Below are 49,770 nucleotides of genomic sequence, written 5' to 3'. Positions count from 1 at the left end.
TGACGGTGACCAGCTCGGCCAGGGCAAGGAAAACGCACGGTCATTCCTCCGCGACAACCCGGATCTGGCCAACGAGATCGAAAAGCGGATCAAGGAGAAGCTCGGCCTCTCCCCGACGCTGGACGCTGACGCTGACGCTCCCGCCCCGGTTCCGGTGGACCTCTGACCGGGCGAGCGGCGTCCCGGCAGGAGCCGTTCCCGGCGGCTGAGCCATGGGGGACCACGACGGGCTGGCCCGCGGCCGGTGAGGAGTCCGACGGGCCGGGCGGCATGGACACATCGGCGGCCCGGCAGGCGCGGGCGGCCCGATCCGCGGGCGCCGCGGGCGCCGAGGGTGATGCCGTCGCCGCCGCGCGGGAGATCTGCCTGCGCCAGCTCGCGGCGCGGTCGCGCAGCCGGGCCGAGCTCGCCACCGTGCTGCGGCGGCGCGGCGTCGCGGACGATGTGGCGGAGCAGGTCCTCGACCGTCTGGTGGAGGTCGGCCTGATCGACGACGAGGCGTTCGCGACCGCGTTCGTCTCCTCGGCTCGGGCGGGTCGGGGCCTGGGCCGCCGGGCACTGGCGACCGAGCTGCGGCGCCGGGGCGTGGCGCCTGAGGCCTCGGAGACCGCCCTGGCGGCAGTGGGCGCCGAGGACGAGGAGGAGACCGCTCGCGCCCTGGTCACCCGCCGCCTGCGCGCGATGGACGGCCTGCCCGCTCCGGTGCGGATCCGTCGCCTCGTCGCGTTGCTCACGCGAAAGGGTTACGATCTTGATCTCGCGCGCCGGGTGGTCACGGCCGCGGTGCCGGACGAGGACGGCGACGCACACAGCCTGGACTAGCACCAGACGCGCCGGATCCGGGCCCAGGGCAGGGGCGTCGCCGAAAGGGCGGCGGCTCTGGTCGGCGGGGCTCGGGGCCCGGGGCTCGCCGATGTTTTCCTTGACCGCATGAAAGCGGCAGATCTACCCTTTCACAAAGGTGCGAGGACTACCGCGCGTATGCGGTCCAGATAGCTGGCACAACTTCACATCAGGGCGAGCGTTCCTGCGGAACTCGGGCGTCGCGTGCCACCACTGCCACGGCTTTCTGCCCGTGCGTGCTGCTCGCGGCCTGTTTTTCAGGGATCCGTCGATGCATGTGCTCGTCCAGTGCCTGGTCCGGTCCCGCGCCGCTCACGCCTGTCCTGACAGGTGCAGACGGAGGCGGGAGGAGCAACCGTGGGTGCCGCCCTCATCACGCTTCTCGTGCTGCTTCTCCTCGCGGTCATCGGGCTGACACTGGTTCTGCTGCGCCTGGTACGGGCCGGTGGGCTGGGCGTGAGAGCGCGTGCCGACACCGTCACCGAGGTTCGGTCTCCCCATGACGGCGACGCGTCGCCGGTCGGCCGCCCCGGGGGAGACACGAGGCCGGCCTCGCCGAGCCCGCCGGATTCCCCGGTCTCGCGCAGAGACACGGATCCCGCCGTGCCCGCGTCGGAGGGCGTTCCGGATCCGGCCGTCGAGGCTCCGGCCACGACGGGTTCCGTGGGTCCCGGATCGATCAGCCCGGCCTCGGGCACGGCCGGGCCGGGCGTGTCCGGGCCGGAGAGCTCCACCGTGACCGGTCCCGAGCTGGGCGGTTCTGAGCCGGCCGGTTCCGGTTCGGGTGGAGCTGGGCTGGCTGGCGCCAGAGGAGCCGAGTCCGAGGCGACCAGTTCCGAACCGGCTGGTCCAGAGCAGGGCGGCCCGGAGCAGCCCGGCTCAGCACAGCTCGGTTCGAAACAGGCCAGTTCCGAACAGACTGGCGCTGAGCACGGCGGTCCCGGAACTCCCGAGTCGGGGAAGGCCGCATCCGCGGGTTCGGGCCAGGCCGGGTCCGGCGAACAGGCCGGTGCGGACCCAACGCCGGCCGGCACCGCGACCGCGCCGAAGGTACCGACCCTGCCGTCCGCGCCGACGGCGTCCGGCCGATCCGCTGACCTGGGCTCGGCCTCGCCGGCTCCGGAGGGCACGGCCTCGGGCACCGACGGCCACGCGGCCACTGCGGCCGACATGCCCGAGCCCGAGACAAGCGCTTCCGCTGCCGGGATCGGCGGAGCCGGGTCTGTGGGTGCCGGGGGCGACGGCGCGAGGCGGGAGCCTGCGAGCGCCGGTGCTGATCCCGGGTCGGTCGGCGCCGCCGCGGTCGGGGCCGCCAGGGTCGAGCTCGCGCAGATCTCGTCCATGGTCGCGGACCTTCGCCGGGAGGCGCGTGATGTTGAGGAGGAGGCCGAGCGGATCCGGCGCCGGGCCGAGCAGGACGCCGCGGAGCAGACGGAGCGGGTACGGCGGGAGGCCGAGCAGATCCGCCGGCACGCCGAGGAGGCCGCCGAGGCGATCCGGGAACGGGCGGTCGCGGACGCGGAGCTGCGGGCGTCGAGGGCGGAGGCGGCCGCCCGCGACGCGATCCACGCGGAGCGCGAGCAGATCCGCGCCGAGCTCGACGAGGATCTGCGCACCCAGCGGACCGAGCTGCGCGGCTGGGACAGCCGGCTCACCCAGCGCGAGCAGCGGGTCACAGACCAGGCTGCCGGCGTGGAGGAGCGGCTGCGCCGGCTGGAGACCCGCGAGGCCGAGCTGGCCGTCCGCGAGGCCGGGCTGGACAGCCGTGAGTCCGATCTCGGCGAGCTGGAGGAGGCCCGGCGGCGGGAGCTGGAGCGGGTGGCGGGCCTGACGTCCGCGGAGGCCCGCACCGAGTTGGTCAAGGTGGTCGAGGACCAGGCCAGGCTGGACGCCGCCGTCCGGGTGCGGGACATCGAGGCCCGAGCCGAGGAAGAGGCCGAGGACCGGGCGCGCCGGATCGTCACCCTGGCCATCCAGCGGGTCGCCTCGGACCAGACCGCCGAGTCCGTGGTGTCGGTGCTGCACCTGCCCAGTGACGAGATGAAGGGCCGCATCATCGGGCGCGAGGGTCGCAACATCCGCGCGTTCGAGTCCGTGACCGGCGTCAACGTGCTCATCGATGACACCCCGGAGGCGGTGCTGCTGAGCTGCTTCGATCCCGTGCGCCGGGAGATGGGGCGGATCACGTTGGCGGCGCTGGTGTCCGACGGCCGCATCCACCCGCACCGGATCGAGGAGGAGTACGCCCGGGCCGAACGCGAGGTCGCGGCGAAGTGCGTCCGCGCCGGTGAGGACGCCCTGATCGACGTCGGCATCGCCGAGATGCATCCCGAGCTGATCAACCTGCTGGGCCGGCTGCGCTACCGCACCAGCTACGGGCAGAACGTGCTCGCGCACCTCGTCGAGAGCGCCCACCTGGCCGGGATCATGGCGGCCGAGCTGCGGCTGCCCCCGGCGATCGCGAAGCGCGGCACGCTCCTGCACGACCTCGGCAAGGCGTTGACGCACGAGGTGGAGGGCTCCCACGCGATCGTGGGTGCGGAGATCGCCCGCCGCTACGGCGAGCACGAGGACGTCGTCCACGCCATCGAGGCGCATCACAACGAGGTCGAGCCGCGCTCCATCGGGGCCGTGCTGACCCAGGCCGCGGACCAGATCTCCGGCGGGCGCCCCGGGGCGCGCCGGGACAGCCTCGAGTCCTACGTCAAGCGCCTCGAGCGCATCGAGCAGATCGCCGCCGAACGCCCCGGGGTCGAGAAGGTCTTCGCCATGCAGGCCGGCCGCGAGGTGCGGGTGATGGTCGTGCCCGAGCTGGTCGACGACGTGGCCGCTCACCTGCTCGCCCGGGACGTCGCCAAGCAGATCGAGGACGAGCTCACCTACCCGGGCCAGATCCGGGTCACCGTGGTCCGCGAGACCCGCGCCGTCGGCATGGCCCGCTAGCCGCCATCAGCCAGGCAGCCAGCCCCGGCTGACGGACGGCCGTCCCGGGTCAGTCAGCTTCTGCCGGCCGCGACGGGGCCGGCGGTGTCGGCGGCGTCCAGCAGGATGGGCGCGGAGGTGCCGAGGCGGTGGGCCTGGCGCCGCTCGAGCCAACGCGCGGTCAGCGACAGCGAGAGGTTCACGATGATGTACATGACGGCCAGCACGGTGTACACGGGCAGGGCGTAGCGGCCGCCCAGGAACTCGACTGCCGACCGGCCCTGCCGCAGCAGCTCGGTGTACCCGATGACGAAGCCCAGCGAGGTGTCCTTCAGCAGCGTGACGAGCTGGCTGACCAGTGTCGGGCTCATCCGGCGCACGGCCTGCGGGAACTGGATCAGGGTGAAGATCTGGGTGCCGCGCAGCCCGAGCGCCGCCGCGGCCTCCGTCTGGCCCTTGTCGATGGACTGGATGCCCGCGCGGAAGATCTCGCTGAGCACCGCCCCGTTGTAGGCGGTCAGGCCGATCACGAGCGCCCAGAACGCCGAGAGGTTGATGCCGAGCTGCGGCAGGCCAAGGTAGGCGAAGAAGATCAGCATCAGCAGCGGCAGGCCGCGCAGCATCTCCACGACCGCCGTGGCCGGGATGCTGACCAGCCTGCGGTTCGACTGGCGCGCGAACGCGAGCGCCGTTCCGACGGCGACGGCGAGCACCATGCCGGTCGCGGCGGCGCGCAGCGTGTCGAGCAGGCCCTCCCACAGCAGCGTCCGCAGGTCGGGTTCGTCGAAGAAGACGCTCCACACCTCGCCGTCGAGCTGGCCCTTGTCCGACAGGCGCAACACGGCGAGGACGACGAGCGCCGCCAGCGCGGCCACCGCGACCACGCTCGCGATCAGGATGCGACGCCGGCCACGCGGGCCGGGGGGATCCGACAGCACGATGCTCATCGCGGGGTCCTCGTCAGCCGTCGTTCGGTGAGGCCGACCGCCCAGGCCAGGGACAGCGTCAGCACCAGGTAGCAGACGATGCCGGCGAGCAGGACGGCGATGACGTCGCCGGGGTTCGCGGTGGTCAGCCGCTGACTGATCCCGGTCAGCTCCTGGACGCCGAACGCGGCGGCGATGGAGGTGTTGCGGATCAGCGCGCTGCCGACGCTGCCAAGCGGCTGGACCACGTTGCGGAACGCCTGCGGCAACACGACGAGCCGCAGCGTCTGCGAGAAGGTCAGGCCCAGCGCCCGCGCGGCCTCCGCCTGGCCCGCGTCGACGCCGTTCACCCCGGATCGCACGGCCTCGCAGACGAGCGCGGTGTGGTAGATCGTCAACGCCATGACGGCGAACGTGAAGTAGCTGAAGACGATGTCGACCTGCGGGAGTACGAAGACCACGAAGAAGAACACGATGGTCAGCGGCGTGTTACGAACGGTTTCCACGTAGGCCGTCCCCGCCCAGCGCAGCGGCGGAACCGGGCTGACCCGCATGGCCGCGAGGCCGGTGCCGAGGATCAGCGCGGACACGGCCGCGAACAGGCTCAGCCGAAGCGTCTGGACGAATCCCTCGCGGAAGATGTCGAGGTTGTCGAGGACGGCGTCGATGTGAGACCACCCGTAGTCAGCTCGGTGTTCGGAACGTTGCTCCGGGCGCCCGGCCATCCGTGCGGTCGCGGTACCCCGCGGTCGCGGTGGGCGGCCGGGACACCCGGCGTCAGCGCCCGGCGGCCCCGGGGCCCGGTGCGGGCCCGGGGCGCGCCGGGCGCCGAGGGTCAGGAAGTACGGAAGTACGGAGGTGCGGGAGGTGCGGAGGATCAGGAGGTGTAGCGGTCCACCGCGGGAGGCGTGGGCATGTCCGGCTCGACCTTGCCGATCGTGTCCTTGTAGGCCGTCTCGTACCGACCGTCGGTGTAGGCCGCTTCCAGCGTGTCGTTGATGAACGTGCGGAACTCGTCATCGCCCTTGGCGATGCCGATGCCGTAGGGCTCCGTGCTGAACGGCTCGCCGACCAGCTTGAAGGCGCCCGGGTCGGAGTCCATCAGGCCGAGCAGAATCGCGTTGTCGGTCGTGACCGCGTCCACCTGGCCGGCCTTGAGCGCCTCGGCGCACTTGCTGTAGACGTCGAACAGGGTCAGCTCGGCGTCCGGTGCCTGTGTGCGGATGCGCTCGGCCGGGGTGGAGCCGCTCACCGAGCAGACCTTCTTGCCCGCGAGCGTGTCCTTCCCGGTGATGGCGGTCTCGCCGGCCCGCACCATCAGTGTCTGACCGGCCACGTAGTACGGGCCGGCGAAGTCGACGACCTGCTTGCGCTTGTCGTTGATGGTGTAGGTGGCCACCACCAGGTCCACGCGGTGCTGCTCGATGAACGGCTCGCGGTTGGCCGAGACCGTCTCGACGAACTTGACCTTGTCCGCGGGGATCCCCAGCGCGTCGGTGATGATCCCGGCGATCTCGACGTCGAAGCCCTCGGGCTCGCCGCGCAGGTTCTTCAGGCCGAACAGCGGCTGGTCGAACTTCGTGCCGACGGTGATCGTGCCCGCCGACTGGAGCTTGGCCATCGTGCTCCCCGCCGGGAACGTGGTGGCGGTGGCGGCGGCCGGCTCGTCGGAGCTGTCGTCGTCGCCGCAGGCGGACAGCGCGAGCGAGCCGGCCAGTGCCGCGGCGAGCAGCAGGGCCGCGCCGCGCAGCGGCCGCCGCGGGCGGGAGCCCGAGGCCGCGCGGGTGGTGGAGTCGGTTGCGTCGATGGCGTCCGTGGGGGCCGTTCGCCGTTTGCTACGGGTGAGCGACATGCGCATGGGCGATCCTTTCCAGAAGTTCGACGTCGGGATTCAGATAGCGCTTTCTGCGGCTGCTGACCGCACCGCCGTAGGGGTGTTCGGTCCCACAATTCCAGTGGATGCGGTCGATGAGGGTCGGCTCCGCGACAGGGCCACCGATCATCCCGGTGTAGCCGGTCGGCGCCCGGTGCAGCTGGTCGGCCCGGCGTAATCCGATCGCGAACCGGCTGGGTCGGCTCCGGGGCACGACAGGTCTCGGCGGCGGGCTCGTTTCCGCTGGATCAATGAGTGAGGACCTTCGCCAGGAAGTCGGCGGCGCGTTCACTTGCCGGGGCGGCGAAAAAGTTCTTCGGCGGGGCCACCTCGAGCAGCCGGCCGTCGGCCATGAACACCACGCGGTCGGCCGCCGAGCGGGCGAAGCCCATCTCGTGCGTCACCACGATCATCGTCATGCCGGACGCGGCCAGCGACCGCATGACGTCCAGGACCTCCTGGATCATCTCCGGGTCGAGCGCCGACGTCGGCTCGTCGAAGAGCATCAGCTTCGGCTCCATCGCCAGCGCCCGGGCGATGGCCGCCCGCTGCTGCTGGCCGCCGGAGAGCTGGCGCGGGAGCCGGTCGGCCTTGTCCGCGATGCCGACACGTTCCAGCAGCGCCCGGGCTTTCTCCTCGGCCTCGGCGCGCCTGACGCCGTTCACCCTGCGCGGGCCGAGCGTGATGTTGTCCAGGATCGTGCGGTGCGCGAACAGGTTGAACGACTGGAACACCATGCCGACCTGGGCGCGCATGCGGGCCAGCTCCCGGCCCTCGGCGGGCAGCGGCCGGCCGTCGAAGGTGATGCGGCCCTCGTCGATGGTCTCCAGGCGGTTGACGCACCGGCACAGCGTCGACTTTCCCGAACCGGAGGGGCCGATGACGCACACGACCTCGCCGGCCTCGACCGTCAGGTTGATGTCATTCAGGACACGGTTCTTCCCGAAGGACTTGCTGACGCCTTCCAAGGTCACCAGCGGCATGTCGCCCTCCCGGCTCTTGTGATCGACGGGAGGCGGATGGGCGCGGCGCCAACGGAGACACGCGATCGACCGGAACTGCGGGACGGACGGGCCTGAACGGGTTCCGGCCATCGCATCATGGTCGTGAACATTTTCGAATGCTACGCCCCGATCATCCGCAATGGCGGTGTTCGCTCGGTGGTTTTACCTGTCAGGAACAGGATGTACCACGGACGCGGCGCACCCGGTGGCGGTCCCGACACGTCCGGCACGTTCCGGGGTGAAGCACACGGGCGTGTGTGGGCGCGGCAGGTGCTGGTCGGCCTCATCGGTCCAGCCGTGCGTCGGCCCGGTCGGCCCGCCTGGCCTGGTCGGCCCGCCTGGCCTGGTCGGCCCGCCGGCTCGACTCGTGCCCCCGGGCCCTGCCTGCCGAGCCTGCCGCGAGCGCACGTGCCGCGCCGGTCCCTGCGCTTGACGCGAAGGACGAGGTTCGAAGGAGTCGATCCCGGCGTGTCGAACGGTGTCCGGGTGCGGGCCGTAGGCTGGGTGGGTGAGCGGCCGTAGCTACCAGGTCCGGACGTTCGGCTGTCAGATGAACGTGCACGACTCCGAACGGCTCGCCGGCCTTCTCGAGTCCGCCGGCTACGTTCCGGCCCTGGAGGGGTCCGACGCCGACGTCGTCGTGTTCAACACCTGCGCTGTCCGTGAGAACGCCGACAACCGGTTGTACGGAAACCTCGGTCATCTGTACCCGGCGAAGAAGAGCAACCCGGCGATGCAGATCGCGGTGGGTGGCTGCCTCGCGCAGAAGGACCGGTCGGTGATCCTGGATCGCGCGCCCTGGGTCGACGTCGTGTTCGGCACCCACAACATCCATCGGCTGCCGGTGCTGCTCGAGCGGGCCCGGCACAACTCCGCCGCCCAGGTGGAGATCGCCGAGGCGCTCGAGGTCTTCCCGAGCAGCCTGCCGGCCCGCCGGGCCAGCCATCACTCTGCGTGGGTCAGCATCAGTGTGGGCTGCGACAACACCTGCACCTTCTGCATCGTGCCGAGCCTGCGCGGCGGTGAGCGCGACCGGCGTCCCGGCGACGTGCTCGCCGAGGTGGAGGCGCTGGTCGCCGAGGGCGCGCTGGAGATAACGCTGCTCGGCCAGAACGTGAACTCCTACGGGCGCTCACTGGGCGACCCGGGCGCGTTCGCGAAGCTGCTGCGCGCGTGCGGCCGGGTCGAGGGGCTGGAGCGGGTCCGTTTCACCTCACCGCATCCGCGCGATTTCACCGACGACGTCATCGAGGCGATGGCGCAGACGCCGAACGTGTGCCCACAGCTGCACATGCCGCTGCAGTCGGGGTCGGACGTGGTGCTGCGCCGGATGCGGCGCAGCTACCGCCGGGAGCGTTTCCTCGGCATCGTCGAGCGGGTCCGCGCGGCCATGCCGGACGCCGCGATCACCACCGACATCATCGTCGGATTCCCGGGTGAGACCGAGGCCGACTTCGCCGACACCCTGGACGTCGTCCGTACCGCGCGTTTCGCCGGGGCGTTCACCTTCAAGTACTCCCCGCGTCCCGGCACGCCCGCGGCCGAGATGGACGGCGCCGTCGATCCCGCGGTGGTCTCCGAGCGCTACGGGCGGCTCGCGAGCCTGCAGGACGAGATGTCGTGGGCGGAGAACCGGGTGCAGGTCGGGCGCCGGGTCGAGATCGTCGTGGCAGAGGGGGAGGGGCGCAAGGACTCCGCCACCGGCCGCCTCTCCGGACGCGCCCGCGACGGCCGCCTCGTCCACCTGCTGGTGACCGGGCCGCATGCGCAGGAGGGGCTCGTCCGGCCGGGCGACGTCGTGGAGACCGTGGTGACCAGGGGCGCGCCGCACCACCTGACGGCGGACGGCCCGCTGCTCACCCACCGCCGGACCCGCGCCGGTGATGCCTGGGCCGCCGGCCGCGCCATCGCCGGCGACACCCCGAGCCCGGAGGACCGCCCCGCGGTCTCTCTGGGGATGCCGCAGCTGCGCCCGAGCGCCCCCGCCGCGCGGTGACCCTGGTCGCCGCGGCTGTCTGCCCGCATCCGCCGCTGCTGGTCCCGCAGGTCGCCGGGGTGGACCCGGTCGAGGTCCGCGACCATGCCAGCGCGGCCGTCGCCCGGCTGTGCGCCCTCGCCCCGGACCACATCGTGGTCGTCGGCGACGATGCCGCGGACGCCCACTACGCCGGGTCGGCCGTCGGCTCGCTGGCCGGGTTCGGGGTCGACCTGAGCTTCTCGCTCGGCGCGTCGGGCACGGGTCCGGCCGTGCTCCCGCTGTCGCTCACCATCGGAGCCTGGCTGCTGCGTGAGGCGGGCTGGGCCGGGCGGTGCTCGGCCCGCGGGGTGCCGGCGGCGACCGGGCCGGCGGCGGCCGCCGCGATCGGCGCCGACCTCGTGGCCACCGCGGAGGCGGACGGGTCCCGGCTCGCCCTGCTGATCATGGGCGACGGGAGTGCCCGGCGGACGGTGAAGGCCCCCGGCAGCCTGGACCCGCGGGCCGCCGCGCACGACGCCTCGGTCTCCGCCGCGCTCGCCACGCTGGACGTCACGGCGCTGCTCGCCCTCGATCCCGCGCTCGCGGCCGACCTGCTCGCGCCGGGCCGGGCGTCCTGGCAGGTCCTCGCCGGCGCGCTGCGCCGCGCGACGCCGGGCGACCCGGCCCGCTCCTGGACGAGCCTGGTCCGCTACGACGACGCCCCGTTCGGGGTCGGCTACCTGGTCGTCGGATGGGAGCGCGCGGACGGCACCCGGGGAGACCGGCAGGAGAAGCGGGCCACCGCGCAGAGCGGCCGGTGACCGCGTCCCGTGACGGCGCCGGCCTGACCAACGGTGCCACCCGAGCCGATCAGGCCGGGCCGGTCATCGCGGTCGTCGGCCCGACCGGCGCCGGTAAGAGCGACCTGGCGGTCGAGATCGCCCTCGAGCTCGGTGGGGAGATCGTCAACGCCGACTCGATGCAGCTCTACCGGGGCATGGACATCGGCACGGCGAAGATCCCGATGGTCGAGCGCCGCGGCGTGCCCCACCATCTGCTGGACGTCTGGGAGATCACCCGCGCCGCGGACGTCGCCAGCTACCAGGCCGACGCCCGGCGGGTCGTCAACGGCCTGCTCGCCGCCGGCCGGGTGCCGATCCTGGTCGGCGGATCTGGCCTGTACGTGCGGGCGGTTCTGGACGATTTGTCATTTCCCGGCACCGACCCGGCCGTCCGCGCCCGGCTCGAGCGCGAGCTCGCCGAGGTCGGGCCGGGGCCGCTGCACGAGCGGCTGACGGGGCTGGCGCCGACCGCCGCCGCGGCGATCCTGCCCGGCAACGGGCGGCGGATCGTGCGGGCGCTCGAGGTCGTCGAGCTCACCGGCACATTCGAGGCAACTTTGCCCGAATATCGATCGATTTATGACGTCGTTCAGGTCGGCGTGGACCGCCCGGACCTGGACACGCGGATCGCCGACCGGGTGGAGCTGATGTGGCGCGCGGGCTTCGTCGACGAGGTCGCGGCGCTCGCGGAGGCGGGGCTGCGCGACGGGCGGACCGCCTCGCGTGCCCTCGGATACGCGCAGGTCCTGGCCGTCCTCGACGGAGCAATGGACTCCATGGACGCGGCCAAACAGGCCACAACAACGGCCACCAGGCGCTTCGCTCGTAGGCAAAGATCCTGGTTCCGGCGTGATCCGCGGATATCCTGGCTGGAATTTCCGGATGTCGCCGCGGCGCTCGCCGAGGTACGACGTCTGGTGGGTTCGCTCTGATATCGGGTTCGCTCTGACGTGTGGCCGGCCCAGCGCCGCGGGACCTTCGCCTGACCCGTCGGCCCGGGTCCCGGCCCATCCCGGCGTCTGGAGAGTTCGACGTGACCGCGCTCGACCTTGCCCTGGTTCCCGCGCTGTACGCCTCGTTCGACGACGGTTCGCTACGCCTGCACTACCAGCCGGACGTCGACCTTCGTAACGGCTCCGTCCCGGGGATGCAGGCGCGGCCCCGCTGGGCGCACGCCGAGTTCGGGCTGCTCGGCCCGGCGGCCTTCATGCGCGTCGCCGAGGCCGCCGGACTGGTCGGCCAGGTACACCAGTGGGTGCTGCGGATGGCGGTCACGGAGGCGCGGACCTGGCACCGGATGGCCGCGGGGACCTCCGTCCGCCCGCCGCGGCTGTGGGTGCGCATCGACGGCCGTCATCTCGCCCGCCCGGAGTTCCTCGCCGAGGTGGAGCGGCTGGTGCTGGGGCGGTCGCTGCCGGCGGGCGCCGTCGGCCTGCAGTTCACCGAGGACACGCTGGCGTTCGCGCCTCCCGCGCTGCCCCGCCTGCTGGCGCGGCTGCGGGACCTCGGCGTCGCGGTGGGCGTCGACGCGTTCGGCACGTGGTACGGCTCGTTGTCCACCCTCGACGTGCTCCCGCTGGACCTGGTGCGGATCGACGGGCAGTTCCTGCGGGCGACGATCCGCGACATGGAGGGCGAGGCGGCCTTCGCCTCCCTGGTGGGCGTGGCGCATCGGCGGCGCATGGTCGTCGTCGCAGAGGACGTCGACACCGCGGTGCTGGCGGACCGGGTCGGCAGGCTGGACTGCGACCGGGTGTCCGGGCCGCTCTTCTGCCCGCCGGTACCGGTGGAGGACGCCCGCATGATCGCGCTCGGCCGCGGCCGGCCGGACAGGTGGTACAAGCCGTCCGCTGAGACCCGGGCCGAGCCCGGCTTCCGGCCGGCGAGCCAGCCCGGGTGGTCCGGCGCCACCCCCGGCCGCACTGGCCCTCGGCCTGGACGTCCCGGCGACCAGTACGGGCGTCCTGGCGACCCGCAGGGACGTCCCGCCCAGCCGACGCGTTCGGGAGGTACCGCGCAGTCAGGAGGTACCGCGTATCCGGGTGGTTCGGGGCGAGGGGACCGTTCGCGGGCGGCTGCCGCGGGGTGAGCCCGCCGCGGCCGTACGATCGCGGCGTGCGCTTCGTCAAGGGACACGGAACGGGTAACGACTTCGTCATCCTGCCGGATGCCGACGGCGAGCTCGATCTCAGCCCCGAGCTGGTGCGGGCGCTGTGCCACCGGGGCACCGGCATCGGCGCCGACGGGGTGCTGCGGGTCGTGTTGACCGCGGCCGAGCCCGCCGCCGGCGACAGCGCGGCCGCCCGCTGGTTCATGGACTATCGCAACGCCGACGGGTCGATCGCCGAGATGTGCGGCAACGGGATCCGGGTGTTCGCCCGCTATCTCGTCGACGCGGGTTACGCCGCGCCCGGCCGTCTCGTCATCGCCACCCGGGCCGGCCTGCGGGCGGTCGAGGTGCCGGCGGGCGGCGACGTCACCGTCGAGATGGGACCGCCCGAGCTGGCCGCCGGCCCGGTGCCGGTCACGGTCGCCGGGCGGGAGTTCGCCGCCGTGCCGGTCTCGATGGGGAACCCGCACGCGGTCTGCTTCGCCGACGACCTCGACCCGGCCGGCCTGGCGCGCCTGGATCTGCGCGCGCCGGCCTACCCGGCCGCCGCCTTCCCCGAGGGCGTGAATGTCGAGGTCGTCGTCCCGGCTCCGGACGGGGTCGCCATGCGGGTCTTCGAGCGGGGCGTCGGTGAGACCGCGTCCTGCGGCACCGGCGCGTGTGCCGTCGCTGTGGCCTGGGCGGCCCGCAATGGCGATGGGCCGCCCGCAGAGGTCGAGGTCGACCTCCCCGGCGGGCGGCTGACCGTCGGCTGGCGGGAGTCGACCGTCCTGCTCAGTGGCCCGGCCGTGCTGGTGTCGGACGGTGTCCTTCGTCCCGACTGGCTGCGCGCGGCGGGTGGCTTCGGCCCGGCGGCTCCCGCGGGCGAGCGGCGTCCGAGCGTTGTCGGGGCCGGCTGAGCGCGGCCGGGGCAGGCAGGGCGAAGTCCCTCGATCTCCCTCGGGGACCCGTAGCGCGTGGGTGCGCCCGGGCGTCGGGCCGGGTGCCCGCCTCAGGTCCGCCGATGTCGTCCGGTGGCGGGCGCCGTCCGGTAAAGGGTTCGCGATCGCGGGTACGCCGTGTCACCCTGGGGATGACGGTGTTTCATCGGCCGGGCGAACCCGGCTGATGGGGCGAAAGAGTGCCGTCCCGGCCGGGGCGGACTGGAATGACGCGGTCACCGTGCCGCGTTGAGAACGGATGGTATGAGTCTTCGCGCTGACGCCGCTGTGGCGTCCACCCGGCATCTGAAACTGCACTCGGGCGAAAACGACGGCCACGAGGGTCGTGACGGTCGCGCCGGCACCGCGCTCGCCCTGGCCGAGGCCGACGGGTTCTCGTTCTTCGACGAGGAGGGCGACGGGCTCGACCTGGAGGACCGTGGCGCGCTGCGCCGTGTCCCGGGCCTCACCACCGAGCTCGAGGACGTCACCGAGGTCGAGTACCGCCAGCTCCGGCTGGAACAGGTCGTTCTGATCGGGGTGTGGACGTCGGGCTCGCAGGTCGAGGCCGAGGCGTCCATGGCGGAGCTGGCCGCGCTCGCCACCACCGCCGGCTCGGTCGTGCTCGACGCGCTCGTGCAGCGCCGGGACAGGCCCGACGCAGCGACCTTCGTGGGCTCCGGCAAGGCCAAGGAGCTCGCCGAGATCGTACTGGCGACCGGCGCGGACACGGTGATCTGCGACGGCGAGCTGACCCCCGGCCAGCTGCGCCAGCTCGAGGAGGTCGTCAAGGTCAAGGTGATCGACCGGACGGCGCTGATCCTCGACATCTTCGCCCAGCACGCGACGTCGCGCGAGGGCAAGGCGCAGGTCGAGCTCGCCCAGCTGCAGTACATGCTGCCGAGGCTGCGCGGCTGGGGTGAGTCGATGTCCCGGCAGGCCGCCAGCGGCGGCCGGGCGCCGATCGGTACCCGTGGCCCCGGTGAGACGAAGATCGAGACGGACCGTCGCCGGCTGCGCGCGCGCATCACCAAGCTGCGCCGAGAGCTCACCGGGATGGCCACCGTCCGGGCGACCAAGAGGTCGTCACGCCGCCGCGGTGCCGTTCCCGCCGTCGCGATCGCCGGCTACACCAACGCCGGCAAGTCGTCGCTGCTCAACCGACTGACCGGGGCGGGCGTACTGGTCGAGGACGCGCTGTTCGCGACCCTCGACCCGACGGTGCGCCGGGCCACGCTGCCCGACGGCCGGATCTTCACCCTGGCCGACACGGTCGGCTTCGTGCGCCACCTGCCGCACCAGATCGTCGAGGCGTTCCGCTCGACGCTCGAGGAGGTGGTGGACGCCGACCTCGTCCTGCACGTCGTCGACGGTTCGGCCCCGGACCCGATGGGGCAGATCTCGGCCGTGCGCGAGGTGCTCGCCGAGATCGACGCGGCCGGGGTGCCCGAGCTCATCGTGGTCAACAAGGTGGACGCGGTCGACCCGACCACGCTCGCCGTCCTGCGTCAGGCGGTGCCGGACGCCATCTTCGTCTCGGCGCGGTCCGGGGCGGGGCTGCAGGAGCTGGTGGAGGCGCTCTCGGCGCGGATACCGCACCCGGAGGTCGAGATGTCCCTGCTGGTGCCCTACACCCGGGGCGATCTCGTCTCCCGCATCCACCAGATCGGCGAGGTGCTTCGAGTTGAGCACACCGGCAAGGGCACCGAGGTCGCCGCGCGCGTGCCCGTGGGCCTGGCCGCCGAGCTGGAGCCGTTCCGCGCCTGACGGCCCTGCCTGAACACCAGCCCCGACGGAACACCGCGAGCTGAACACCGCACCGGTCAGACGCCTGACGTCTGACCGGTGCCTGGCCTGCCCGGTGCCGGCCGCGTGCCGGGGATCAGACCCGGCGCATCACCGCCACGATGCGGCCGAGGATGGTCGCGTCCTCGGCCGGGATGTCGGAGAAGGCCGGGTTCTCCGGCGCCAGCCACACCCGGCCGTCGCGCTGCCGGAACCGCTTGACCGTGGCCTCCCCATCGATCATCGCCGCGACGATCTCGCCGTTGTCCGCCACCGGCTGCTGCCGGACGACGACGAAGTCGCCGTCACAGATGGCGGCATTGATCATCGACTGGCCGACCACCTTGAGCAGGAACAGAGTTCCCTCGCCGACGATCTCCTTCGGCAGCGGGTAGACGTCCTCGATCGCCTGCTCGGCGAGGATCGGCCCACCGGCGGCGATCCGCCCCACCAGGGGGACGTAGGTGGGCGTGCCGGCCTCCAGCGCCGTGGTCTCGGCGGGTGCGCCGGCCGCCGCCGCGGCACCCGCGCGGGAACGCCCGCCGGCCTTCGCGCCGCCGATCGGAAGCACCTCCATCGCCCGCGGCCGGTTCGGGTCGCGCCGGAGGAACCCCTTCTCCTGCAGCACCTTGAGCTGGTGTGCCACGCTGCTGGTGCTGGTCAGGCCGACAGCCTCGCCGATCTCCCGGACGCTCGGCGGGTATCCACGCCGCTCCACCGCGGACCGGATGACCTCGAGCACCTTCTTCTGCCGCTGCGTCAGGCCCGAGGCGTCCGCGGGGCTGTCGGGAAAATCCCGGACGTTGCCACGGGTGTCACCTCGGCGGGTACCCCGTTCCTGGCTGGTCATCGCTTACCGCTCTCCTGTCGATGCTTCCGCGCGGCGGATGGTGCCACCGGCGGCTGCCAAGGACCGGGTGGTCGACGGCCCGGCTCCGCCAACACCCACCCGGTCGTTCCAATGCTTTGTCCGATTAGTAACTTTTGATCGGTTCGGCTGATCGGTTTGGCAGGGTCCTTCGTGCTCGGTTCATCTCGCACGATCGTCCACAACTGATCGTCCTTGACGGTAGTCGGCCGGTCGCCGAATCTCAAACGTCTGTTCGAGCGTGTCGGGGGAAGTGTGCGTGGCGGCCGTGTAAGAATCGCTCAGGCGTTCGATCGAACGAGTGTTCGCGCCTGGGAGGTTGGCATGACCGACGGTGGCGGTGCGGCCGGTGGGAATGCGTCAGTTCGGCGGGGTCACCCGGTGTCCCGCAGCTGCGCGCTGCGGCAGGGTGCGCAGGTCGCGACGGGTGCGCGGGGGGCACGCGGCGTGCGTGGAGCCGCGGTGGGCGGAGTCGCCGTCCGTGGCCGCGGGGTGCGGGGGGTGGCGGTGCGCGGCATGGGCCGCGTGCCGGTAGGGCGCCCGGTTCGCTCTCGTGGCGCCCGATGTGGTCTCTCGGGGGCTGCTCCGGCCGCCACGGTGCCGCCCGGTGAGTCCAGGCGGGGCGGTGAGCGGCGATCCGGGGCGTCCGTCATCGAGATGCCCGGCATGTGGTGGCGTGAGGCAGCCGTCGGGCTGGTCGCGGCCGGGTCGGCCGCCGCGGCGCCCGGGCCGCGTCCTGGGCCGAGTGGGCAGTCCCAGCCCCAGCGTCCCCGGCCTCAGCCCCACGCCCGGCCTGAGGCTCGACCTCGACCTCGGGCCGGGTCCCGGTCGCGGGCCGGTGGGCGGGGGAGGTCGGGTGCGCGGCCGCCGCTGCGGCTGACCAGGCGCGGCCGCATCGTCGTGGTGGCGCTGGCGAGCACGCTCCTCGGCCTTGTCTTCTCGTTGGTGCTGGTGACGGCGTCACAGGCGTTCACCGGCGTCCCGGTGAGCTACCGGACGCACGTCGTGCGGTCCGGGGAGACACTCTGGGAGATCGCCCACGAGGCCGCCCCCGAGGCCGACGCCCGCGACACCGTCCGCGGGCTCATGACCCTGAACGGCCTCGACACGGTGACGCTCATGCCCGGTCAGGAGCTCCGGCTCCCCTGACCCGGCTTTCCTGCTGCGGCCCCGACGCCCCGATAGCTCGGCGGCCCGGCATGCCCGGGGCTTTCGGTGCGTCAGGTGTTGCGGCTGCCCCACCGAGGGCACGTCCGGCTGGTGTCACCGCCTGTCGTGGCCCCGGCGCGGGCTGGCGAGAACACACCTGAGGACCACATGCGCCGGAGGGGCCGGTGTCGGATCTGTCGGGGGTGTGCGCTACGGTGGACACAACATCTTGTAGTTGCAGCACCGCAAGTCATCCACAGGTTGTTACACAGGTAATCCACAGGGCCTTGACCGTCTGTCCGCAGGGCCGCCGGTCGAGGTGACGGAACCCAGTCGGACGCACCCCGCGGGCGGCAGTGTCAGCCTGCCCGGGGTGGAGGGGAGCGGACCATGCGGTGCCCTTTCTGCCGGCATCCCGACAGCCGTGTCGTCGACAGCAGGGAGGCCGAGGAAGGCGCCGCGATCCGGCGCCGGCGGTCGTGTCCGGCCTGTGGCCGTCGGTTCACGACCATGGAGGAGGCCTCCTTGCGGGTCCGTAAGCGCAGCGGGGCCACCGAGCCCTTCAGCCGCGCGAAGGTGATCGTGGGAGTGCGCAAGGCGTGCCAGGGCCGCCCCGTCCGGTCGGACGATCTGGCGCTGCTGGCGGAGCGGGTCGAGGAGACGGTGCGTTCCTCGGGCTCCGCGGAGGTGGCCGCCGAGGATGTCGGCCGAGCGATCCTCGGCCCCCTCCGGGAGTTGGACGAGGTGGCCTACCTCCGCTTCGCCTCCGTCTACCTGGCGTTCGAGTCGCTCGGCGACTTCGAGGCGGCGATCGCGGCCCTGCGTGCCGAGTCGGCTGGCGGCGGTGAGTCGCCCGTCGCCGGGAAGCCGACCGCGATGCCGGCGGCCACCGGGGCCTCGGCTGTCGTCGTTCCGGTGACCACGGGCCCACGGGCGGCGGCCGGCCCCTGACGTACCGGCCCGAGGTCCCGGAACCGGGATCCGGGCGTCCATGAGTGACCCAGCCTGATCCGCGCCGGCCTCACGAACCCGGGCAGGTGGGCCGCCTGCCGCCTGCCGGCTCCGGCATCGCGGGCCGGGAGCGGGGGAGGCGTCGAGGCGCGGTCCGGCGAGCGTCCAGGTCCGTGTAACGACCTGGAATGGAACCAGCCTGGAGCCGTGTCGGTGCGGAGCCGGAGCCACACCGGTCTCGGAGCCGCGGTGGTCCGTGTACTGCGCGAGGCCACGGGAGCCGCCCGCGGCGCACGTAATACAGGCATCGGCGCATGCGCCGCGGCCAGCACCTTTGCACCTGATGTTCGGACCCGACCACCAGTGCCCCTGCCCCGCCCCCGACCCGATCCCGTCCGGCGCGGCCACGGGCATCGAGCGCCACCAGCCGGACCGGCCACCTCGGATACGCCGCCGTGCCCGCCAGATCCGGCACGGCCTCAGGCCCCACATACCGTCCCAGACCCCACGTACGCCCCGGCCGATCAGCGGAACAGCTGATCCGGCCATCCCGCCCTGCACTGCCGGCGCCGGGCCGGACCTGCCCGGGACCATGCCTGACCAGGCCTGATCCGGGCACGTAAGTCCGGTGGCCGCTGTTTGAACCCATCGAACGCGAACACGAGGAGCGCTATGACCGAGACCCGCGGCAAGGGGAACAGATCGGCCGCGAAGGTGGCCGGGCTGAAGATCCGGCGGGTTCGCACCACGCCTGGAGTCCACCCCTACGACGAGGTGGAGTGGGAGTCCCGCGACGTCGTCATGACGAACTGGCGGGACGGATCGGTCAACTTCGAGCAACGTGGGGTGGAGTTCCCGACCGCCTGGTCGGTCAACGCCTCCAACATCGTCGCCAGCAAGTACTTCCGCGGCGCGCTCGGCTCGCCCGATCGGGAGTCGTCGCTGCGCCAGCTCATCGACCGGGTCGTGCTCCGCTACGGCGCGGCCGGCCGCGAGCACGGCTACTTCGCGTCGGAGAGCGACGCCGAGATCTTCGAGCACGAGCTGACCTGGATGCTGCTGCACCAGGTCTTCAGCTTCAACTCCCCGGTCTGGTTCAACGTCGGGACGGCCGCGCCGCAGCAGGTGTCGGCGTGCTTCATCCTCGCAGTGGACGACACCATGGAGTCGATCCTCAACTGGTACCGGGAGGAGGGCCTGATCTTCAAGGGCGGCTCCGGTGCCGGTCTCAACCTCTCCCGAATCCGCTCCTCGAAGGAGCTCCTCTCCTCCGGCGGCACCGCGTCCGGCCCGGTCAGTTTCATGCGCGGCGCCGACGCCTCGGCGGGCACCATCAAGTCGGGCGGGGCGACGCGGCGCGCGGCGAAGATGGTCGTCCTCGACGTCGACCATCCCGACGTCGTCGAGTTCGTCGAAACCAAGGCGCGTGAGGAGGACAAGATCCGCGCGCTGCGCGACGCCGGGTTCGACATGGACCTCGGCGGGCGCGACATCGCCTCGGTGCAGTACCAGAACGCCAACAACTCGGTGCGGGTCAACGACGAGTTCATGCGCGCCGTGGTCGACGGGACGTCCTTCGACCTGCGGGCGCGTCTCGACAACCGGGTGATCGAGTCGGTGGACGCCCGCGGGCTGTTCCGCACGATCTCCCAGGCTGCCTGGGAGTGCGCCGACCCGGGCATCCAGTACGACGGCACGATCAACGACTGGCACACCTGCCCGGAGTCCGGCCGGATCTCCGCGTCGAACCCGTGCTCGGAGTACGTCCACCTGGACAACTCGAGCTGCAACCTGGCCTCGCTGAACCTGATGAAGTTCCTGCGGCCGGACCGCACCTTCGACACCGAGACGTTCGTCGCGTCCGTCGAGCTGATCATCACGGCGATGGACATCTCGATCTGCTTCGCGGACTTCCCGACCCCGGAGATCACCAAGGTGACCCGGGCGTACCGGCAGCTCGGTATCGGGTACGCCAACCTGGGCGCGCTGCTCATGGCCAGCGCCCGCGCGTACGACTCCGACGGGGGCCGGGCGCTCGCCGCCGCGATCACCTCGCTGATGACCGCCACCGCCTACCGCCGCTCGGCGGAGCTCGCCGGCACCGTCGGGGCCTACGACGGCTTCGCCCGCAACGCCGACGCCCACCGGCGGGTCGTGCGCAAGCACTCGGCGGCGAACGACGCCGTGCGCACCGTGCACGCGGAGGAGGCCCGCCTGATCACCGCGGCCTCGAAGGAGTGGGAGCGCGCGCTGTCGGTGGGGGAGAAGCACGGCTGGCGCAACGCCCAGGTCAGCCTGCTGGCCCCGACCGGGACGATCGGCCTGGCGATGGACTGCGACACCACCGGGATCGAGCCGGACCTGGCCCTGGTGAAGATGAAGAAGCTGGTCGGCGGGGCCAGCATGAAGATCGTGAACCAGACGGTGCCCGCGGCGCTGCGCGCGCTGGGATACGCCGAGGAGACGATCGAGGCGATCGTCGAGTACATCGCCGAGCACGGCCACGTCGTTGACGCCCCCGGCCTGCGCACCGAGCACTACGAGGTGTTCGACTGCGCCATCGGGGACCGCGCGATCAGCCCGATGGGCCACGTCCGGATGATGGCCGCCGTCCAGCCGTTCCTCTCCGGCGCCATCTCCAAGACGGTGAACATGCCGGCGACGGCCACCGTCGCCGAGGTCGAGGAGATCTACCTCGAGGGATGGCGGCTCGGCCTCAAGGCCCTCGCGATCTACCGGGACAACTGCAAGGTCGGCCAGCCACTGACGGATGTGAAGGGCGCGAAGCGGGACGCCGACGCGGCGGCCGAGGTGGCCTCCGACGTGGCCGCCCGGGCCGCCGCCGGAGCGGCCGCGGCCGCGGTAGCGGCAGGGGCAGCGGCGCCGTCCGCCGCGGCGGCGCAGCCCGCGGTCGGCCCCGGCGCTCCCGGCCCGCACTGGCCGGCCGGGCCCGGTGAGCACCGGCCCGTCCGCCGCAGGCTGCCGAAGACACGCCCGTCGCAGACCGTCTCGTTCAGCGTCGGTGGCGCCGAGGGGTACATGACCGCCGGCTCCTACCCGGACGACGGCCTCGGCGAGGTCTTCATCAAGATGTCCAAGCAGGGCTCCACCCTCGCCGGTGTGATGGACGCGTTCTCGATCGCGGTGTCCATCGCGCTGCAGTACGGCGTGCCGCTGGAGGCCTACGTCAGCAAGTTCATCAACATGCGGTTCGAGCCGGCCGGTATGACCGACGACCCGGACGTGCGGATCGCCCAGTCGATCATGGACTACCTGTTCCGCCGGCTGGCCCTGGACTACCTGACCGAGGAGCAGCGCGCGGAGCTGGGCATCCTGTCCGCCTCGGAGCGGACGCGGCGGCTGTCCGACCAGGCCGGCGGCGGCCCGGCCGTGGCGGCGGAGCCGGAGATCGACATCGAGTCGCTGCGGGCGTCCGCCCCGGTCGAGGGCAGCTCGGCCCCGGCAGCCAGCGCCGGTGTGGCGCCGGCCGGGTCAGCGCCGGTGGCGGCCGGACCGGCGGCGGCCGGACCGGGCGTGGGCGGCGGGCCGGAGCTGGTCGTGCAGGAGCTGCGGCTGGCCATGCCGGGCGGTTCGCTGACCGCCCAGACGGTGGTCGACGCGCCGCTCTGCTTCACCTGCGGTGTGCACATGCGCCCGGCCGGCAGCTGCTACGTCTGCGAGCAGTGCGGCTCCACCAGCGGTTGCAGCTGACCTCTCCCGTAGCCAGAAGTGAGGTGTCCCAGCGGCACATCGAGTCGCTGGGACACCTCACCTCGCCGGCGGCCGTCAGCGGCCTGCGGGTTCCGTCCGTCAGGCGGGGGTGCGGGTGGTGGGGATGGCCGCCTGGGCCCGGGAGGTCGGGCGGGCGCCGTTGTCGAGCATGTCCACCAGCAGGGCGGCCGTCCAGGAGAAGCGGTTGCTGCCGGCGCCGGAACCGTCGAGCGGTGAGTAGTACTCGTACATCGATCCCGACGACACGATCACGTCGAGGGTGTTGCGGCGGATCGCGGCGGCGGCCTCGGTCCGGCCGTAGCGGTCCAGGCCGTCCGCGATCAGCCAGTTCATGTTGACCCACACCGGGCCCTGCCAGTAGCAGCGAGGCAGGAAGGCGGGGTCGTCGGTCGGCACGCTGGCGATGCCGTACTGGGCCCAGTACCGCGGTGACATGAGCGTGTCCACCATGTCGTCCACCTGGGACTCCGGCACCACGCCCGCGTACAGCGGCAGGAAGCCGGCGATGGTGTGGTGGCGCAGCAGCTCGCCGGTGCGGAAGTTCCGGCTGTAGTAGACACCGTCCGAGCACAGCTCGTTAAGGGCCGAGCGGGTCCGGCGCATCGAACGGGACAGCCAGCGCGGGATGCGCACCCCGGCCTCGGCCGCGATCGTCTCGAGATGCTCGTTGGCCCGGGCCAGGATCGCGTTGAAGGCCACGTCCTGCACGAGCGGGACGAAGGTGGAGCGGATCGTCCGGAAGTCGTACCGGCTGCGGCGCAGCTCGCGGACGATCCGGTAGAGCGTGAACAGGTCCGCCGAGGTCAGCCGCTCGTCCGGTGGCACCTCCTTGGAGTCGCGGCGCAGGGCGTCGAGCGCGTCGTCGCCGTTGATCCGGCGCAGCGCGCGCACCGCCCGGGGAGCGACCGGCTTGGTCATCTCCATCCAGGTGGGGGTGTTGTCCATCCCGGATTCCCAGGAGTGGACCAGCGTCACCAGGCCGGTGTCGTCGGGGTCGCGCTCGCGGTAGAGCCACTCGTGGAAGCGCACCAGGCCCGGTGCGAGCCGCCGGTAGAAGTCGGCCCGGTCCTCCCTGCTCATCGCCTGGCCCACCCGCACGGCCGCCTCGGCGATCATCGGCGGCTGGGTGACGCCGGTCGACTGGACCCCGCCGGCGGTCGTGCAGACCCGGTCGCAGCGCCAGCGCTGCGGACCCGCGTGGTAGTAGTCGGTCGTCTCGGCGAAGATCACGTGCGGGATCATGCCGCCGGGCCACTGGCCGCGCAGCAGCGAGAGCAGCTCGGCGGCGGCACGCGCCGGGTCGAGGTGGCGCAGGCCGATGGCGATGAAGCAGCTGTCCCACAGCCACTGGTGCGGGTAGAGCGTCGGCGACGGCCGGGTGATGTCACCAAGGTCGTTGGCGCGCAGCACCGCCACGGCCGTCTCGCGCACCGCGGCGATGTCCGCCGACAGGGGGGTTTCCGCGGCCGGCGGCGAGATCGCCCCGCCCGACGCGGCGCCCGCGCGGGCGTCCACCGCTGTGTCGGGTGCGACGACTGTGCCGGATGCGACGACTGTGCCGGGTGCGACCGGTGCGACGGCCGCGCCGGGTCCGCCGTGCCCGTTGGTGTGGGTACCGGGACCGCCGGCGCCGGCAGTTATGGGGCTCACATCGGTGGTGCCGGCCGGGTCGGCGCTCCCGGCGCGTGCGGCGGGGGCGACCGGCGAGGCGACCGCCGCGTGGTCCGAGGGTGGCCGGTTGGTGCCCGTGCCCACCACCGACGGTGGTACGCCCGGATGGTCCGCTTGTGTCCTCCGCGGCGCCGCGGTGGTCGTGCTGTCGGGCACGGTCGCGGGCGCGGCGCCGGTCGCGGTGCTGGGCGTGGCGGCGGGTGGGTTGGAGCTGGATGTGGCTGGCGCGGGCATCGGGGAGACCGACATCGTGAGAGAGTAGCGGTCACGCGGCGTACTCGCCTGGTGGGGGTGCCCGGTGTGGCCCGGCTAACGGGATGCCGTTGCCGTGGGGTTACCGAGCTGGTGCTCCGCGCGGTTTCCGGGCCGGCGGCGCAGGAAAAAGTCCGGTTCGGAGGGCATGTCCGGGCCGCCGGCGGCTGTCGGGCCCGGCCCGCCACGCACGTCCCGAACTTCTTCGCGTCGTTCCGGGGCGATCCGCGGTTCGCTACGTAGGGTAATTATTGGTCGGCTGGCGAAAAGATCTTCGCTGCCGGTCGGCCGCGTGGCGGGCGGCTCCGGGAGGGCTCGCCGGCCACGGGAGGAAATCCCGTTCGGTGGCGAGCGGGGTGTGCGTCGGGGCTGGCGTGACCGGTGTTACGGGCGCGGTGCTCGGCGTGGGCCGCGCGGTGTGCGCAGATGGTGCGAGGGGTGGTGCGGTCGGTGTGCGTCGCGCGTTCGCCGCGGGGTGTGCCGCCGCCGCGCCGGTCCGTGGGCGAGTCGGGCTCGCCCGTCGACGGGCCATCGCTTCTCGTGGCCCGCGCCACATCGGCGAACCGGACCACATGGGGGTGCGTGAAGGGGCGCCCACCGGGTAGTGCCGTGGTCTGCCGGTAATCCGATTCGTCTCCGCGCCGTCCGGCCGGGTCGAGGAAGGAGTCCGTCGCGTGACCGTGCGAGGCGCCGTACCCTCGCGCGAACACGGTGAAGGTGACGCCGATCTCTGGATTGCGCTCCCTAAGGTGTCACGGTAACCACTCTCCGTTGTGAAAGGTCACCGATAGTCGAGGGTGAACGTCGCGCGTCGTCGAGATAGTTGCTCGTTCCCGCCACAGCACACGATCTGCCAGGTAGTCTTCGCGACAGCGGGTTCAGCGGCCCGATGGCAGGGGTCTACACTTCCCAGTAGGCCCGGCGATCGCTGACGTCCGGCTGTGCCTTCACGGGGAATGGTTGCGTCTGTTCAGTCGTTACCTCTCGTGCAAGCAACTAGACGACCCACCCGCACCGACCATCGGATCTGCCACTGATGACGCTGCCTGCCCTGGAACTAGCCGAGCGCACCGACGAGTCACGCCCGCGCCCGCGGCGTACCCGTCGCTCCGCTTCTCCTGTCCGTAACACTCCAAGCCGCACGCTGGCCGCGGTCCCCGACGAGCTCGACGAGCTCGACGTCTCCGCCGTCGCGGAACTCATCGCGCGTGGCCGCGAGACCGGCGAGCTCAGCCGTTCCGAGCTCCGTGAGGCTCTCGAGGCCGCCGACATCGGCGTCGAGCTGCTGCCCGCGCTGATCTCCCGCCTGGGTGCCGCCGGGATCGACCTCGTCGAAGAAGAAGAGGAGCGCGTCACCCCCGGCGCTCCGGCCGCCGGCCGCACGGTCGCCGACCACGCCGGCACCGCCGACCTCGTCCGCATGTACCTGCGGGAGATCGGCAAGGTCCCGCTGCTCAACGCCGCTCAGGAGGTCGAGCTCTCCAAGCGCGTCGAGGCGGGCCTGTTCGCCGAGCACAAGCTCGACACCGACCAGGACCTGGCCGACGACCTGCGCCGGGATCTCGGCGTGCTGGTCACCGACGGCCAGGCTGCCAAGCAGCAGCTGGTCTCGGCCAACCTGCGCCTGGTGGTGTCGGTCGCCAAGAAGTACAGCGGCCGGGGTATGACGCTGCTGGACCTCGTCCAGGAGGGGAACCTGGGTCTGATCCGCGCGGTCGAGAAGTTCGACTACGCGAAGGGCTACAAGTTCTCCACCTACGCCACCTGGTGGATCCGGCAGGCGATCGGCCGCGCGCTGGCCGACCAGGCCCGCACGATCCGTATCCCGGTGCACGTGGTCGAGCAGATCAACAAGATCACCCGGCTGCAGCGCCAGCTTGTCTCGACCCTCGGCCGCGAGCCGACGGACGAGGAGCTCGCGCTCGAGCTGGACATGCCGATCGAGCAGGTCGTCGAACTGCGCCGCTACGCGCAGGACACGGTCAGCCTGGAGACGTCCGTCGGTGACGACGGCGACTCCGTGCTCGGCGACTTCATCGAGGACTCGGACGCGACGTCGCCCGCCGACGCCGCCTCCTACGGCGCCATGCAGGACGAGATCGACAACGTCCTCGGTGCGCTGAACCCTCGTGAGCGCGAGGTCATGCGGCTGCGTTTCGGGCTCGCCGACGGGAAGCAGCACACCCTCGCCGAGGTCGGCAACCGGCTCGGGCTCACCCGTGAGCGCATCCGCCAGATCGAACGGGACACGCTGCGGGAGCTGCGCAAGCCGGCCGTGGCCGGAAGGCTGCGCGAGTTCCTCGACTGAGGAGCCGGCGTCTGGGACGAGGTCGTCGTGTGGGCGCCGGCATCGCGGGCCGGCACCCATGACCGCCCGGGGTGTGGGCCATACGGTCCCGCTCCGGCAGGGGTGGTCGGAGGCCGGATCTTCGCCTGAAGGCGAGGATCCGGCTTTTCCCTTTGTCTGCCTGTGCCGTCCGCCTGCGCGTCCCTGCGCTGCCCTGCCTATGCGCCGGCGGTGCGTGCGCCGGTGGGCGCGGCGAGGGCGTCCAGCGGACCGTCGACGGCGATCCCGCCGGCCTGCGTCATCCGCGCGCGCTCGCCCTGCCACCACCAGCCCGGGAACCTCGCCAGGTGCTTCTGGAGCAGCCACGAGCCGGTCGGGTCGCCCCACACGAACAGGGGCGCCGACGGCATCGGCGCGGTGACGACCAGCTCCCCGGCACCGCCACCGGGCACCTCCCGGCCGGACGGGTCCACGACGGCCACCGCGCACCCCAGCGCACGGCCCGCCTCGCCGGCCCGCACCGGGTCGGTCGGCAGCCCTGTGACCAGCGCGGTGCAGACCTCCGTGCCGCCGCTCATGGCGACGAAGGCCACCGACGGGCTCACCGTGTCGTAGACCCAGGCACCGGCCTCGGGGATGAACGGGGCCCCGAACGCACCGACCGTGCGCAACAGCGAGAGATCCGCGACGCGGCCCGGCACCAGCCCGACCCGCCGGCAGGCCTCGACGAGGGCCACGGAGACGCCCAGGCAGGTGACGTCCACCGCCTCGGCGAGCCGCCACAGGATGGACACGTCCGGGTGGCTCGGGCTGCCGTCGTAGAGCACGATCGTCGCGCCGGTGAGCAACCCGGAGACCTGGTAGTTCCACATCATGCCGCTGGTCGTGCCGTACCAGCAGAAGCGGTCGTCCGGGCCGAGATCGAGGTGCAGCACCAGCGACTTCAGGTGTTCCAGCAGGATCCCGCCGTGCCCGTGGACGACCGGCCTGGGCGGGCCGGCGATCTCGTCGGCGAACAGGATCCACAGCGGCGCGTCGAACGGCAGCCGGGTGAAGGCCGGCTCCGCCTCGGCGGCGAGCAGGTCGTCCCAGGTGAGCAGGCCCGGCAGGTCTGCGCTCGCCGCCCGCGGGTAGGCGTCGGCGGACAGGTAGGGCACCAGCACCGTGGCCGCCAGGTTGGGCAGGCGCCGGGCCAGGTCGGCCAGCGGCGGGATCGCGTCGTAGCCCTGGCCGCCGCGGGTGTACCCGTCGACGCCGATGAGCACCCGCGGGGTGATCTGGATGAACCGCTCGGCGAGCGCGGCCGGTTCGAGATCCGGTGAGCACGACGCCCACACCGCCCCGACGCTCGCCGTCGCCAGCATCGCCACCACCGCGTGCACCGTGTTCGGCAGCACCGCTCCGACCCGGTCGCCGGGCCTGACCCCGAGCCGGCGCAGCCCGGCGGCGGCCCGTGCCACCTGCCGGCGCAGCTCGTCCCAGCTCACCACCGCGGTCGCGCCGTCCTCCCGGACAGCGATGATCGCCGGGGCCGGGCCGTGCCGGGTGAGCGCGTTCTCCGCGTAGTTGACCCGGGCCGTCGGGAACCAGCGGGCGTCGGGCACGGCCGCGCCGGTCAGCGCCGGCCCGTCGCCGCGGTCACCCTCGACGGCGCAGAACTCCCAGATCGAGTCCCAGAACCGGCCGGGTTCGGCCTCGGCCCACAGCCGTAGCCGGGTGGAGTCGGCGATGCGCAGCTGGTGTTCGTCCGCCAGCCACTCCCGGTACCTCGTCACCGAGGCCTCGGCAACCCGTCGCGGCGGGGGCTCCCACAGCACGGTGCCCTCGCCGACCCGACGCGGGGGGCCACCCGGTCCGCTCGGGCCCGCACCGCCGTCCCGCCCATCGCGTGGTTCGTCGTGTTTCGGTCCTTCGTCTGCGGCCACGTGATCTGACCCTAATGTGTCCCGGGTTGGACGTCCGTCCACAGTGTCGCCGGCGCGCCGGCCCGGCGTCGGCCCCCGCTCACGCGGCCGGGACGGTTGTTCCGGCCACAGCGGGTGTCGTCAGGACAGTCGTGCGGGGCGTCGCGCGGAGCTACCGTCGTCGTGTGAGCACGTCCGCGAACACCGAGACCTCGCCGGCCGCGCCCGGAGCGGGTGGGCAGGCCCTCCTCGTCTGGGACAGGGCGATGCTCGACTACGACTTCGGCCCGACCCATCCGCTGCACCCGGTGCGGCTCGCGCTGACGATGGATCTCGCCGGCGCCGTCGGCCTGCTCGACGCCCCGGGGATCACCGTCGCCTCTGCGGGGATGGCCGGCGACGACCTGATCGAGCTCGTCCACGACCCCGCCTATCTCAGTGCGGTGCGCGTGGCGTCGTCGGGGTCGCGGGCCGGGTCGCTGCTGGCGGGCCGCTTCGGGCTGGGCACCGCCGACAACCCGGTCTTCGACCGGATGCACGCCGCCGCCGCGCTGGTGACCGGCGGGACGCTCGCCGCCGCCGAGGCGGTGTGGAAGGGCACCCACCAGCACGCGGTGTCGCTGGCCGGGGGCCTGCACCACGCGATGCGCGGCTCGGCCAGCGGGTTCTGCGTCTACAACGATCCGGCCGTCGCGATCGCCTGGCTGCTGTCCGCCGGCGCGAGCCGGGTCGCCTACGTCGACATCGACGTGCACCACGGCGACGGCGTCCAGGCGGCCTTCTACGACGATCCGCGGGTGCTCACGATCTCGCTGCACCAGAGCGGGCGGTCGCTGTTCCCCGGCACCGGTTTCGCCCGGGAGGTCGGCACGGGTGACGCCGAGGGCACGGCGGTGAACGTTGCGCTGCCGCCCGGGACGGGCGACGCCGGCTGGCTGCGCGCGTTCTCCGGGGTGGTCCCGGTGATGCTGCGCGCGTTCCGCCCGCAGGTCCTGGTCACCCAGCACGGGTGCGACACGCACGCGCTCGACCCGCTGGCCGACCTGCGGCTCTCCCTCGACGGCCAGCGCGCCTCCTACGAGGCGCTGCACCAGCTGGCCCACGAGGTGTGCGGCGGGCGCTGGCTGGCCTGCGGCGGCGGCGGCTACGCCCTGGACGCCGTCGTGCCGCGGGCCTGGACGCAGCTCGTCGCGATCGCCGCGCACACCCCGCTGGACGCGGCCCGGGCGCTGCCCGAGGAGTGGGTCGCCGCGGCCCCGGCCCGGGTCCGCGCGGCGACGGGCCACGACTCGGTCGGCGCCGCCGGGATGCCGTCGACCTTCGGCGACGGCGCCCCGGCCGCCTACCACCCGTGGGACGCCGGCGAGGGCGACCCCGACGACCCGCTGGACCGCTCGGTCGCGCAGACCCGCAGCGCGGTGCTCCCGCCGCACGGGCTCGACCCGCTCGTGGACCGGTGAACGCCGGCCCCGATCCTGGCCTGCCGCGCGACTACCCCGCCCACTGGGAGGCCGACGTCATCCTGTCGGACGGCGGGACGGCGCACATCCGTCCGATCCGGCCGTCGGACGGGGCGCTGCTGCGGCCGTTCTGGTCCCGGCTGTCCCAGCGGACGATCTACTTCCGGTACTTCAACGTCCGGCGCGGGCTCAGCGACGAGGACATCGCCCGGACGACCAACGTCGATCAGTGGGTCCGCGGTGCCCTGGTGGCGCTGATCAGTGGCGAGATCGTCGCCCTCGCGCACTGGGAGGGCCGCCCCCGCTCTGCCGCGGACGCGGCCGGTCCACCGAACGCCCCCGGCACCCCCGACACCACCAGCACCCCTGACGCTGCCGGAAGCCGCGGGGGCGCCGATGGCCGTCCGGCGCCCGACGCGGAGGTCGCCTTCCTCGTCGAGGACGCCCAGCAGGGCCGCGGGCTCGGCTCGGTGTTGCTGGAGCACCTGGCCGCGGCCGCGGCCGAGCGCGGGGTGCGCCGCTTCGACGCCGACGTCCTCAGCGAGAACCAGCAGATGATCCGGGTGTTCCTCGACGCCGGCTACACCGTGGCGCGCACCTGGGAGTCCGGCGGGGTCCGGCTGTCGTTCGACATCGCGCCGACGGCCCGCTCGGTGGACGTCATGCGCGCCCGGGAGCACCGGGCCGAGGCCGCGTCGATGAACCGACTGCTGCACCCCAGGGCCATCGCGGTCGTCGGCGCCGGCCGGGACCGCTCCTCGCTGGGCAACATCGTCCTGCGCAACCTGCTCGCCGGCGGCTTCGACGGCCCGGTGTACCCGGTCAACCCGGCCGCCGCGGCGGGGGAGGGCGCCGTCGCCTCGGTCCGGGCGTACGCCTCGGTGGAGGACACGCCGCGGCCCGTCGACCTCGCGGTGCTCTGCGTGTCCGCGGAGGTGATCCCGGCGGTCGTCGCCGCCTGCGGCCGGCACGGCGTGCGCGGTCTGGTCGTGGTGACCGACCAGCGGGACGACGCCGCCGACGCGCGGCTCGCCTCCGACGCCCGCGCGAACGGTATGCGGGTGGTCGGCCCGGCCAGCCTCGGCATCCAGAACCCGGCGGTGGGGCTGAACGCCTCGCTGGTCGAGCGGATGCCGCCGGCCGGCCGCATCGGCTGCTACTCGCAGTCCGGGCCGCTCGGCGGGGCGCTGCTGGAGGCCGCCGCGGGCCGTCGGCTGGGGTTCTCGGTCTTCGTCTCCGCGGGCGACCGTGCGGACGTCAGCGGCAATGATCTCCTGCAGTACTGGGAGGCGGACCCGTCCACGGGTGTGGCGCTGATGCACCTGGAGACCTTCGGGAACCCGCGCAAGTTCGCCCGGCTGGCGCGCCGGCTCGGCCGCGACACCCCGATCGTGGTCGTGCTCTCCGAGCGCACCCCGCTGGACGAGGCCCTGCTGCGCCAGGCCGGGGTGATCGGCGTCGACCGGGTCTCGCAGGGCCTGGACGTGGCGCTGCTGCTCGCCAACCAGCCGCTGCCGGGGGGCAACCGGGTCGCCGTGGTCGGCGACTCGCGGGCCCTGGTGCGGTTCACCGCCCGGGCGGCCGACGCGGCCGGGCTCGCGGTGCGGGAGGTGCTGCTGCCGGTCGGCAGCACCGCCGAGGCGTTCCGCGACGCTCTCGTCTCGGCCTCGGCCGAGGTGGACGCCCTGCTCGTGATCGCGGTGCGGCTGCCGTCGTCGCTGCCCGGCCTCGCGGCCGCGGGAGTCGGCGTGGCCGCGGGAATCGGCGCCGCCGCCGCCGCGCCGCTGGTGCGGGTGCCCCTGCTGGCGACCGTGCGGGCCACGGAGGCGTCGCCGGAGCTCGGCGCGATACCGGCCTATCCCTCGCCCGAGGGTGCGGTCGCGGCGCTGCGCCGGGCCGTCGGCTACGCCCACTGGCGGGCCCTGCCCTCCGGGGCGGTGCCGGCCACCCAGGTGCGGGCCGAGGAGGCCCGCCGGCTCGTGGCGGGGACGACCGGCCGCCTCACCGATGGCGCGGCCGGCGAGCTCCTGGCCTGCTACGGCATCGAGGTGGTGCCCCGCCGGGTCGTCGGCGGCGCTGATGAGGCGGTCGAGGCCGCCGCCCTGCTCGGCTGGCCCGTGGTGCTCAAGGCGCTGTCCGACGGGTACCGGCACCGGCCGGACCTCGGGGGGCAGCGCCTGGACCTGCCCGACCCGGCGGCCGTGCACGCCGCGTGGCGCTCGCTGGCCGAGCGGCTCGGGCCGGGCGCGCCGATCGTCGCGCAGCGGATGGTCCCCGGCGGGGTCGCGGTGGTCGCCGGAGCCGAGCAGCATCCCCGGTTCGGCCCGCTGGTGTCGTTCGGGCTGGCCGGCCCGGCCACCGAGCTGCTGGGTGACCGGGTGCACCACATCCTCCCGCTGACCGACGCCGACGCCGCGCGCCTTGTCCGCTCGGTGCGCGCGGCGCCGCTGCTGTTCGGCTACCGCGGCGCCGAGCCGGTGGACGTCGCCGCGCTCGAGGATCTGCTCCTGCGGCTGGCCCGCCTCGTGGATGACATCGGCGGGGTGAAGCACCTCACACTCGAGCCCGTGATCGTCTCGGTGGACCGGGTGAGCGTGCTGTCCGCGGACATCGTCCTAGCACCGCCAACCCCTCGCGCGGACGCCGGTCCGCGCCGGTTCTGGCGCCCCGTCGCGGACCTGCCGGCCAGGCCGGAGCCCCGGGCCGGTTCGGCACAACGTGTCCCCACCGTCCACAATCGTCTGCCATGACCACGCCGTACTCCGCGCAGCCCGCCGGCCGGCCGTCCGCCGGCCCTGACGTGCAGGCCCATGACGCCACTGGCGACGGGCAGTCCGGGACGGGTGGTCCGGACCCGACGGGTCCCGGCGGCCGCGGCGGTCTCAACGGTTCCGGCGGTCTCAACGGTCTCAACGGTCTCGGCGGTCTGAGTGGCCCGGGTGGTCTCGGCGGCCCGGGTGGTCTTGGTGGGCCGGGTGGTCTTGGTGGGCCGGGGGACGTCGGCGGGCCGGGTGCGCTTGGTGGCCTGGGCGGGCTCGGCGCTCCCGGTTCCGAGTGGGCGGGTGGGAACAGCTGGGCCGGCGGGCCGGTCGGCTGGCCTTCCTACGCTGACGTCACCGGCGGGGCGATGCCCGCCGGCCCGCGGGGGACGCCCTCCGAATGGGAGCCCCTCGTGGGGGACGGCGACGCGCCGGCGCTGGCGTCCTCGATCGGCCTGCCGCCGCCCCCGCCCGGCTCGCCGCCGCCGGGCGAGCCGCCGTCCGCCGGGTCCGGGGGAGTGGGACAGCTACCCGCCGCAGGCGTTCCCGCCGGTTCATCGCCGGACATCGTGCCGCTGGCCGGGCTGATCCCGGGGCCGCCGCCGTCGGTGTCACCGCCCGCGGGCGAGAACACGCCGGCGCCGCCGGTGCCCCCGCCGGGGGAGTCCGCTCCGCCGGCACCGCCGCCGACCGTGGCCGCGCCGTCGTCCGAGTTCCCGCCGTCGGGATCCACACCTGCAGGGCAGGCCGCTGCCGGGCAGGAACCGCCCGGACAGGAGCTGTCCGGGCTCCCGGTGGACGGGCCTGCGTCGTCTGGGCAGGTTCCGTCCGCGCACGGGCAGGCCGGGCCTGTGGCGTCCGCGTCGCCCGGTGGCGAGCGCGGTTTCCCCGGCGACTTCGGGCCCGGTTTCGCGGTCACACCCGGCTTCCCACCCGGGCAACCGCCGCACGGGCCGGCGTCGTCTGACTTTGGTACGCCCTGGGGGCCGCCGGCCCTCGAACCCGGCCCCGGGGCCGGCCCGGGCGGAGTCGGTGCCACCGGGGCGGGCCACGACGGGCCGGTCCCGGCCGGGCCGTCCCACCCGGGCGGTGGCGGGGCGTCCGAGGGCGCGGATCTCGCCGGGCTGGCGCTGCGGGAGGCCCTGTTCGACCAGGCCCCCGTCGGCCTCGCCCTGTACGACGCCGGCGGCCGCTACATCCGGGTGAACGACGTCCTCGCGCGGCTCAACGGCCGCCCGGCCGCCGAGCACCTGGGCCGCACTATGTCCGAGCTCCTCGGGGAGATCGGCCAGGAGATGGACGGCCTGCTGTCCCGTGTCCTGCGCACGGGCGAGGCGGTGACCGACCTCGAGATCGGAGTCGCCACCGGCGGCGCCGGGCCGAACCAGACCTGGTCGGCGAGCTGGTATCCGGCCACCGACCGGCTCGGTGCCCGCGCCGGCGCGGTCCTCGTCGCCCTCGACGCGACCCGCGCGAAGACCGCCGAGCGGGACCACGCCCGCGCCGTCGGCCGGGAGCGGGCGCTGGGCGAGGCCACCGCGGCGGACGTCTTCCACGCCGGCGAGGACGGCGCGCTCGACACCGACCTGCGCCGCTGGCGCGCTGCCACCGGCCAGAACGGCGCGCAGGCCGCCGGTTTCGGCTGGCTGGACGCGATCCATCCCGATGACCGCGAGCGGGTCGCCCGGGCCTGGCACGGCGCGATCGAGCGCCGCGAGCCGTTCGACGCCGAGTTCGGTGTCCCGGACGTCACCGGGACACATCGGACGATCACCGCCCGGCTGGTGCCCGTGGTGGACGGGCCGCAGGCCGAGTGGATCGGTGTGCTGACCGACGTCACCGAGGCCCGTTCCGCCCGCGACCCGCGACCCGCGCAGGACGGCGTGCCGGACGAGGCAACCTGGCGCCGTGAGCAGTCGTGGAGGCTGACCTCCGCCCTCGGCCGGGCGGTGACCGTCGACGACGTCGTCGCGGCGGTGCTCGACAGCGGCGGGCGGGCCGCGCGCGCCGTGGGCCGCGGCGTGGCGCTGATCGACGAGAGCGACGACCGGCTCCGGTTCCGCTCCCTGGTCGGCACCTCGGCGCAGTACGCCGAGCGCTGGTCGGAGGTCGGGCTCGGCGCCATCCACCCGCTCGCCGAGGTCATCCGCGGCCGGCGGCCGCTGTTCCTGCGCAGCCGCGACGAGCTCGGTGGGCGCTGGCCCGTTGCCGACCTGCTCGGCGCGGTCGAGTCGGGGCCGGAGCACGCCTGGGCGCTGCTGCCGCTCGCGACGACCGACGTGCCCTTCGGCGTCCTCCACCTCGGGTTCCCCTCGCCGCGCGAGTTCGACACCGACGACCAGGCGTTCCTGATGGCGATGGCCGAGCAGTGCGCGCAGGCCCTCGAGCGCGCGACCCTGTTCGAGCGGCTGGCCGCCGACACCGCGCGCAGCCGGCGGGACCGCGACGAGGCCGAGGCCGAGCTGACGGCGGCGCTGGCGGCGGCGGACGTCCAGCAGTCGGCGGCGGGCGCCGCGCGGCGCAGGCTGGAGCAGCTCGCCCGTGCGGGCGAGGCGGTGGCCTCGGCCACCAGCCCGGAGCGTGCTCTGTCGGCGCTGGCCGCGGCGGTTGCCGGGGAGATCGCCGACGTCTGCGTCATCCACCTGCTGCCGCCCGCGGACGAGACCGAGACGTCCGTAGCGCCCGGGCCCGGATTGCCGGGGTCGCGTCCGGCGGTGTTCGCGGCCCGTGACGGACTCACCGCCGCGGCGCCGCCCGGTGCTCCCGCGCTTGTTTTGCCGGGGGCGGGCCCGCTCGCCGCGGTCGCCGTCGGCGCCGCGCCCGTGCTCCTGCCCGCCAGCCCCGACGCCCCGTTCCTGGACGGCGCCCTGACCCCCGAGCTGGCCCGCTGGGTACGGGAGGCCGAGGGGCACAGCGCCGCGGCGGTGCCGATCACGTTCCGGGGCCGCCCGGCCGGCGTGCTGACGGCGATCGCCGCCGGTGAGCGCCCCGCCTTCACCACGGACGACCTGCCCTTCCTGACCGAGGTCGCGGCCCGCACAGCGCCCGCCCTGGAACGCGCCGAGGCCGGTGGCCGCGACGGTGGCGACGCGCTGGCGCTCCAGAAGGCGCTGCTGCCGCGCACCCTGGCCCCGGCGGGCCTCGACCTGGCCACCCGGTACCTGCCCGCGGGCGAGGACGACCAGGTCGGCGGCGACTGGTTCGACGTCATCGACCTCGGCGCCGGGCGGGTGGCGCTGGTCATCGGCGATGTGATGGGACGCGGTGTGCGCGCTGCCGCTCTCATGGGGCAGCTCCGCAGCGCCGTGCGCACCTGCGCCCGGCTGGACCTGCCACCGGCCGAGGTCCTCATCCAACTCGACGGGCTCGTCGCCGACCTCGGCGAGGACCTGATCGCCACCTGCATCTACGCCGTCGTGGAGACCGACACCGGACTGCTGACCCTCGCCAGCGCCGGGCACCCGCCGCCCCTGGTGGTCGCCCCGGACGGCCTGGTCTCCCGGCTCTACATGGCGGCCGCGACCCCGCTCGGCCTCGCCTGCGACGCGATGACCGAGTACACCGTCTCGCTCGGGCCCGGCTCGCTGCTGGCCCTGTTCACCGACGGACTCGTGCGCGGGCGCGGGCTGGACATCGACGCCGGGGTCTCGAACCTGGCCGCCGTCCTGGCCCGCCCGGCCGAGGAGTGGGACGGCCGGCTCGACGACCTGGCCCGGGCCGCCTGCGCGGCGCGGGTCGGCGCGGGCGGCCCGCCGCCCGGCGACGACGTCGCGCTGCTGCTGGCCCGGCTGCCCGTGCCGGACCCGCTGGCCGAGCCGCTGGACGTCTCCGCCGATCCCTCGGTGGGGCTCAGCCAGGTCCGCGCGCAGGTGCGGGTGGCGCTGGAGAACGCCCTGACAGAGCCGCCGGTGATCGACACCGTGGTGCTCGTGCTCTCCGAGCTCGTCGGCAACGCGCTGGTGCACGGGCGGACCCCGCTGTCGGTCCGGGTACGGCGGATGGCGGCGTCGAGCCCGGCGGGTGCCGGTGCGGCGGGCGGCGGTTCGGCAGGTGGCGGTTCGGCAGGTGGCGGTTCGGCAGGTAATGGTGCCCGGCGCATCCTGGTCGAGGTGGGCGACGCGGGCGGCCGGATGCCCCGCCGCCGCCGGGCCGGTCCCGACGACGAGACCGGCCGCGGGCTCGATCTGGTCGGCCGGCTCGCGCTGCGCTGGGGCGTGCGGCCCGTCGGCGACGGCAAGCTGGTGTGGGCGGAGATCGACCCGAGCCGGGTCTGACGTCCAGCCCGGCTGGACGACCTGAGAGGGATCGTCGCCCAACGGGCGGCGGAGCTGTGCCCGGCGGGTGTGCTCCGGTGGGGGCACGGTGGTGCGTTCGCGCCGGCAGGTCCACCCGCCTCCGGCCGGGGCCGCGCCTCGCGTAACGTGAGCGCCATGCCGGACGCGGTGCTGCGCCTCGACAAGGTCACGGTCAGGCGCGACGGGGTTGACCTGTTGCGGGACGTGAGCTGGGTGGTGAACCAGGGCGAGCGCTGGGTGGTGCTCGGGCCGAACGGCGCGGGCAAGACCACCCTGCTGCAGATCGCCTCCTCCCGCCTGTTCCCCACCGCCGGCACGGTCGATCTTCTCGGCGCGCGCCTGGGCCGGGTGAACCTGCATGACCTGCGTTACCGGGTCGGCGTCGTCAGTCCGGTGCTCACCGACGCGCCGCCGCCCGACGAGCGGGTCCTCGACGCCGTCGTCACCGCCGGCTGGTCCGTGCTGGGCCGCGCCGACGAGGCGTATGACGACGTCGACCTGCGCCGTGCCGCGGACCTGCTCGGCCAGTTCGGCTGCCGGGGCCTGGTCGAGCGCACCTTCGGCACGCTGTCGGAGGGGGAGCGCAAGCGGGTCCAGATCGCCCGGGCGCTGATGACCGACCCCGAGCTCCTGCTGCTGGACGAGCCGGCCGGCGGGTTGGACCTCGGCGCGCGGGAGGCCCTGCTGCGGCTGCTGACCCGGTTCGCAGCCGATCCGGTCGCCCCGGTCACCGTGTTGGTCAGCCATCACGTCGAGGAGATCCCGGTCGGCGTGACGCACGCGCTTCTGCTGCGCCGTGGCCAGGTACTCGCCGCCGGGCCGGTGGCGGAGGTCATGCTCTCCGAACGGCTCTCGGCCTGTTTCGGGATTCCGCTGGAGATAACGTCCTCGGCGGGCCGGTACGCGGCCCGCCTGGCGGCTCCGGCCCCCCGCCCGCGCCCGCCGGCGCCGGCGCCGGCCTGAGCGCTCCACGATGACCGACCCGGCGCTGACCCCGAGCGCTTCAGAGCTGATCTGAACGGTCCGCAGGACCGACCGGAACGGTCCGCGAGACGGGCCTGAGCGCGTTTCGGCGCCGGCGCGGCGCCGTGCCGGCGCGGGCGGGCGGGCGCGGAGAAAGAACGGCCGCGAGATGCCTGGGCCGGTAGGCGCCCTCGGCAGCGCCGCGGTCATCCGCAAAGGCGGTGTCTGGCCCGGCGCACCACGACACAGGTCGACCCTGTGCGACACGGGCGCTCACGCCAGGCCAACCACCACTCCCTCCCCGACCTCGACTCCGCCGTGCCGAAGCGTGGCCGTTGAGTGAGTCCATGGACTCACTCAACGGCCACGCTTCTCCAGAGGAGCAGTTAGGCACCAGTCAAATCAGATAGAAGCTGCGCATACCGGACGCCGCGGACGGCTTGGCTGGCACGGACGGGGCGGGTGGCCGGCGCCCAACGGCGTCGGGCGGGTCGGGGCAGCTCGGCGCCCGACGGGCCGACCAGCACCTGCCGCGGCCCGCATATAAACCCGCGCGCTTTACCTGGAACGTGCCGGAGGTGTCAGGACCGCCACCGGATGCCGTGCCGGCGCGCGCCACCGCCGGAGGGCTCGGTGATCGGTGGCGGATCTGCCGGGATCCGCCACCGGCGGGATCTCGGCTGCCCGAGGCTCAGCCGCGCCCGCGCCGTCCAGGGTCCCCGGCGGCCGTGTCTGCGGGCCAGTAGCGGCCCTCAGGGCGTCCCTGTGGCCTTTGCGGCGGCTTTCCGAGGTTGTCCGCCGGCACCCCCCGATCGGGGTTGCTTCCGTCCCGGCTGAGTCCACTTCGCGCGGGCGGCCCGGCAGGTTCCGCCGACGACCGGCCGGCCCCGCCCGCCGGGGCCCGGCGGCCCGTTGGGCCCATCTCCCGAGGGTCGCGTCGTTCGGAGACGTATCTCCGAGGGGTTCCCCTGTTCGGCGGCGTATCTCCAGCGGGACTCCACCGCCCGGGAGCCGTGTCTGGCGGGAGTTCCGCGTCTGTCGGGAGCTCTGTGTCTGTCGGGAGTTGTGCCGCCCGGCGCCGGGCGGACACCATCCGTCCGGAGTGCCGTGCTCGGCGGGGCGGAGTTCCCTCTCAGATAGGTGTGATTCCTGACATAGTTATTTTTCGCGATTCGGTGCGGTGACCTCGTCGAGGCGATCCCGAAGCCACCGGGAGCCGGCAACCCGCGCGCCCAAGGTGCGAACACGATCCCCCAGTGCCCGATCCGATGTGACGACCAGAGTCGGTCCCGCCGTGGTGCGTACGGCATCCACGATGGCGTCGTCCCCGCCCGCGGGAGCGTGGATCACCAGGAGTCGTGGGGGTTCGCCGGCCATTCCGGGTAACGGGCCCTTCAGTTCCGGCGGCACAAGCGGAGGCTGGCCTTCCGACTGTCCGGTGGATATATCGCCCGTACCGACCGTGGGGGGTACGAACTTCGGTGTGCTCGGGCCGGCCGGTACACCCGCTCGGGCGGCACCCTCCAGAACAAGAAGGACGCGTGACGGCCCATCGGCCCGATCGCGGTGGCCAACGGTCCGGGCGAGCAAGACGAGAATGTCCCTGTGTAGTCGGTCGGCCGCAGCCGAGCGGTCCCGCCACCACCCGTCCGGTCGTGCGCCAATCACGTTCGCCGCGTCCACCACCCAGGTGAGCCGGTAGTCCGCTCCGGTCGGGTGCATAGCGTCAGGGGCGGAATCCGGCGTACTCACCGGGCGCCGGGGTCGGCTTTGCCAAACACGGCGGTGGGTTCCCGGCGCCGGAGCGCGGCCAAAGTCGCCGCAGGCACGGCTCCTCGTTTGGCTGCCAATCGAACGATCCGCCAGGCGTACGAAGGTGGCCGCTCGTCCGCGTACCGGCGTCTGCGCCCCGAGGTGGGCCGCCGTCGGGTTGGCGGGCGGCGCGGTGGAGTCGTTCGTGGGTCGACGTTTCGAACCGGAAGGTGTGATTCGAAGAACATGATCATCCCTCTATCATGTCGATGTCGATCCGCTCCTTTGGGTGCGGTCGACACCCCACCACGAGCCCACCAAGACGGAGGGGACTTGCGCCATCGTCGCGGTTGCCTCGCGCGTCCGACGAACCAGGCGTGACAGTTCACCGTCTTCTCGTGGTAATACTAGACCCGTAAGTTTCTGCGGTCCGCTGACCTGAAGGAGAGTGGCATGGCTCAGAAGACCATCGTCTCGTTGATTGACGATCTCAGCGGAGAAGAGGCCGACGAGACGGTCCGGTTCGGACTGGACGGCGCACAGTATGAGATCGACCTGTCGGAGAAGAACGCCACCAAGTTGCGGGAGTCGTTGGCGCCGTTCGTCACCGCTGCCCGCCGTTCCGGTGGCCGGGCGGCCAGTGGCCGTCGCGGGGCGCGGGCCGCTTCGCGGCGTACCGGTGGAACCGACCGCACCGCCGACATTCGCGAGTGGGCGCGCAGCAACGGCTACACGGTGAGTGACCGGGGCCGTATCGCGTCGAACATCGTAGAGGCGTACGACAAGGCTCACTGAGCCGGGTCGCGACTGCTTTCCGGGTCGACGCGCCGAGCGGTTGACCCTGGTACTACCCGAGTACCACCGTGATAGCCGGTGGGTCTCCTCGGGCCGGCGGCCGAAGAAGACGTGATCATCTTATCGCGTCCCGGTTCCTGCCCATCGATCGACCGATGGGCAGGAACCGGACCACGGATCGCCGATTGCCGGCCGACGACCGTACTACGCTCGGGGGCGGTCAAATGGGCGGCCGGCCGGCTGGATCCTGTGTGGTTTCAGTGCCTGGCGGCCTCGCCGGCCATCCACTTTTCGACATCGTCGGCCGAGCGTGCGAGCGCGGCTGACATGTTCCGACTTCCATCCGGCGTGACCAGGATGTCGTCCTCTATCCGGACGCCGATCCCGCGCAGCTCCGGTGGAACAGTGAGGTCGTCCGGCTGGAAGTACAGCCCTGGTTCGACCGTCAGCACCATCCCGGCCTCCAGCGCGGCGTCGCGGTAGGTCTCGTCGCGCGCCTGCGCGCAGTCGTGCACGTCCAGCCCGAGCATGTGCGACGTGGAGTGCAGTGTGTAGCGCCGGTGCAGGCCGGCCCCGGGTGCTTTCGGATCCTCGTTGAGTGACTCTTCGACCGTGGCCGGCAGCAATCCCCAGTCGTGCAGCGCCTGCGCGATCACCCGCATCGCGGCCCGGTGCGGATCCAGGAAGGCGGCGCCGGGACGGACCGCGTCTATCCCGGCCTGCTGGGCCCGGTAGACGACCTCGTGAACCTGGCGCTGCAGCGGGCTGAAGCGCCCGCTCACCGGCAGCGTCCGCGTCACATCGGCGGTGTACAGCGAGCGGCCCTCGACCCCCATGTCGAGAAGTGCCAGGTCACCGGGCCGCACTGGGCCGTCGTCGCGGACCCAGTGCAGGGTCGTGGCGTGCGGGCCGCAGGCCACGATGGAGCCGTATCCGACGTCGTTGCCGTCGACGCGGGCCCGTCGCCAGAAGGTTCCCTCCAGCCAGCGCTCCCCGTTGGGGAGCGTCGCCGCGCGGCCGAGTTCGCCCACGCACTCGGTGAAACCGAGCACGGTGGCCGCGACCGCCTCGTCCAGCCGGGCGATCTCGAAGTCGTCCTTGACCAGCCGGAGCTCGGACAGCACCTCGGCCAGCGCGGCGTCCCGGTCGGCGGACGAGCCGGTCGGCGACCACCGGCTCACCGCGCGGTCCACCCGGGCGTCCAGCCCGCGCACGACGCGGGTCCTGGCGGGCGCGAGACGGGCCAGCGCTTCGGGAAGCTCCGGCAGCGGCCGGCATTCGATGTCGAGAGCCGCTGTGGTCTCCCGTACACCGGGCCGGGGGCCCACCCACAGTTCGCCGTAACGGCGGTCCGTGTAGAACGCGGAACTTGATCGGTCGGATCGGTCAGCGAGATAGAGCACGGCGTCATGGTCGCCGGCAGCGGTGGGATGCAGGATCAGGACGGCGTCCGGTTCGTGACATCCGGTGAGCCAGAAGAAGTCACTGCCGGGGCGGAACGGGTAATCGGTGTCGTTCGCCCGGACGTGTAGCCCGCCGCTTGGTATGACAAGCGCTTCGGTGGGGAATCGGGTGGCCAGAAGCGAGCGCCGTTTCGTGGTGTAAGGGGCGCAGTCGTCACGCACCGCGACGGTGTCATCCACCGGCGCCCAGCCGCTCGCCATGAAACGCCTGAAGGCCGCGTGGGGTTCCTCGTCGTGCTTAGCCTGTCCGGTCCTGCCCGGTTCGTCCGCGGCTTGTTCCTCCGTCGTCGGACTGTCTGCGACGGTGGGGGGAGTCCCCGGTGTGATGGTTACCCCCGCCGGCTCCTGTGCCCGGGTTGTCCCGATGGTCGGTTCCGGAGATTCCGGATCCGGCTGGATCGATTTCCCCGGTGGTACGGCGGGGGGCACCGGGAGCCCCGGTGTGCCGGTGTCCGGCGAAGATGCGACGCGTTCCACTTCCGCGCCGCCCGAAGCGGGAGTGGTCCGGTGTGCGACGTCGTCGGCCGTACCGCCGGGGGATCGCCCCGCGACCGGGCGTGAAGCTGGTGTTTGGTGGGACTGGGCACTCATGCCGCTAACGGTAGGCCGCTTCCGCCGTGCTCGGGTAGCGCCCTTCGCCGTGGCGACCACGGCCGGCCCGATGGCGGGACTTCTCATCGTCGATCTCACCCGGGTTTTGGCGGGTCCGTTCGCGACGATGATGTGCGCCGATCTCGGTGCCCGGGTCATCAAGGTCGAACGGCCGGGCGGCGGGACGACTCCCGTACCTACGGTCCGTTCATGGACGGCCGGTCGCTGTACTTCGCGCGGGTGAACCGTGGCAAGCAATCCGTCGTCCTGGATCTCAAGGACACGACGGACCGTGACCTTCTGTTGCGGATCGTCGACCAGGCTGATGTTCTGGTCGAGAACTTCCGCCCCGGGTGATGGACCGGCTGGGTCTCGGCGTCGATGTGCTCACCGCACGCAATCCCCGCCTCATATACGTCAGCATCTCCGGCTTCGGGCAAACGGGCCCGTGGCGGGAGTGGCCGGCATACGACTCCGTCGTGCAGGCGGCCTCGGGCATGGTGTCGATCATCGGACGCCCGGGCGAGGAGCCCGTCAAACCGGGTGTTCCGATCGCGGACCCGGCCGCCGGTCTCTACGCTTTCGGCGCCATCGGGGCCGCGCTGCAGGGCCGGAGCACCACCGGCCGCGGAACTCATCTCGAGATTGCCATGTTCGACGCGACGGTCACCCTGCTGGAGGGCGCCGCGCTGTCATATCTCGCGACCGGCGTCACTCCGCCACGGATCGGAAACGCCCACTACTCCATCGCCCCCTTTGACACGTTCGCGTGCGCGGGCGGCAGCATCATGATCTGCGCGGCCAACGACAACCTCTTCGGCCGGCTGTGCGCGGTGGTCGAGCGGCCCGACCTCGCCGCCAACCCGAGGTTCCGCACCAACGGCGACCGGCTCCGGGAACGCGAAGCGTTCAAGACGGAGATCGAGGCGACCCTGCGCCGGCAGGAGCCGGACCACTGGTTGAAGGCACTGCAGGCCGCGGGCGTTCCCTGTGGTCCGATCAATGATGTTCCGGCCGCGGTCGACTCCGCGCGGACGAGCGCCCGCCGGATGGTGATCGAGGCCGGCGGCCTCCCGCCGCCCGGTAATCCCATCAAGGCCGCCGGATATCCGGACCCGCTCGAACGTCCCGCCGCCCGCGCCCGCGCCCGCGCCCGCGCTCGACGCGGACGGCGCGCCGTGCGGGCGGAGTTCACGGGCCCCGCCACCGGCTGACCCGTCCCGCGGCCCGACCGGCCGTCCCGACTGCCGGGCGCGGCGTGGCCTTGCCGGCCCGGCTGATCGGCCTGGCCGGCGGGTCGGCCTGCCGTCGCTACCGCCTCCCGCCGGAGCGTGCGAGGCTGGGACAGAACGGGCAGCCCGGTTCCCGATATCGCAGATGGCCCGAAACAAGCGGTGACAGCACCGACCGGACTGCCGGACTACAGGCAACACCGTCGGATGTCGGCAGAGATACCGGTACAACGGAGCAAGCCGGCGGAACACCGGTAGAACAGTGATGGGCCGACGTGGAGGTCCGCGGGTCGCCCAGGCGGCGGCCCCGGGGGCTGGCCGCGGCGGTCCGATGGGTACCGAGTGGTACAGCACCGGCCAACCCGGTGTGAGCGTCGGACGAGATCCCGACCACCGCCCCGCCGTCGCCTCGATGCGGCCGGCGGCGCGGCGGGCAGGCGGTCTGCGGCGTGAACCTGTCGGGACCGCCGGGAACGATGATCCTCGTGCCCGGCGGGTGAGCGAGGGGAACGTGGCCATGACCTGGCCTCCGAACAGTGGCGATCCGGACGGCCGGGACCCGCGCGACCGCCGTCGTCCACCGCCCGGCGCCGGATCCGGCCGCCCCGGGTACCCAGGTCAGGGCCAGGGCCGTCCACCGGTTCCCGGCCGCCTGCCGCAGGAGCGCCCGGCGCGGGACAGGCGCGACCGCCCGGTGCAGGGACGTCCGGTGCAGGGACGTCCGGTGCAGGGACGTCCGGCACGGGACCGACCGGCCGCCGGCGAGGAGAACTGGCCGGCGGGAGCCTGGCCGCGCCACGAGCCCCGCTCGGCTCCCGCGCCGATCCCGCCCACCCGCCGGCTGCCTCCGCCGGGCGCCACCGACGGCGGGCGGACCTGGCCCGCCCCGAACGACGGGCCCGGCGGATACCGCGCGCCGGTCGGCCCGGGGCCCGGGTACGGCGGCCCGCGCGGGCCGTACGACACCCCGGGCGAGGACCTGCCCGCGGAGGAGCCACGCCGCCCGGTGAGCGGTGTGCGCCGGACGGTGACCCTGGTGGCCGCCATCGTCTCGGTGGCCGTCCTGGTCGTCGCCACGAGCGGCTGGGCCGTGCTGCGCCACTACGACGGCAAGGTGAACCACATCGAGCTCACGTTCTCCGACTCGGCCGCGCGGCCCTCCGCCGCCGGCGGAGGCACCCAGAACATCCTGCTGGTGGGCTCGGACACCCGCGCGGGCACCGGGGGCGAGTTCGGCCAGACCGAGGGGCAGCGCTCGGACACCACGATCCTCGCCCACCTCGACGCCGACGGCTCGACGACCCTGGTGTCCTTCCCCCGCGACCTGTGGGTGCAGATCCCGGGCTACACCGGCTCCGACGGCACCCAGCACGACGCGCAGAAGTCCAAGCTCAACGCGGCGTTCGCCTACGGCGGGCCGTCCCTGCTGGTCCGGACCATCGAGACGCTCACCAACATCCGGATCGACCACTACCTCGAGATCGACTTCCTGGGCTTCCAGGCGATGACGGACGCGCTCGGTGGCGTCACCGTCTGCGTGAAGGAGCTGACGCCCGAGCTCAAGGCGCAGGGCTTCGACAACCTCAACGACCGGTATTCCGGCTGGCACGGCCAGGTCGGCAACAACACGCTCACCGGTGAGCAGGCGCTGGCCTTCGTCCGGCAGCGTTACGGCCTGCCCGGCAGCGACCTCGACCGCATCCACCGCCAGCAGCAGTTCCTCGGCGCGGTGTTCCGCGAGGTCGCCTCCACCGGAACCCTGCTCAACCCGCGCAAGCTGCTCGACGTCGTGGACGCGGCCACCTCCGCGCTGACCCTGGACGACCACACCTCGCTCACCGATCTGCGCCTGCTCGCCGTCCGGATGCAGGGCATCAGCACCGGTGGGGTCACCTTCGAGACCGTCCCGGCCACGCCGTCACAGGCCGGCGGGCAGTCCGTGCTCGTGGCGAAGACCGACGAGCTGACGACGCTGCTCGCCGGGATCGGCGGCTCCCCACCGCAGGCCGCCGGGCCCCCCGCGCTCGACCCCGCCGGCTCGCCGTCCGGCTCGACGGCGGCCTCGATGGCCTCGGCGGCCTCCGTGGGCGCTACGGCCGCGTCCGGTGCCGTGCCGGCGTCCGGTGCCGTGCCGGCGTCCGGTGCCGTGCCGGCGTCCGGTGCCGTGCCGGCGTCCGGTGCCGTGCCGGCGTCCGGTGCCGTGCCGGCGTCCGGTGCCGTGCCGGCGTCCGGTGCCGTGCCGGCGTCCGGTACCGGCCACGGTTCGGTGGTCACCGCGGACCTGCGCGCCACCGGCGGGCGGCCCGCGGGCGGCGCGGTGACCCTGGCCCAGGCCACCCCCGAGCCGTCCGGCGGGGTGGGCTGCACCTACTGACGCGGGGAGCCGAACCCTGTCGCGGACGACCCGGGCCCTGCTGTGGGGGACCGGGTCGTGCCGCGGGGGCTGAGTCCTAACGTGGGGGAGTCGAGCCCGGCCGGTCTGGCCGGGCCTTGGCGTGCCGCGGGACGCGGCGCTGGCGCGGGGGGCGCTCGTCGATCGCCGCGTTCAGCTCGGCGCCGAGCAGCACGGCCAGCGCCGTGATGTAGAAGAACAGCAGCGCGGCGACGGGCGCGCCGAGCGAGCCGTACACCAGCTCGTTGCTGAAGACCAGCTCCAGGTACATCCGCAGCAGGTAGCTGCCCACCAGCCACAGGAAGAGCGCGAGCGCCGCTCCGGGTAGTGCCCGGCGCCAGGACCGCCGCACGGGCAGCGCCAGGTGGTAGAGCGTCGTCAGCATCGCCAGCGACACCACCCCGACCACCGGCCAGAAAAGAATCTTCAGCAGGTCGTCGACCACCGGGTGACGGCCGGAGTTGAGCATGTCCGACAGCAGGCCGGGCCCGAGGACGAGCGCGGGCAGCAGCAGGACGCCCGTCGCCACCTGGGCCAGGAACAGCCCGAGCGCGAGCAGGCGGCTGCGGACCGCCGAGCGGAGCTCCCGCTGGCCGTAGGCGATCGTGATGGTGTTCACGAACGTCGCCATCGCCGTGGATCCCGTCCACAGCGACAGCACGAAACCGATGGAGATGACGTCCGGGCGGCCGCGGGAGAGGATCTCGTCGATCGTCGGCCGGACGGTGTCGTCGACCACCGACGCCGTCAGCAGGTTGTCGGCGCCGTCCAGGATGCTCAGGCGGACGTTGTCGAGGGCGTCGCCGCCGAGGAGGTCCCCGATGTAGCCGATCGTGCCCAGCAGCGCCAGGAGCAGCGGGGGCATCGACAGCAGCTGCCAGAAGCCGGCTTCGGCGGCGAGACCGAGAACACGGTGCCGCCAGGCGTTCGCGACGGTCGTCCGCGCCAGGCGCAGGGCCCCCCAGGGGACCCATGACCTTGGTTGCAGCAGCCGGCGGGCAAGATCACGCACCGCCGCGCCGCGGTCGGGCCCACCGGCACCCATGCATGCCCGTAACCAGCGCAGCGCCAACAGCGCCCGCCGGGCCGGGTCCCGCATGCCGGGGCGGGCCGTCGGACCAGGTCCACCCGCTGGGGGGGCCATGGCCGGCACCGCATCGTTCCCAGTGGTGGACACGCGCCCCACCGTATGACTATCGGCCCGCGGTTCCGGTGAGGGTGTCCTTGCGCCGGATGATGGTCGTCGTACCGGCCCGGTGGCCACGACACCGGGCCGGTGACGAGTCGAGGGCATGCCATGTGATCATGGCATGCCCTCGGGAGTCAGTCGTGTCAGGAGACGCTCAGCTTGTCGGTCTCGTCGTGGTACTCGACTGCGACCGAGCGGAGCTTGGAGTCGTGAGACTTCGCGTGATGGCGGCAGAAGAGCAGATCTCCGCCCCCAGGCAGAACGACCCGGACGTAGGCCTGGGCGCCACACCTGTCGCAACGGTCGAGGTTGGTCAGCGTCGGCATCGTGGTAGTCCCTGTCACACCTTCTCCAACTGTGTTGAGCGGCCAGACGTTCCGCCTGGCCATGTGACGGTTTACTCACAGCCGGCTCTCTCGGCGTCGTTGCATCCAGAGCGGCCTCCGCCCCCGGTGCCTCCTCGTGGCGGACCGGTGACGAATCTCGGGTTCGACCCCCTCCTAGGGCCGGCGGGCGCCGAACACGATGTCGTCCCATGCTGGCACCGACTTGCGTCCGCGTCGACCGCCTGCGGGACGTTCGCCGCTACGACCTGCCGCCGGCTGCCGTCCGCGGTTGCCCGCGGCGGCCTGCTGGGCGGCCCGTGCGGCCTGCTGGGCGGCCTCTGTGGCGGTGTCGTCGACCGTGGCGGCGGTGGTCTCCGCCGTGGTCTCGAACTCGCTGTCGGCCGCGGTGGACGGCTCGGCGGAGTGCTCCGCCGCGGTGGAGTCGGGGCGCGCGGGGCGGCCCGCCGGGCCGCCCTCGGCCCGGGCCGGTGTGGCCCGGCCCGCTGCCGGCCGGCGCGGTGCTCCGCCGCGCCCCGGGGCAGCGGCGCCTCGGCCGCCACCAGCCGGAGCCGCCGAGGCCGCAGTGCCGCCGTCCAGGTCCTCAGCGGCTGCCGCGAGCGCCCCGAGTGAACGGGCACCGCCAGCGGTGCGGGCGACAGCTGGCCGGCGGGCGGCGGTGGCCGCCGGACGGCGCGGCACCCGCTCCACCGGCGTCGTGGGTTCCCGTGCCGGCTCCGCGGCCGCAGGCGGCACGACCGCGGCCGGTCGGAGCACCGGCTGCCCTGTCGGCGCGGGAGCCGCAGGCTGCCCGGCCCCGCCGGGCGCGGCCTCGCTCACCGACCGGTCGCCGCCGTCCTCGGTGTCCTCGGTGTCCTCGTCGTCGTCTTCGTCGTCCTCGTCCAGACCGGCGGCGTGCGCGGCCTGAACGGTCTCCTCCGGGTCGGCCGAGCCGCCCGGGGTGTTCTGGGCGTCCTCGCTCGGGATGCCGGGCTCGGTCGCTTCCGGCGCCGGGGCGAGGGCCGCCTCGGCCACCGCGACCAGGTCTGTCCTGGTGGACTCCATGTCAGCCGCGCCGGCGTGGCCGAACTCCGCCTCGTTGGCCGCCGCCGCGTCGACGGCGGTGGCGGTCACCTCGGAGTACTCGGTATCCGGGTTTGGCAGCGACCTCGGCTCGGCCGCCGGTGTCGGCGGCGGAACGGCCCGCTCCCGGGAGCCGAACCGGCTCGGGGGCGTGGTGCGCCGGCCTCCCGCGCCGCTGTGCCGCCCGGACAGGCCCGGGGCCCCACCCTGGGCCGCCGGCCACGCACCGGGCATGCCGCGCCGCGCCGCGCCGGCCGTACGGCTCGCGGTGGGGGCGGCCACCGGGCCCTGGTACTCGTCCGGGCCAGCCTGGTCCGGCGAGGTGCCGTGGCCGCCGGCTCCCTGCCCCGTGTTCGCCCGCGTCGCGGCGTCCTGGCCGGCGGCTTCCTGGGCGGAGCCTCCATAGCCGGAGGCTTCGTAGCCGGTGTTCTCGTAGCCGGTGTTCTCGTAGCCGGGGGTCGCGTAGTCGGGCGCCCCGTGGTCAGGAGTGGTGTGGTCCGTGGCGTAGTCGTCGCCGGCCCGCTCGGCCGGGCGGCGGTCCGGAGACTCACCCGCGGGCCCCTGGGCCGGCGACGGCCCGTACCCCGGCGCAGCCGCGCTGGGGAGGTAGCCCGTCCCGTTGACAGCCGCCGGAGCGGGGAAGGCCGAGGGGGGAGCCGTCGAGGGCTGCGTTCCCGGAAGCTGCTGGCCGGGTCCACCGGCCGCGGACTGCGTCGGGTAGGTGGCCGCCGCGCCCTGGTCGTGCACCAGGGTCAGCGCCGGGCCGGCGGCGCGCACGGGCGGCTGCGCCGGCTGCGGGGCGGGCGGCTCCGCCGATTCGGGGGCGACCAGCGCCCGGGCCGCGTCGTCGTGCGGGCGCACCCGGCGCACCACCGGGTCCCACGTCCACCGGGCGCACCTGCTGTCCGAGGTGAGCTGGACCAGCCAGATCCCGTCCACCCGGCGCCAGGCGTCCCACTGGGCGGTGTCCGGGTCGTCCTGCACGCTGAGCAGCCGTGCGTCGACCACCTCGCCGAGGGGACGGCCGGGCACCCCGCCCGGATCCTTGGGCAGCAGCGCGGCGCGCGCCTCCTGGACCACCCGGGCGCGTTCGGCCAGCACCGGCCCCTCGTAGCGCTCGACCCGCTCCACCGGGATGCCCGCGGCCCGCGCGACGTCGGCGGCGGTCTCACCGGCCCGAAGTCGGGCCTGGATCTCACGGGGGGTCAGCGCGCTTTCCGCGCGTACTTCACTACGTCGGGCTCCGCGCAGCGCCGCGCGCAGCCGATCGTCCACCGCGACGCGGAACTGTTCCGCATCCGCGCGCCCGGCGGCGTCGGCGAGCACGAGATAACCGCCGTCCTCGCTGAGTGCGACCGCCCGCAGCTCGCGCATGGCGCCTTCTCCTCCCGTCGATCTCCTGCCGTGCGGCCGAGCGTGCGGGGTGCCCTGTCGGACACCCCGAGGGCGCACCGGCGCACGAGTGCGCGCGAAACCG

Annotated in this window: 31 protein-coding genes and 2 pseudogenes; 22 read left to right on the top strand and 11 right to left on the bottom strand. The window is 73.4% G+C overall.

Going from position 1 to position 49,770, the window contains the following annotated elements; translation table 11 throughout:
• The 3 genes and pseudogenes from AC559T_RS25190 to rny form a co-directional block, all read left to right on the top strand.
• Positions 1–166, top strand: a pseudogene (locus AC559T_RS25190) (recombinase RecA); the annotation flags it as partial.
• A gap of 104 nt (positions 167–270) precedes the next feature.
• Positions 271–822, top strand: a complete 552-nt coding sequence (recX, locus tag AC559T_RS25185; protein WP_198145600.1) for a recombination regulator RecX — start codon at positions 271–273, stop codon at positions 820–822.
• Between the two features lie 378 nt (positions 823–1,200).
• The gene (gene rny, locus AC559T_RS25180; protein ID WP_306769300.1) at positions 1,201–3,786 is read left to right on the top strand and encodes a ribonuclease Y; all 2,586 of its coding nucleotides are present in this window, start codon (positions 1,201–1,203) and stop codon (positions 3,784–3,786) included.
• Between the two features lie 53 nt (positions 3,787–3,839).
• Here rny and AC559T_RS25175 read toward each other — a convergent pair whose 3' ends face one another.
• The 4 genes from AC559T_RS25175 to AC559T_RS25160 all read right to left on the bottom strand — a co-directional run bounded on the left by AC559T_RS25175 (position 3,840) and on the right by AC559T_RS25160 (position 7,547).
• On the bottom strand, positions 3,840–4,712 hold the full coding sequence (locus AC559T_RS25175) for an amino acid ABC transporter permease (RefSeq protein ID WP_112105060.1): 873 nt from the start codon (positions 4,710–4,712) through the stop codon (positions 3,840–3,842).
• Positions 4,709–5,416: an amino acid ABC transporter permease gene (locus AC559T_RS25170; protein WP_020458852.1), complete on the bottom strand. Its 708-nt coding sequence runs from the start codon at positions 5,414–5,416 to the stop codon at positions 4,709–4,711. The genes AC559T_RS25175 and AC559T_RS25170 overlap by 4 nt, the downstream gene beginning before the upstream one ends.
• A 152-nt stretch (positions 5,417–5,568) precedes the next feature.
• Positions 5,569–6,549 carry a glutamate ABC transporter substrate-binding protein gene (locus tag AC559T_RS25165; RefSeq protein WP_368952756.1) on the bottom strand — a complete coding sequence of 327 codons (981 nt, stop codon included), beginning with the start codon at positions 6,547–6,549 and terminating at the stop codon, positions 5,569–5,571.
• A gap of 263 nt (positions 6,550–6,812) precedes the next feature.
• Complete coding sequence (locus AC559T_RS25160) at positions 6,813–7,547, bottom strand: amino acid ABC transporter ATP-binding protein (RefSeq protein WP_071061385.1); 735 nt, start codon at positions 7,545–7,547, stop codon at positions 6,813–6,815.
• A gap of 529 nt (positions 7,548–8,076) precedes the next feature.
• On the opposite strand from AC559T_RS25160, the gene miaB reads away from it, so the two are divergent.
• From miaB to hflX, 6 genes are all read left to right on the top strand, one after another.
• Entirely contained in the window at positions 8,077–9,564 is a 1,488-nt protein-coding gene (miaB, locus tag AC559T_RS25155) for a tRNA (N6-isopentenyl adenosine(37)-C2)-methylthiotransferase MiaB (protein ID WP_498870293.1), read from the top strand.
• Complete coding sequence (locus tag AC559T_RS25150) at positions 9,561–10,346, top strand: class III extradiol ring-cleavage dioxygenase family protein (RefSeq protein WP_071061356.1); 786 nt, start codon at positions 9,561–9,563, stop codon at positions 10,344–10,346. The genes miaB and AC559T_RS25150 overlap by 4 nt, the downstream gene beginning before the upstream one ends.
• On the top strand, positions 10,343–11,299 hold the full coding sequence (gene miaA / locus AC559T_RS25145; protein ID WP_020458857.1) for a tRNA (adenosine(37)-N6)-dimethylallyltransferase MiaA: 957 nt from the start codon (positions 10,343–10,345) through the stop codon (positions 11,297–11,299). Before AC559T_RS25150 ends, miaA begins: the two co-directional genes overlap by 4 nt.
• A 101-nt stretch (positions 11,300–11,400) precedes the next feature.
• Positions 11,401–12,456, top strand: coding sequence for an EAL domain-containing protein (locus AC559T_RS25140; protein WP_498870292.1), 1,056 nt, complete (start codon positions 11,401–11,403; stop codon positions 12,454–12,456).
• Between the two features lie 26 nt (positions 12,457–12,482).
• Positions 12,483–13,376: a diaminopimelate epimerase gene (gene dapF / locus AC559T_RS25135; protein ID WP_368952751.1), complete on the top strand. Its 894-nt coding sequence runs from the start codon at positions 12,483–12,485 to the stop codon at positions 13,374–13,376.
• A 285-nt stretch (positions 13,377–13,661) separates the two neighbouring features.
• Positions 13,662–15,164: a GTPase HflX gene (hflX, locus tag AC559T_RS25130; RefSeq protein WP_112105053.1), complete on the top strand. Its 1,503-nt coding sequence runs from the start codon at positions 13,662–13,664 to the stop codon at positions 15,162–15,164.
• A 115-nt stretch (positions 15,165–15,279) separates the two neighbouring features.
• Here the strand turns inward: hflX and lexA are convergent, their stop codons facing one another.
• Positions 15,280–16,032: a transcriptional repressor LexA gene (gene lexA, locus AC559T_RS25125; RefSeq protein ID WP_071061346.1), complete on the bottom strand. Its 753-nt coding sequence runs from the start codon at positions 16,030–16,032 to the stop codon at positions 15,280–15,282.
• Positions 16,033–16,953: 921 nt separating this feature from the next.
• Between lexA and AC559T_RS25120 the strand changes: the two genes are divergently transcribed.
• The 3 genes from AC559T_RS25120 to AC559T_RS25110 all read left to right on the top strand — a co-directional run bounded on the left by AC559T_RS25120 (position 16,954) and on the right by AC559T_RS25110 (position 21,861).
• Complete coding sequence (locus tag AC559T_RS25120; protein ID WP_498870291.1) at positions 16,954–17,199, top strand: LysM peptidoglycan-binding domain-containing protein; 246 nt, start codon at positions 16,954–16,956, stop codon at positions 17,197–17,199.
• Positions 17,200–17,589: 390 nt separating this feature from the next.
• Positions 17,590–18,150 carry a transcriptional regulator NrdR gene (nrdR, locus tag AC559T_RS25115; protein WP_071061344.1) on the top strand — a complete coding sequence of 187 codons (561 nt, stop codon included), beginning with the start codon at positions 17,590–17,592 and terminating at the stop codon, positions 18,148–18,150.
• A 672-nt stretch (positions 18,151–18,822) separates the two neighbouring features.
• A complete protein-coding gene (locus AC559T_RS25110) occupies positions 18,823–21,861 on the top strand; it encodes a vitamin B12-dependent ribonucleotide reductase (protein ID WP_498870290.1) in 3,039 nt (1,012 codons plus the stop codon).
• A gap of 99 nt (positions 21,862–21,960) precedes the next feature.
• On the opposite strand, the gene AC559T_RS25105 is transcribed toward AC559T_RS25110, so the two are convergent.
• Entirely contained in the window at positions 21,961–23,637 is a 1,677-nt protein-coding gene (locus AC559T_RS25105) for an amylo-alpha-1,6-glucosidase (RefSeq protein ID WP_498870289.1), read from the bottom strand.
• Here AC559T_RS25105 and AC559T_RS25100 point away from each other — a divergent pair.
• Both AC559T_RS25100 and AC559T_RS25095 read left to right on the top strand, forming a co-directional pair.
• Complete coding sequence (locus tag AC559T_RS25100) at positions 23,630–23,815, top strand: hypothetical protein (protein ID WP_146776750.1); 186 nt, start codon at positions 23,630–23,632, stop codon at positions 23,813–23,815. The two genes, AC559T_RS25105 and AC559T_RS25100, sit on opposite strands and share 8 nt — an antisense overlap.
• 1,026 nt (positions 23,816–24,841) lie before the next feature.
• A complete protein-coding gene (locus AC559T_RS25095) occupies positions 24,842–26,113 on the top strand; it encodes a sigma-70 family RNA polymerase sigma factor (protein WP_498870288.1) in 1,272 nt (423 codons plus the stop codon).
• A 197-nt stretch (positions 26,114–26,310) separates the two neighbouring features.
• Here AC559T_RS25095 and AC559T_RS25090 read toward each other — a convergent pair whose 3' ends face one another.
• A complete protein-coding gene (locus AC559T_RS25090; protein ID WP_498870287.1) occupies positions 26,311–27,909 on the bottom strand; it encodes an acetoacetate--CoA ligase in 1,599 nt (532 codons plus the stop codon).
• A gap of 272 nt (positions 27,910–28,181) precedes the next feature.
• On the opposite strand from AC559T_RS25090, the gene AC559T_RS25085 reads away from it, so the two are divergent.
• The 5 genes from AC559T_RS25085 to AC559T_RS25065 all read left to right on the top strand — a co-directional run bounded on the left by AC559T_RS25085 (position 28,182) and on the right by AC559T_RS25065 (position 40,020).
• Entirely contained in the window at positions 28,182–29,456 is a 1,275-nt protein-coding gene (locus AC559T_RS25085; protein ID WP_498870286.1) for an acetoin utilization protein AcuC, read from the top strand.
• Positions 29,453–32,206 carry a bifunctional acetate--CoA ligase family protein/GNAT family N-acetyltransferase gene (locus AC559T_RS25080; protein ID WP_498870285.1) on the top strand — a complete coding sequence of 918 codons (2,754 nt, stop codon included), beginning with the start codon at positions 29,453–29,455 and terminating at the stop codon, positions 32,204–32,206. The genes AC559T_RS25085 and AC559T_RS25080 overlap by 4 nt, the downstream gene beginning before the upstream one ends.
• Complete coding sequence (locus AC559T_RS25075; protein ID WP_498870284.1) at positions 32,203–36,489, top strand: SpoIIE family protein phosphatase; 4,287 nt, start codon at positions 32,203–32,205, stop codon at positions 36,487–36,489. Before AC559T_RS25080 ends, AC559T_RS25075 begins: the two co-directional genes overlap by 4 nt.
• A 156-nt stretch (positions 36,490–36,645) precedes the next feature.
• Complete coding sequence (locus tag AC559T_RS25070) at positions 36,646–37,473, top strand: ABC transporter ATP-binding protein (RefSeq protein WP_498870283.1); 828 nt, start codon at positions 36,646–36,648, stop codon at positions 37,471–37,473.
• A 2,205-nt stretch (positions 37,474–39,678) separates the two neighbouring features.
• Positions 39,679–40,020, top strand: a complete 342-nt coding sequence (locus tag AC559T_RS25065) for a histone-like nucleoid-structuring protein Lsr2 (protein ID WP_006542630.1) — start codon at positions 39,679–39,681, stop codon at positions 40,018–40,020.
• A 257-nt stretch (positions 40,021–40,277) separates the two neighbouring features.
• Here AC559T_RS25065 and AC559T_RS25060 read toward each other — a convergent pair whose 3' ends face one another.
• A complete protein-coding gene (locus tag AC559T_RS25060; RefSeq protein ID WP_071061332.1) occupies positions 40,278–41,684 on the bottom strand; it encodes an aminopeptidase P family protein in 1,407 nt (468 codons plus the stop codon).
• On the opposite strand from AC559T_RS25060, the gene AC559T_RS25055 reads away from it, so the two are divergent.
• The 3 genes and pseudogenes from AC559T_RS25055 (at position 41,683) to AC559T_RS25045 (ending at position 45,680) form a co-directional block, all read left to right on the top strand.
• The gene (locus AC559T_RS25055; RefSeq protein ID WP_498870282.1) at positions 41,683–42,318 is read left to right on the top strand and encodes a CoA transferase; all 636 of its coding nucleotides are present in this window, start codon (positions 41,683–41,685) and stop codon (positions 42,316–42,318) included. The two genes, AC559T_RS25060 and AC559T_RS25055, sit on opposite strands and share 2 nt — an antisense overlap.
• Positions 42,285–43,288, top strand: a pseudogene (locus AC559T_RS25050) (CaiB/BaiF CoA transferase family protein). Before AC559T_RS25055 ends, AC559T_RS25050 begins: the two are co-directional and overlap by 34 nt.
• Before the next feature lie 727 nt (positions 43,289–44,015).
• Positions 44,016–45,680, top strand: coding sequence for an LCP family protein (locus tag AC559T_RS25045; protein ID WP_498870281.1), 1,665 nt, complete (start codon positions 44,016–44,018; stop codon positions 45,678–45,680).
• Positions 45,681–45,756: 76 nt separating this feature from the next.
• Here the strand turns inward: AC559T_RS25045 and AC559T_RS25040 are convergent, their stop codons facing one another.
• From AC559T_RS25040 to sepH, 3 genes are all read right to left on the bottom strand, one after another.
• Positions 45,757–46,875, bottom strand: coding sequence for a YihY/virulence factor BrkB family protein (locus AC559T_RS25040; RefSeq protein WP_373693983.1), 1,119 nt, complete (start codon positions 46,873–46,875; stop codon positions 45,757–45,759).
• Between the two features lie 155 nt (positions 46,876–47,030).
• Positions 47,031–47,231, bottom strand: coding sequence for a DUF7455 domain-containing protein (locus AC559T_RS25035; RefSeq protein WP_020458878.1), 201 nt, complete (start codon positions 47,229–47,231; stop codon positions 47,031–47,033).
• A gap of 156 nt (positions 47,232–47,387) precedes the next feature.
• Entirely contained in the window at positions 47,388–49,667 is a 2,280-nt protein-coding gene (gene sepH, locus AC559T_RS25030; protein WP_498870280.1) for a septation protein SepH, read from the bottom strand.
• Between the last annotated feature and the right edge of the window lie 103 nt (positions 49,668–49,770).

This window comes from Frankia sp. Hr75.2, from assembly GCF_949319125.1.
GTDB lineage: Bacteria > Actinomycetota > Actinomycetes > Frankiales > Frankiaceae > Parafrankia > Parafrankia soli.
This window is presented reverse-complemented; position numbering and strand designations above follow the sequence as displayed.

Bases quoted from the DNA above. Each gene is read 5' to 3' on its own strand.
- AC559T_RS25070 (WP_498870283.1), top strand. From the start codon at position 36,646: ATGCCGGACGCGGTGCTGCGCCTCGACAAGGTCACGGTCAGGCGCGAC.
- AC559T_RS25170 (WP_020458852.1), bottom strand. From the start codon at position 5,416: ATGGCCGGGCGCCCGGAGCAACGTTCCGAACACCGAGCTGACTACGGG.
- hflX (WP_112105053.1), top strand. From the start codon at position 13,662: ATGAGTCTTCGCGCTGACGCCGCTGTGGCGTCCACCCGGCATCTGAAA.
- AC559T_RS25065 (WP_006542630.1), top strand. From the start codon at position 39,679: ATGGCTCAGAAGACCATCGTCTCGTTGATTGACGATCTCAGCGGAGAA.
- nrdR (WP_071061344.1), top strand. From the start codon at position 17,590: ATGCGGTGCCCTTTCTGCCGGCATCCCGACAGCCGTGTCGTCGACAGC.
- AC559T_RS25160 (WP_071061385.1), bottom strand. From the start codon at position 7,547: ATGCCGCTGGTGACCTTGGAAGGCGTCAGCAAGTCCTTCGGGAAGAAC.
- AC559T_RS25060 (WP_071061332.1), bottom strand. From the start codon at position 41,684: ATGGCGAGCGGCTGGGCGCCGGTGGATGACACCGTCGCGGTGCGTGAC.
- sepH (WP_498870280.1), bottom strand. From the start codon at position 49,667: ATGCGCGAGCTGCGGGCGGTCGCACTCAGCGAGGACGGCGGTTATCTC.
- recX (WP_198145600.1), top strand. From the start codon at position 271: ATGGACACATCGGCGGCCCGGCAGGCGCGGGCGGCCCGATCCGCGGGC.
- lexA (WP_071061346.1), bottom strand. From the start codon at position 16,032: ATGACCAGCCAGGAACGGGGTACCCGCCGAGGTGACACCCGTGGCAAC.
- AC559T_RS25110 (WP_498870290.1), top strand. From the start codon at position 18,823: ATGACCGAGACCCGCGGCAAGGGGAACAGATCGGCCGCGAAGGTGGCC.
- AC559T_RS25055 (WP_498870282.1), top strand. From the start codon at position 41,683: ATGAAACGCCTGAAGGCCGCGTGGGGTTCCTCGTCGTGCTTAGCCTGT.
- AC559T_RS25075 (WP_498870284.1), top strand. From the start codon at position 32,203: ATGACCACGCCGTACTCCGCGCAGCCCGCCGGCCGGCCGTCCGCCGGC.
- AC559T_RS25165 (WP_368952756.1), bottom strand. From the start codon at position 6,549: ATGCGCATGTCGCTCACCCGTAGCAAACGGCGAACGGCCCCCACGGAC.
- AC559T_RS25095 (WP_498870288.1), top strand. From the start codon at position 24,842: ATGACGCTGCCTGCCCTGGAACTAGCCGAGCGCACCGACGAGTCACGC.
- AC559T_RS25175 (WP_112105060.1), bottom strand. From the start codon at position 4,712: ATGAGCATCGTGCTGTCGGATCCCCCCGGCCCGCGTGGCCGGCGTCGC.